Source organism: Streptomyces mutabilis, from assembly GCF_046628145.1.
In the GTDB taxonomy this organism is placed as follows: domain Bacteria; phylum Actinomycetota; class Actinomycetes; order Streptomycetales; family Streptomycetaceae; genus Streptomyces; species Streptomyces mutabilis.
The window spans coordinates 2,827,434-2,883,846 of sequence record NZ_CP176874.1 but is presented as its reverse complement, the minus strand read 5'-3'; the positions used below and the strand labels follow the sequence as shown (position 1 = coordinate 2,883,846).

The following is a 56,413-nucleotide window of genomic DNA, read 5'->3' as shown; positions in this document are numbered from 1 at the left end:
GTACGAGTCCTCTGCGCATCGCGGCCATACTGCCTCACGCATCACACGCGTGTCGTCGGAACGGCGTCGGAACGGCCCCGGAACGGCCCCGGAACGGCCCCGGAGAGGCAGCGGAGAGGCATCGAAGCAGGGCCGGGAAGGGCGTCGGGACGGGGCCGGGGCGGGGGCCGGTGCGGGCCTGTGGACAACTCCCGCCGGTGCCGACCGGAGTTGTCCACAGGCCCGCACCGGGCTCGCCCGCATGGCGTACGGTGCCGCCCATGGCAAGTGTGCTCGTGGTCGAGGACGACCAGTTCGTACGCTCGGCGCTCATCCGGCATCTGACCGACGCCTCGCACACCGTGCGCAGTGTCGGCACGGCGCTGGAGGCGCTGCGCGAGGTCGCCCATTTCCGCTTCGACGTGGTCATCCTGGACCTCGGACTGCCCGATCTGGACGGTTCCGAGGCGCTGAAGATGCTGCGCGGCATCACCGACGTCCCGGTGATCATCGCCACCGCCCGGGACGACGAGGCGGAGGTCGTACGGCTGTTGAACGCGGGCGCGGACGACTACCTCACCAAGCCGTTCTCCGTGGAGCACCTGTCGGCCCGGATGGCGGCCGTACTGCGCCGGGCCCGGTCCGGTCCCGCGGAGGCGGCGCCGGAGACCGTGATCCGGGTCGGCGGGCTCACCGTCGACCCGCTGCGCCGACAGGCCGAACTGGACGGCAACCGACTCGACCTGACCCGCCGTGAGTTCGACCTGCTCGCCTTCCTGGCCGGTCGGCCCGGAGTCGTCGTCCCTCGCAAGGAGCTGCTCGCCGAGGTCTGGCAGCAGTCCTACGGCGACGACCAGACCATCGACGTCCACCTGTCCTGGCTGCGGCGCAAGCTGGGCGAGACGGCGGCCCGGCCCCGCTATCTGCACACGCTGCGCGGTGTCGGCGTGAAGCTGGAGCCACCCGCCGGGCCACCCGCCGGGCCGCCCGCCGAGCCACCCGCCGGGCCGCCCGCGGGGCTTCCCGGAGCGGAGCCACCGCGGTGAGATGGGCCCTGGTCAAGGTGTCGCTGGCGGTCACCGCGATGGTCGTGGTCGCCTTCGCGGTCCCGCTCGGCCTGGTGATCCGGGAGATGGCCCGGGACCGCGCCTTCTCCAACGCCGAGCGCGAGGCCGCCGCCGTCGCCCCCGCGCTGTCCATCACCACCGACCGCGACCAGTTGGAGCGCGTCGTCGCCTCCGCGGGGTCCGACTCCGCGATGGCCGTGCACATACCGGGGACCGGCGCCCGGACCGACGGCGGTGACGGTGCGGACCGCCCCGGCACCGACATCGGCCGGCAGCGCGCCACCGACGAGGACATCGCCGCCGTGCGGGAGATGGGCCGCGCCTCCACCACGGAGGTCGAGGGCGGTTCCACCCTGCTCCAGCCGGTGGCGCTCAGCTCCGGCGAGATCGCCGTCGTCGAGGTGTACGTCCCCGAGTCCGAGGTCACCAACGGCGTCGGCACGGCCTGGGCGGTGCTCGCCGCCGTCGGCGCCGCCCTGATCGTCGGCTCGGTCGCGGTCGCCGACCGGCTGGGCGTACGGATGGTGCGGCCCGCGCAGCGCCTGGTCGAGGGCGCGCACGAACTGGGGGAGGGAAAGCTGGGCGCACGGGTGCCGGAGGAGGGGCCGAACGAACTGCGCCTCGCGGCGGCCGCGTTCAACTCCATGGCCGACCAGGTCGTCCAGCTGCTGGCGAACGAACGCGAGCTGGCCGCCGACCTGTCCCACCGCCTGCGCACCCCGCTGACCGTGCTGCGGCTCAACGCGGCCTCGCTCGGCGACGGACCGGCCGCCGACCAGACCCGGGCCGCCGTCGAGCAACTGGAGCGCGAGGTCGACACGATCATCCGCACCGCCAGGGACGCCAAACCGCAGACCGCTGCGGCCGGCCCCGGCGCCGGGTGCGACGCGGCGGAGGTGGTCCGGGAGCGGATGGGCTTCTGGTCCGCGCTCGCCGAGGACGAGGGCCGCAAGTGGCGGGTGGCCGGTGCCGACCGGCCGGTGCGCATACCCGTGGCCCGCGCCGACCTGGCCGCCTCCCTCGACGCCCTGCTCGGCAACGTGTTCCGGCACACCGCCGAGGGCACCGCCTTCGCGGTCGACCTGCACAACGGCGAGGACGCGGTGATCGTGCTCGTCTCGGACGCGGGCCCCGGCATACCCGACCCGGAGGCGGCGATGGCCCGCGGCCGGGGTTCGGGCAACGACGGGTCGACCGGCCTCGGCCTGGACATCGTGCGCAGGCTCGCGGAGTCGACCGGTGGCGACGTACGGATCGGCTCCTCCGTACTGGGCGGGGCCGAGGTGCGGATATGGATCCAGCTGGACGGGCGGGCGGCGCCGGAGCGGCGGCGGGGGCACCGGGGGAGCGTGCGGCGCCGCCGCGGTCCCCGGGTGATCCCCTCCTTTAATCGGTCCCGATCCCTCCCTTAAGCGCACCCTAAGATCGCCAACCGCCGCCCGGATCAAACTCTTTTCCCCTTTCCGGCTCGCTAGCGTGCTGCCGCACCCCACCCCCCACGCACCCCCGCGGCGGGGTCCCGTGAACAGCGAAGGCAGGCACGCGATGAGCACGCACCGACGCAGGATCAGTGGCAGGAACAAGGTGATCGGCTCACTCGTCGCCGCGGCCGTGGCCGGCGGTGGCGCGCTGGTGTTCACCAGCACCGCCCAGGCGGCGGCGGTCGGAGCCGCGTACACGAAGACCAGCGAGTGGTCGACGGGCTACACCGCGCAGTACGTCGTCACCAACAACAGCGGGCGGCCGGAGCGGGACTGGACGCTGGAGTTCGACCTGCCCGCCGGCGCGAAGCTCGGCTCGTTGTGGAACGCCGAGTCGAGCGTCAGCGGACAGCACGTCACGGTGACCCCGCCGAAGTGGGACGAGGACGGGCTGGAGGCGGGCGAGTCCGTCACCGTCGGCTTCGTCGTCAACGGCACCGACGACCCGACCGGCTGTCTCATCGGCGGCGCCGCGTGCTCGACCGACGACGGCGCCACCCCCGAGCCCACCGGCCGACCCACCACCGGGCCCACCGCCCCGACCCCCACGGCGACCCCCACGGCCGGTACGCCCACCGAGCCGGACCCGACCGGCACGCCCACCGCCCCGGCCCCCACCGAGCCCCCGGGCACCGGCACCGGCACCGAAGCCGGCTTCGCGCCCTACGTCGACACCTCCCTCCAGCCGGCCTTCGACCTGCTCGCGAGCGCGGAGGCGACCGGCGTGAAGAACTACAACCTCGCCTTCGTCACCGACGGCGGCGGCTGCACCCCGAAGTGGGGCGGCGTCACCGACCTCGGAAGCGACGCGGTGGCCGGCCAGATAGGCGCCCTGCGTGCCGCGGGCGGCGACGTCCGCGTCTCCTTCGGCGGCGCGGCCGGCTCCGAGCTGGCCACCACGTGCACGTCGGCGGAGGCACTGGCGGCGGCCTACGGCAAGGTCGTGGACGCCTACGCGCTCACCGAGGTGGACTTCGACGTCGAGGGCGGCGCACTGCCCGACACGGCCGCCAACACCCGCCGCTCACAGGCCATCGCCGCGTTGCAGAAGCAGCACCCGGACCTGGACGTCTCCTTCACCCTCCCGGTCATGCCCGAGGGCCTGACCCAGGCCGGCGTCGACCTCCTCGCCGACGCGAAGGAGAACGGCGTGCGGATCGACGCCGTCAACATCATGGCGATGGACTACGGCCCCGCGTACAGCGGCGACATGGGCACCTACGCCGAGCAGGCCGCCACCGCCACCCAGGCCCAGGTCAAGGGCGTCCTCGGCCTGTCCGACGCCGACGCCTGGAAGACCGTCGCCGTCACCCCGATGATCGGCGTCAACGACGTCGTGACCGAGGTCTTCAAGGTCGACGACGCCACCCAGCTGGTGGAGTTCGCCCGGTCCAAGGGCCTCGGATGGCTGTCGATGTGGTCCGCGACCCGCGACAAGGCCTGTCCGGGCGGTCCGAAGCCCGCGGCCGACGCCACCTGCAGCTCCATCGACCAGGAGCCGAACGCCTTCGCCGAGGCCTTCGCCGCCTACAAGTAGCGGCCCTCGCACGAGCGGGGCGCGGCACCCCCCGTAGGACGCCGCGCCCCTGCCCTTGCTTCCTCCGAGTCGTGGTCTACTCAGCCGAGCCCGAGCCCGAGCCCGAGCCCGAGCCCGAGCCCGAGCCCGAGGCCTAGGCCTGTGCCCCGGCCGCCCCCACCGCCGGCAGCGTGCCCGTGCGCGCCGCCCGCCCGTACCACAGGGCGCTCGACTTGGGCGTGCGCTGCTGGGAGGCGTAGTCGACGTACACCGCGCCGAACCGCTTCTCGTAGCCGTAGGCCCACTCGAAGTTGTCCAGCAGCGACCACAGGTAGTAGCCGCGCACGTCGGCGCCGTCCGCGATGGCCCGGCGGACCGCCCTGAGATGACCGTCCAGGTAGGCGACCCGCTCCGGGTCGTGCACCGTGCCGTCGGCGCCCGGCTTGTCGTCGTAGGCGGCACCGTTCTCGCTGATGTACAGCGGCAGGCCCGGCGCCTCCCGGTGGTAGCGCATGATCAGCTCGTGCAGGCCGGTCGGGTCGACGCTCCAGCCCATCTCCGTACGCTCGCCCGGCGGCTGGTGGAACGCCACGTCGTCCGCGGCGGGCCACGGGGAGTGGTCGCTCTCGCCGTGACCGTCGGCGCGCGGGGCGCGCGAGTCCGCGTCGGCCGCCGACACGACGGTGGGCGTGTAGTAGTTGAGGCAGATCGCGTCGATCGGCTGGCGGATCTGCCCCAGGTCGCCGTCCTGGACGTACGACCAGTCGGTGAGCGAAGCCGTCGCCTCCAGCAGGGTCCGCGGGTAGACGCCGTGCAGGATCGGGCCGTGGAAGATCCCGCCGGACAGGTCGTCGATCTTCTGCGCGGCCGCCAGGTCCGCCGGGCTCTGCGACAGCGGCCGGACCACGGAGGTGTTGAGGCTGATCGCCACCGAGTTGCGGGCCGGCATCACCGAGCGCAGGGCCACCGTGCCCAGGCCGTGCGCCAGGTTCAGGTGGTGCGCGGCGCGCAGCGCGGCCGCCGGGTCGGTACGGCCGGGAGCGTGCACGCCGGAGGCGTAGCCGAGGAAGGCGGCGCACCACGGCTCGTTGAGCGTGATCCACTGCTCCACGCGGTCGCCGAGCGCCTCGCCGACGATCTGCGCGTACTCGGCGAACCGGTACGCCGTGTCCCGCTCGGGCCAGCCGCCCGCGTCCTCCAGCTCCTGCGGCAGGTCCCAGTGGTAGAGGGTGACGGCCGGCTTGATCCCGGCGGCCAGCAGCTCGTCGACCAGGCGGCGGTAGAAGTCAAGGCCGCGCTGGACGGCGGGGCCGCGGCCGGTGGGCTGCACCCGGGGCCAGGAGATGGAGAAGCGGTAGGCGCCCAGCCCCAGCTCCTTCATCAGCGCCACGTCGTCGCGGTAGCGGTGGTAGTGGTCGACAGCGATGTCACCGGTGTCGCCGCCGGCCGTCTTCCCCGGGGTGTGGCTGAAGGTGTCCCAGATCGACGGCGTGCGGCCGTCCTCCTGTACCGCGCCCTCGATCTGGTACGCCGAGGTGGCGGCGCCCCAGAGGAAGGCAGGGGGGAAGGTAACCGGGGTCACCGGCGTTTCGGACTCAAGCATGGAAGCGCTCCCATAGAGGGGTTGTGGCGGGTCGTCCGGGTCGTGGAGATCCAGACGGACGGACGACCGACGGCTGGAAGACCGGACCGGACGGAAGACCGACGAGTGGAAACCAGACCGACGGAAGACCGACGGGTGGAAGTACGAGGGGGGAAGGCGGGGCCGGGACGGCGGTGGCCCGGCCCCCGGGACGTGTGTGCGCCCTTGACGGACGGATGTCAGCCGCTGACGGACGGATGCCAGCCGTTGACGGGCAGCCGTCAGCCCTTGACGGCGCCCTGCATGATGCCGCCCACGATCTGCTTGCCGAAGATCGCGAAGACCAGTAGCAGGGGGAGGGTGCCGAGCAGCGCACCGCCCATGATCAGGGCCTGGTCCGGGGTGAAGCCGCGGCCGAGGCCCGCCACCGCCACCTGCACGGTCGGGTTGCCGTTCTGCGTCAGCACGAGGAACGGCCACAGGAAGTCGTTCCACACCTGCACGAAGATCAGCATGCCGAGGACGGCCATCGCGGGCCGCGCCGCCGGGAACACCACGTGCCACACCACGCGCCAGCTGCTCGCGCCGTCCACGCGGGCGGCCTCGATGATCTCGTCCGGCAGCGCCTGGAGCAGGTACTGCCGCATGAAGAACACGCCGAACGCGCTGACCAGCGACGGGAAGATCACCGCCTGGAGCTGGTCGGTCCAGTCCAGCTTGGCCACCATCATGTACAGCGGGATGATGCTGAGCTGCGGCGGGATCATCATCGTGCCGACCACGATCAGCATCAGCGCGTTGCGGCCCCGGAACTTCAGCTTGGCGAAGGCGAAGCCGGCGATCGTCGACAGGAAGACGACGGTGACCGCCGAGATCCCGGCCACGATCGTGGTGTTGAGGATCGCCTCGCCCATGTTGGCGTCGGTCCAGGCGATCTCGATCTTGTCGAGGAGGTTGCCGCCGAACCAGAACGGCGGCGGTGTCTGCGCCAGACGCTGGTTGTCGCGGGAGGCGGCGATCGCCGTCCACACCAGCGGGAACAGCGAGCCGATGGTGAACAGGGCGAGGATGATGTACGCGACGGGGCCGGCGTGCATCTGCCCGCCGGCACGGGCCGACTTGGGCCCGCGGCGGCCCCGCCGGGGCGGCTCGGGCACCGGCTCGGCCGGGGATTTGGTCAGGGTCGTCGTCACGGCCGGTTCTCCTTAACTACTGGCGCGCAGCCGGCGCGAGATGACGTAGTTGACGATCCCGATCACGATGAGGATCAGGAACATCGTCCAGGCGATCGCGGAGGCGCGGCCCAGGTGCTGGTTGACCCAGCCCTGCTCGTACAGGTACAGGCCGAGCGTCTGGAACTGGTGCTGGGAACCGCCCGAGGCACCCTTGTTGGCGTCGAACAGCAGCGGCTCGCCGAACAGCTGGGAGGCGCCGATGGTCGACACGACGACCGTGAAGAGGATCGTCGGACGCAGCTGGGGCAGCGTGACGTGGATGAACTGCCGCCACCGGCTGGCACCGTCCAGCGCCGCCGACTCGTACAGGTCCTGCGGGATCGCCTGCATCGCCGCGAGGTAGATCAGCGCGTTGTAGCCCGTCCAGCGCCAGATGACGATCGACGAGACGGCTATCTGGGACGGCCACTTGTCGCTCTGCCAGTCGATCTTGTCCAGGCCGACCAGGTCGAGGAACCAGTTGATCATGCCGTAGTCGCGGCCGAAGAGCAGCACGAAGACCAGCGAGGCGGCGGCGATCGACGTCGCGTACGGCGCGAGCATCACGACGCGGTAGAACGTGGAGCCGCGCAGCTTGTAGTTGAGGATGTGCGCGAGGCCCATCGCCATCAGCAGCTGCGGCACCGTGGAGATGATGCCGATGGTCAGCGTGTTCTGCGCGGCGTTCCAGAAGAACTCGTCGTCGAAGATCCTGGTGAAGTTGTCCAGGCCCGTCCACTCCATGTCGGTGGGCGCCGTCAGCTCCACCGTGTGCAGCGAGGCCCAGCCGGTGTAGAGCAGCGGGAACAGGCCGAAGGCGGCGAACAGCAGGAAGAACGGGGAGACGAACGCGTACGGGCTCCAGCGCAGGTCCCGCTGCCAGCGACGGGAGAGCCGGGCCCGCTTCTTCGCCGTCTCGGGGGAGACCGCGTCACCGGGCCCTCGGCCCGGGGCCGCGCCCCCCTTCGAGGGGGGCGCGGCGGTGTCGTGCCGGGTGGTCATTCCGGTCACTTCTCCAGGTTGTTGTCGATGGTCTTGGTGGCGTTCTCCCAGGCCTCCTCGGGCGACTTGCCCTGGGTGACGAGGATGACGCCGTTGTCGGTCAGACCCTGCTGGATGATCTGGTCCTTCGGGCCGATCACCTGCGCCGGGATCGCCTCGGCGGCCTTGGCGAAGATGTCACCGATCGGCGAGTCACCGGTCATCTCGTTCTTGGCGTCGGTCACCTGCGGCAGCTTGTACGCGGCCGGCGCGCTCGGGAAGCTGCCCTGCACGGCGAACAGCTTGGCCTGCTGCTCCGGCGCGGTCAGCCAGGCGACGAACTTCTGCGCCTCCTCGACGTTCTTGCCGCTCTTGGGCACACCCAGGAAGGAGCCGCCCCAGTTGCCGGACTTCGGCGCCGCCGCCACGTCCCACTGGCCGGCCGCCTCGGGCTGCGACTTGGCCTTGATGGTGCCGAGCATCCACGGCGGGCAGGCGACGGTGGCGAAGAGGTTGTTGGAGATGGTCTGTTCCCAGGCCGGCTGGAACTGGGTCTGCGCCTGGACCAGATCCTTCTCGGCGGCCTCGGCGGTCAGGTCGAAGGCCTTCTTGACGGCGGGGTTCGACTTGTAGACGACCTTGCCGGAGGCGTCGTAGAACTTCTCCTCCTCACTGCTGAGGATGGCGTTGATCAGGCCGCCGGGCGAGTCCATGAAGTAGGTGTCCTTGCCGGCGCCCTCCTTGTACTTCTCGCCGGCCTCGACGAACTTGCTCCAGTCGCCCGCCCACAGCTTGCTGACCTCGTCGCGCTCGGTCGGCAGGCCGGCCTTCTCGAAGAGGTCCTTGCGGTAGCAGATGGCCATCGGGCCGATGTCGGTGCCGAGGCCGACCGCCTTGCCGTCCTTGGTGACGCCCTGCTTCCACTTCCAGTCCAGCCAGTTGCTGGGCTGCACGCCCTCGACCTTGGCCATGTCCACGAACTTGTCCGCCTGGGTCTCGACGACCTCGGCGATGTTGCCGACCTCGATGGCCTGGACGTCCTGGAGGCCGCTCTCGGTGGTGAGGTGGTTGACCAGAGCGGGGTAGTAGTTCTCGTTCCGCTCGGTGACCGTCTCCTCGATGTTGATGTCCGGGTTGAGCTTCTCGTACTCCTCGTAGAGGCCGGCCTCCTTGAAGCCCATGGTGCCGAACAGGCCGAGGGTGATGGTGGTCTTGCCGCTGCTGTCGCCCGACGACGAGCTGTCCTCGTCCTTGCCGTCGTCGGCACAGCCGGCCAGCAGCCCGGCGCCCAGCGACGCGATGGCCGCCACGACCACCGCCCTGCGGGCCGATCCTCTGCGTGCTGCTCGCATTGCGTCCTCCTGTTGCCCTGACGTGCCGACCCCCCGGCCAACTGCATGGTTGGACCCGCTGCTTCATGTCGTTCGTTCGTCGCTGCGGCTCGGGCGGGGAACGTGCGGGATGTGTAAGTGCCAGGTAGTGTGGGAGCGCTCCCACAAGTGATGTCTTGAAGAGTCGCGGCTCCGGGCGGGGGTGTCAAGGGAACGGACGCGACGAACTGCGTTCAGTTATCTGCCTGTTAACTGGACGCCGTGAGCGGCACGGAAAGCCCTCCCGCACGGCGGGCGGCGGCCCGGAGCCGGTCATTACACCCGACCGGCCTGTTAAATTCCAGGCCAGCCGCAGAGTGCGGGGGTGTCGACGGGAGGCGGAGCCGATGGCAGGCCACGGAGCGCGTGGGCGGAGCGGTGGCCGGCCCACCCTCGAAGAGGTGGCGGCACGGGCGGGCGTCGGCCGCGGGACGGTGTCCCGGGTGATCAACGGCTCGCCCCGGGTCAGCGACGCGACCCGGGCGGCCGTCGAGGCGGCGGTCGCGGAACTCGGCTACGTCCCGAACACGGCGGCCCGCGCGCTGGCCGCCAACCGCACGGACGCGATCGCGCTGGTCGTGCCCGAACCGGAGACCCGCTTCTTCGCGGAACCGTACTTCTCGGACATGCTCAAGGGCGTCGGCGCGGAACTGTCCGAGACCGAGATGCAGCTGCTGCTGATCTTCGCGGGCAGCGACCGCGAACGGCGCCGGCTCGCCCAGTACCTGGCCGCGCACCGCGTGGACGGCGTCCTGCTGGTCTCCGTGCACGCCGACGACCCGCTGCCCGACATGCTCTCCCAGCTGGAGATCCCCGCGGTGATCAGCGGCCCGCGCTCGGCCGCGGAGTCATTGGCGTCGGTGGACTCGGACAACTACGGCGGCGCCCGCTCGGCCGTCGAGCACCTGCTCTCCCGGGGGCGCCGCCGCATCGCGCACATCACCGGACGCCTCGACGTCTACGGTGCCCAGCGCCGCGTCGACGGCTACCGCGCGGCCCTGCGTGACGCCGGCCACGAGGAGGACGAGCAGCTGATCGAGAGGGGCGACTTCACCGAGGAGGGCGGCCGCCGCGCCATGGCGGAGCTGCTGCGCCGCCGCCCCGACCTGGACGCGGTCTTCGCCGGCTCGGACGTCACCGCGGCCGGCGCCCGCCAGGTGCTGCGCGAGGCGGGTCGGCGCATCCCGGACGACGTGGCACTGGTCGGCTACGACGACTCGGCCATCGCCCGCCACATGGAGCCGCCGCTGACCAGCGTGCGCCAGCCCATCGAGGAGATGGGCCGCGCGATGATAGACCTCCTCCTGACCGAGATCGCGGACCGCCGCCCGGCGGCCTCCAGGGGACTGGACCGGCACCAGGTGGTGCTGGCCACGGAGCTGGTGGAGCGGGCGTCGTCCTGACCCGGTGATGATCCTCGTCCGGCCGCCCGCTGCCGAGCGGCCGGGGCCGAAGGCACGGTTGCCGCCGCGGCCCGGACCGTGATCCTGCCGACGTCGTCCTTCTCACCGGTCGGTGACGCCGGGCCGCCCGGCCGGGGACCGTAACCGGGCTGCTGGGGGAGGGGGCGGTCGTAGGTCCGGCACACGACGAAGGGCTGACCCTTTACAGGTCAGCCCTTCATCGATCAGGGTGAGTGACGGGACTTGAACCCGCGGCCACCTGGACCACAACCAGGTGCTCTACCAACTGAGCTACACCCACCAAGGCCGGTGCTGGAATCCCGCGAGGCGGGTTTTCCCGACCGGCTGAGAAAAAGTGTACAGGGTCCGAAGGGGTGCTCGCGCCCGCCTTTTCCGACGCCGCGCGCCGCCGGACCGGCGCCGCCGTCCCGCGCCGCTGTCCGGCGTTACTGGCCGGCGGGCAGGACGTGCTTGGCGGCGATCGCCTTCGCGGTGTCGGAGTCGGGACCCGGCTGCGGTACGAAGACGGCCTCCCGGTAGTAGCGCAGTTCGGCGATGGACTCGCGGATGTCGGCGAGCGCGCGGTGGTTGCCGTTCTTCTCGGGGCTGTTGAAGTACGCCCGCGGGTACCAGCGGCGGGCCAGCTCCTTGATGGAGGACACGTCGACGATCCGGTAGTGGAGGTAGTCCTCCAGCGTGGGCATGTCCCGCAGCAGGAAGCCGCGGTCGGTGCCGACGGAGTTGCCGCACAGCGGGGCCTTGCCGGGCTCCTTCACGTGCTCCTTCACGTACGCGAGGACCTGTGCCTCGGCGTCCGCGAGTGTCGTGCCGCCGTCGAGCTCGGCGAGCAGGCCGGACGCGGTGTGCATCTGACGCACCACTTCCGGCATCGTCTCCAGGGCCTGCTCCGGCGGGCGGATGACGATGTCGACGCCCTCGCCGAGGACGTTCAGCTCGGAGTCGGTGACGAGGGCGGCAACCTCGATGAGCGCGTCGTCGGACAGCGAGAGGCCGGTCATCTCGCAGTCGATCCACACCATGCGATCGTTCATGCGGCCACTTTACGGTGGGCGCCTGTTTTCCGGTCCCCGGCGTCCGTGCGGGGCTTTCCGGGGGCTGCCGCCCCGGGCCCCGCTTCGGCCTGGACGGCCTCGTCCTCGAACGCCGGACGGGCTGGGATGTTCCTGCCCGGCACGGCGGGAGCCGCCGGGCGGGCTGGAGACGCCCGCCCGGCGTTCAGGGGTTCACGGCGCGCTGCGCTGCCCCGGCAGGCTGCCCGCCGCGGCGGGCAGCGGTGCCGCGGTGCGGCGGGACTGGAACGGGACCGCGTTCTCCGGCGGCAGGGCAGCCGGGTCCGACGGTGGGGCGGTCCGTGGACCACCGGCCGACTCCGGGTCCACCGCGCGGTCGCGGTCGCCCTGAGGGCGGCGGGCCCGGTACGCGGCACGGTAGGCGGCCGGCGACGAACCCAGCTGGCGGCGGAAGTGGCCGCGCAGCGCCACCGGCGAGCGGAAGCCGCAGCGGCCGGCGACCTCGTCCACCGAGTAGTCGGACGTCTCCAGGAGGCGCTGCGCCTGGAGGACCCGCTGGGTGATCAGCCACTGGAGCGGGGCGCTGCCCGTCAGCGAGCGGAACCGGCGGTCGAAGGTGCGGCGGCTCATGTACGCGCGGGCCGCCAGCGTCTCCACGTCGAACTGCTCGTGCAGGTGCTCCAGCGCCCAGGCGACGACCTCGGCGAGCGGGTCGGCGCCGATCTCCTCCGGTAAAGACCTGTCGAGGTAGCGCTCCTGGCCGCCCGAGCGGCGCGGCGGGACCACCAGGCGGCGGGCGAGCGCACCGGCCGCCTCGTTGCCGTGGTCCGTGCGCACGATGTGCAGGCACAGGTCGATGCCGGCGGCCGTGCCCGCCGACGTCAGCACGTCACCGTCGTCCACGAACAGCTCGCGCGGATCGACGTGCACCGACGGATAGCGCTTGGCCAGGGTCGGCGCGTACATCCAGTGGGTGGTGGCGGGGCGGCCGTCCAGCAGGCCCGCCGCCGCCAGTACGAACGCGCCGGTGCACAGCCCGACTATGCGGGCGCCCTCCTCGTGCGCCCGGCGCAGCGCGTCGAGTGCTTCCTCCGGCGGCGGCGAGGTGATCGACCGCCAGGCGGGCACGACGACCGTGCCCGCGCGCGAGATCGCCTCCAGCCCCTGAGGCGCGGTGAGTTCCAGGCCCCCCGTGGTCCGCAGCGGGCCCTCCTCGCCGGCGCACACCAGAAGGCGGTAGCGCGGCACGCCGGCGTCCTGGCGGTCGATCCCGAACACCGACAGCGGTATGGAACTCTCGAAGATGGGGCCGCCACTGAACAGCAGCACCGCGACGATCTCCTTGCGGCGTCGCCCGGAGAGCTTCCGGGCCGCGGTTTCCGGCGCGGCAGCGGAGTCGTGGCTCATAACTGCTAAGCCCCCCTCGGTGGTCGCGGCGCCCTGATCCTTTCGGGTCTGTCGCTCCAACACGTTTCCCCTCGGTCCTGCACGAGTCCCCCGCCGTAGACAGTCAAGATCGAATCTACTGTGTCCTGTCGCGCCGAGGTGGCCGGTTCGGCACTTGGGACATTGTCGACATGGCAACTTGGCGTGAAGCAGTCGATCACGAAGCGTTGCACTCCGGGGCGCCACAGGGAAGTGCGCCTTGTCGCAGTGGCCAATCCCCGTAGGGTGCGCGGGGGCCCCTGGACCCTTTCCGTGCAGGTGGAACGGGGGTTTGAGGGTGGTGGGGGCCATTGATGAGCCACCCACGGAAGTTGGCTGAAAAGATGCGGACGCGTGCGCGGAAACCGGTCAGTCGACCGGTGTGTTCTTCCCAGTGTGCCGTCCTCCCCTGTGAGCCGGTGGTCCGGCCCGGTGCCGGCGCCCGGCCGGCACCGCGCGATGTGCGCCGGGCGGCCGGCCCGCGACGCGCTCGGAGCGGCGCAGCAGCAGGCGGCAGACGCCGGTGACGGCGGCCAGTCCCAGGGCCGTCCCGGCGGCGCCGGCGAACGAGGCGCCGCAGTAGAGGAGGACGACGGGGACCAGGACGACGCTGAAGGCCGCCCAGCGGACGAGATCGGTGACGGCGTCCCGGGGCGGCGGCGCGGCCGGACCGGCCCCGGACGCACCGGACGGCTGCTCGGCGTGCTGGTGCGGTCGGGACATGGCGCTCCGTGCTCCCTCGGGCTGGCGGCAAGGGGATCAACGCCCGGACGGCGCGTCGGTCACGACCGGTCACGGACAGTTGAATCCCGTGCAAACCGCCTGTACAGCGCAGCAACCATTGCGTTACGGGCGCCCCCTCGTGCATGCTCCTGGGACCCCGCGGCGGACCCTGCGCGGGATCTGGGCGAAGGAGGCGTGCCGCCGTACCCTTGGGGGTATGGGGTTGGGAAGACCATTCCCGGACACAGCTCCGCCGCACACTGTTGTCCCCCATAGAGGATAAAAACGCCGAGACAGCCATGGCCGGTCACGAATTCTTCGAACCCGCGGACCGCAAGCGGCCCGTCGCCGAACCTACGGCGGCCGAGCCCCTGGCGGCCGAAGAGCCAAGCCAGTCGTGCGACCCAGCCTTCAAGCACGGTGTCGTCGTCGGCTTCGACGGCTCCACTTCCAGTGAGCGCGCCCTCGCGTACGCGATCGGCATGGCACGCCGGCTCGGCTCGGGCCTGGTCATCGTGCACGTCGCCAACCGGCTGCCGACCACCGTGTGGGCGGGCTGTGAGCCCCCCGTCTTCGTGGACGTGCCGGACCACCGCACCGAGGTGCTGGGCCTGGAGCTGGCGTGCGCGGACTACCTCGCCGAGGTCCCCTGGATCCTGGTCGAGCGCGGCGGCGACATCTGCCACGAACTCGAAGAGGTGGGCCGGGAGTACGAGGCGGACGCCATCGTCGTCGGCTCCAGCCACGGACTGGTGGGCCGGCTCTTCGGCTCCGTCGCCGGCCGGCTCGCCAAACGGGCGCAGCGGCCCGTGGTGGTCATCCCGTAGCAGGCGCCGCGGGGCGCCTGGGGCATACAGGGGTCACCGCACCACCGTGCATGCCGCAGGTCCGGGGACTGGGCGGCCCCGGTGACAGGACGGCCCCCCGCGTGCTGCCGGCAGCACGCGGGGGGCCGTCCTGTGGACTCGGTCCGTGCGGGTGCCTACTCCACCGTCACCGACTTGGCGAGGTTGCGGGGCTTGTCGATGTCCCGGCCGAGGGCCAGGGCCGTGTGGTAGGCGAGGAGCTGGAGGGGGATGCCCATGAGGATCGGGTCGAGTTCGTCCTCGTTCTTCGGGACGACGATCGTGTGGTCGGCCTTCTCCTGCTCCTGGTGGGCCACGGCGAGGATCTGGCCGCTGCGGGCCTTGATCTCCTCCATCGCCGCGCGGTTCTTCTCCAGCAGGTCGTCGTCCGGCACGATCGCGACCGTCGGCAGGGCGGGCTCGATCAGGGCGAGCGGGCCGTGCTTCAGCTCGGAGGCCGGGTAGGCCTCGGCGTGGATGTAGGAGACCTCCTTGAGCTTGAGGGAGGCCTCGCGGGCGACCGGGTAGCCACGGACGCGGCCGATGAAGAGCATCGAGCGGGCGTCGGCGTACTGCGCGGCCAGCTTCTTGACGTCCTCCTCCTGCTTCAGCATCTCCTCGATCTGCGCGGGCAGCTTGCGCAGACCCTCGATGATCCGCTTGCCGTCACGCACGGAGAGGTCGCGGGTGCGGCCCAGGTGCAGGGCGAGCAGCGCGAAGGCGACGCAGGTGTTGGTGAAGCACTTGGTCGAGACGACGCAGACCTCGGGCCCGGCGTGCACGTACATGCCGCCGTCGGCCTCGCGGGCGATCGCCGAGCCGACGACGTTGACGATGCCGAGGACGCGGGCGCCCTTGCGCTTGAGCTCCTGCACGGCGGCCAGCACGTCGTACGTCTCACCGGACTGGGAGACGGCGATGTACAGGGTGTCGGGGTCGACGACCGCGTTGCGGTAGCGGAACTCGGAGGCGGGCTCGGCGTCCGCGGGGATGCGGGCCAGCTCCTCGATCATCTGCGCGCCGATCTGGCCCGCGTGGTACGAGGTGCCGCAGCCGAGGATCTTGACGCGGCGCACGGCTCGCGCGTCGCGGGCGTCCAGGTTCAGGCCGCCGAGGTGCACGGTGGAGAAGCGGTCGTCGATCCGGCCGCGCAGCACGCGGTCCACGGCCTCGGCCTGCTCGTGGATCTCCTTGTGCATGTACGTGTCGTGGCCGCCCATGTCGTAGGAGGCGGCCTCCCACTCCACGGTGGTGGGCTCGGAGGTGGTGCGGGTGCCCTCGGTGGTGTACGTGCGGAAGTCGTCGGCCTTGAGGGTGGCCATCTCGCCGTCGTCGAGGGTGACTATCTGCCGGGTGTGGGTGACGAGCGCGGCGATGTCCGAGGCGACGAACATCTCCTTCTCGCCGATGCCGAGGACGACCGGCGAGCCGTTGCGGGCGACGACGATGCGCTCGGGGAAGTCGGCGTGCATCACGGCGATGCCGTACGTGCCCTCGATGACCCGCAGCGTCTCGCGGACCCTGTCCTCCAGCTTCTCGGCCCCGGAGCGGGCGATGAGGTGGACGAGGACCTCGGTGTCGGTCTCGGAGAGGAACTCGACACCGTCCGCCTCCAGCTTGCGGCGCAGGTCGGCGGCGTTGTCGATGATGCCGTTGTGGACGACGGCGACCTTGTTGTCGGCCGACATGTGCGGGTGGGCGTTCTCGTCGGAGGGGGCGCCGTGGGTGGCCCAGCGGGTGTGGGCGATGCCGGTGGTGCCCTTGAAGCGCGCCGGGACCTTGGCCTCCAGGTCGCGGACCCGGCCCTTGGCCTTGACCATCTTCAGGCCGGCCGCCTTCGGGGACGTGACGACGATGCCCGCCGAGTCGTAACCGCGGTACTCCAGGCGCTGGAGACCTTCCAGGAGCAGGGGCGCGACGTCACGCTTGCCGATGTATCCGACGATTCCGCACATGTATACGTAGACCTCGTGTCTCTCTTCGGCTTCCCAGCCGTGGACGATGGCTTCCCAGCCGTGGACGACGGCTTCTCAGCCGTAGACGATGCGGCGCAGCTGACGGAGCGACAGCTCCGGTGGAGCCACCGCGCGGTACTTCAGTTCCGCCTCGATCCGCTCGAAGATCGTCGCGTTCACCAGGCCCTGGGCCTGGAGCTCGCGGTGGCGGCGACGGACGAATTCCTCGGTCGTCTCGTCGAAGTAGGCGAGCACGTCCTGGATCACGCGCAGCGCCTCGCCCCGGCTGAGGGGGGTGGACCGCGTCAGATGATCAACGAGTTCGTCGTGCACCCGGTAGATCCTGGAGTACGGGACGCCCTTGCGCAAGAATCCTGCCCGATTTCGGGCAAGCTGCCGGGGGTGCGGGTCTACATCCGCTTCAGCACCGCCTGCTTCGCCAGGGTGAACTCCTCGTCGGTCAGCACCCCCGACCGGTGCAGTTCGCCCAGCTCGCGCAGCCGCCGCAGCAGCGCGTCGTGGTCGTCCTCGGTGGCGGGCGGCGGTGCGGACGCCCCCTCGGTCGGCCGGGCGTCCTCCACGGCGGCCGGGGCGGACGGGTGCGGGAGCCGGGCCTGCACGGCCGCCGCGACCAGGGCCATCAGCGGGTCCCGCTTGAAGCCCCACAGCTCCACCGCGTTCGGGTCGTACTTGGGCGGCACCTTGCTCGGCGCCGCCCGCACGGTGAAGCGGAGGTGGCCGTTCTCCAGGCCGACCGTCGGCTGCCACTCCACCGCGACGATGTCGGCCAGGGGCAGGGTGCGCGGGCCGGCGGCCGACTTGGCGTCCTCCGCCTGCCACTTCCACTCCAGGCGCACCCGCTCGCCGTCGAAGCTCGCGACCCCGTCCCCGGCGGAGACCGACAGCGGCACGGAGGGGCCCGGCAGCAGGTAGGAGTCGACCGGGCCGGAGGGGACCTGGTCGAGGAGGAGGGCGTTGCGCACCTCGTCCACGAAGTACTCGGCGACGCCGTACCGGTCGGACTCCACCGTCAGCTGGTACGGGTCGTGCGGCTCGGTCAGCCGGCCGCCGGTCGCGTGCAGCAGGGGGTCGGCGCCGTCCCGCAGCCGCAGCCGAAGCCGCCCCGACTTCTTGCCCTGCTCGAACGATATGCCCGCCAACGCCGTCAGGGGGACGAGCAGTTCACCCAGTTCCCTGCGGAGCAGGCTGACGTTCTTGTCCCGACCGGGAGTCAGCCGCAGGGTGTCGCCGTCGAAGACCCACGTTCCGTCTTTCTGGATGATTTCCGCCATGCGGGGATTGTTCCACCGACGCCCGACGGGCACCCCGGAGGACCGTCTCCGAGGTGCCCGTCCGTTTGCGGGGGCCTTCGCCTACCGGCCCGCGATGGGGTTCTTCAGGTTGCCGATGAGCTGGAGCGCGCCGGACGGGTCGGCGAGGTCCACCATCTGCTTGTTGTTGCGCAGCTGGAGCCGGTTGAGGCAGGACAGCGCGAACTCGGGCGCGAACATGTCGTACCGGTCGAACTTCTCGGCCAGCTCCGGCACCGACTCCTGGTACTCGCGGGTGACCTCCGCGACGGTGCGCCAGAAGTCGTCCTCCTCGACGACGCCCTCCTGCGCGAGGTTCGCGGCGAGGAAGCGGAAGAAGCAGTCGAAGACGTCCGTGAAGATCGACAGGAGCTTCTTGTCCTCCGGGACCTCCACGGCGATCCGCGAGACCTCCGGCGGCAGCACCGCGTCCGGGTCCATCACCGCGATCTCCTCGGCGATGTCCTTGTAGACCGCGCGCTGCACGACCCCGTCCCTGAGGACCAGGATCACGTTCTCGCCGTGCGGCATGTACACCAGGTCGTAGGCGTAGAAGCTGTGCAGCAGCGGGACGAAGTACGCCCGCAGGTAGTGCCGCAGCCACTCGGTGGGCGCGAGCCCCGACCGCTCGATCAGCGCGCCCGCGAAGGAGGCGCCCTCGTGGTCGACGTGGACCAGGGAGGCCATGGTGGCGAGGGTCTCGCCGTCCTGGAGGGACGGGACGGGGCTCTCCCGCCACAGCGCCGCCAGCATCTTGCGGTAGGGCGAGTAGCGGTCGGTGGCCTGCTCGTACTCCAGGTGCCGGTAGCCGACGGCCGCCCGCTCCCGGATGATCGTCAGGCCCGTCGACTTCAGCACCGGGTCGGACTCGATGAGCTGGGCGAGCCAGTCGTTGATGGCCGGGGTCGCCTCCATGTACGCCGCCGACAGGCCGCGCATGAAGCCCATGTTGAGGACGGACAGGGCCGTCTTCACGTAGTGCTTCTCGGGGTGCGAGGTGTTGAAGAAGGTGCGGATGGACTGCTGGGCCAGGTACTCGTCGTCGCCCTCGCCGAGGCAGACCAGGTGCCCGCGGGCGACCTCGGCGGCGAAGGTGACGGTGAGCTTGTTCCACCACTGCCAGGGGTGGACCGGGATGAAGAGGTAGTCGGCCGGGTCCAGGCCGCGCTCGCGCAGGACGCCGTGGAACCGGTCGACGGTCGCCGCGCCCAGCTCGTCGCGCACGAAGGACTCGTACTCGATCCCGACGCCGGCCGTGAACGCCGCCCGCGAGCGGTGCGCGGCCAGCCACACCAGCCGGACGGGGCTCGCGGTCTCCGGGGCGTACGACAGGTACTCGTGGATGCCGAAGCCGAGGCGCCCGTTGTTGGCGACGAAGCAGGGGTGGCCCTCGGTCATGCCGGTCTCGACGGCCTGGAAGCCGCTCCTCGCCAGCTCGGCCGAGGTGAGCTTCGGCTTGGTGAGCTTGTAGCAGGTACCGGAGAGGGTGGAGGAGATCTCCTCCAGGTAGACGGGCAGGATCTCGTCGCTCAGGCCCAGGGACTCCTTCAGCTCGATGAAGAAGTCCAGCGCGGCGAGCGGCAGCTCGGTGCCGTCGCGGTGGCGGGTGATCGAGGCGGCGTCGACCTGCCAGTGGTCCAGGGCGCGGACGGTGGCGGTGAAGCGGTACTCGGTCTTGCCGTCGTCGGAGCGGACGACGTACGCGTCACCGGTGGCCTGTTCCGGCGTGATCAGCCGCTCGTGGGTGAACTCGGCCAGGGCCTTGCGGATCAGGAGGCGGTTGGCCTGCTCCCAGTGCTCGGGGGTCAGGTGGGCGACGGCGTCGGCGAGGCTCATGCGGACACCGCCTTCTCGAACTGCTCGCGGGTGCAGAAGCTCAGCAACGCCTTCTTCTCCGGCTTCTGGATCTCGCGCTCGGGCACGAATCCGACGGCTGCGTTCAGGGCGTGGACGGCCTTGTTGTCGACGTCCGGCTCGACGACGACGCGGGCGGTCGCCGGGTCGGCGAACAGCTCGGTCATCACGGCGGTGATCACGGCGCGGGTGAAGCCGTGCAGGGGCCGGTCGGTGGGGGCGACCAGGAAGTGCATGCCGACGTCGCCCGGCTCGGGCTCGTACAGGCCGACCAGCTCGCGGTGGGCGGGGTCGTACTTCTCCATCAGGAAGGCGGGGACGCCGTCGTGCAGGCCGACGTAGGCGTGGTGGTGCTCGTCGGCGGCTATCTCCATGTAGGCCCGCTCGACGTCCACCAGTTTCGCGTCCTGCATCATCCAGAACGCCGACTTCGGGTGCGTGACCCAGCTGTGCAGCAGTACGGCGTCCTTCAGCGGGTCGAGGGGACGGAGGGTGAGCGCGCCGATGCCGGCGGCCGTGGTGGGGGTGGTCATGCGCTGAACTCCTGGAACGCGATCGACTTCTCGACCGGGTAGTACTCGGTGCCGAGCAGCTCTCGGATGATGTAGCTGTTGCGATAGGCACCCATGCCCAGATCGGGGCTGGTGATGCTGTGCGTGTGGACACCCGCGTTCTGGAGGAACACGCCGCCGCCGGTGACGTCGACGGCGTAGTTGCGGGCCACGTCGAAGTTGCCCCGGGAGTCGTAGCGCAGCCGGTCGCGGACGGGCTTGAGGAACTCCGGCTCGGTGTACTTGTAGCCGGTGGCCAGGATCAGGCCCTCGGTCTCGATCTCGAAGTCCGTGCCCTGCTCCTCCTGGCGGAAGCCGAGCGTGTACGTGCCGTCCGCGTACCGGGCGTCGGTCAGCGCCGAGTTGGTGAGCAGGCGGGTGGGGACCGGGCCGCCGAGCCTCTTCTGGTAGAGCAGGTCGAAGATCTCGTTGATCAGGTCGCCGTCGATGCCCTTGAACAGGCCCTTCTGCTCGGACGTGAGGCGGTAGCGGGTGTCCTCGGGGAGCGCGCGGTAGTAGTCCACGTACTCGGGGGAGGTCATCTCCAGCGTGAGCTTGGTGTATTCCAGGGGGAAGAAGCGGGGGGAGCGGGTCACCCAGTTCAGCCGGTAACCGTGGACGTCGATCTCGCCGAGCAGGTCGTAGTAGATCTCGGCGGCGGACTGGCCGCTGCCGACCAGCGTGATCGACTTCTTCTTCACCAGCTCCGCCCGGTGCTGCACGTAGCGGGAGTTGTGGATGAAGTCGCCGGCCAGGCCACGGCAGGCGTCGGGGATGTGCGGCGGGGTGCCGGTGCCGAGGACCAGGCGGCGGGCGCGGTAGGTGTCGCCGGAGGTGGTGGCGACGGCGTACAGCTCGTCCGTCTCGTCGTACGTCACCTCGGTGACCGTCGTGGAGAAGCGGACGCTGCTCAGCTTGTTCGCGGCCCAGCGGCAGTAGTCGTCGTACTCGACGCGCAGCGGGTAGAAGTTCTCCCGGATGTAGAACGAGTACAGCCGGCCCTTCTCCTTCAGGTAGTTGAGGAAGGAGTACGGGGAGGTCGGGTCGGCGAGGGTGACCAGGTCCGACATGAACGGGGTCTGGAGGTGGGCGCCGTCCAGGAACATCCCGGCGTGCCACTCGAAGTCCGGCTTGGACTCCAGGAAGACGCCGTTCAGCTCGGCGATGGGCTCGGTCAGGCAGGCCAGACCGAGGTTGAAGGGGCCGAGGCCGATCCCCACGAAGTCGTACGGGGCACTGGCTTCAGGAAGCGCGGTCAAGGGACTCTCCCAGGTACTGCTCGGCGTGGCCGGCGATCAGGTCGAGGACGGCGGCGATGTCGGCCGTGGTCGTCTCGGGGTTGAGCAGGGTGAACTTCAGGTAGTGGCGTCCGGCCACCTTGGTGCCCGCGACCACGGCGTCGCCGGAGGCGAACAGGGCCTTGCGGGCGTACAGGTTGGCGCGGTCGATCTCGGCGGGGTCGGTGACGGTCGCCGGTATGTAGCGGAAGACCAGCGTGGACAGCGACGGCTGGACCACGACGTCGAAGCGCGGGTCGGCGGCGAGCAGTTTCCAGCCCTCGGCGGCCAGGTCGCACACCTCGTCGAAGAGCTCGCCGATGCCGTCGGCGCCCATCACGCGCAGCGTCATCCACAGCTTGAGGGCGTCGAAGCGGCGGGTGGTCTGGAGGGACTTGTCCACCTGGTTGGGGATACGTTCCTGCACCATGCGGCGCGGGTTGAGGTACTCCGCGTGGTAGGTGGCGTGGCGCAGGGTGGCCGCGTCCCGGACCAGCACGGCCGACGAGCTCACCGGCTGGAAGAAGGACTTGTGGTAGTCCACGGTGACCGAGTCGGCCCGCTCGATGCCGTCGATGCGGTCCCGGTACTTGAGGGAGGCGAGCAGTCCGCAGCCGTAGGCCGCGTCCACGTGCATCCACACGCCGTACTGCTCGCACAGCCCGGCGATCTCCGGCAGCGGGTCGATGGAGCCGAAGTCGGTGGTGCCGCCGGTGGCGACGACGGCCATGGGGACCAGGCCGTCCTCGGCGCAGCGCTCCAGTTCGCGGGCGAGGGCGACGGTCTGCATCCGCTTGTCCTGGTCGACGGGGATCGACACGACGGCGTCCGGACCGAGGCCGAGCAGTTTCGCCGACTTCTTCACGCTGAAGTGGCTGACCTCGGAGGCGAAGACGCGCAGGTCGGCGAAGTTCTCGGTCTTCGCCTCCTCGCGGGCCAGCAGCAGCGCCTGGAGGTTGGACTGGGTGCCGCCGGAGGTGAAGACACCGTCGGCGGCCGGGCCGAGGCCGATGCGGGCGGTGGTCCAGTCGATCAGTTTCCGCTCGATGAGCGTGCCGCCGGCCGACTGGTCCCAGGTGTCCAGGGAGGAGTTGACCGCGGAGAGCACCGCCTCGCCGAGCACGGCCGGGATGACGACCGGGCAGTTGAGGTGGGCGAGGTAGCGGGGGTGGTGGAAGTAGATCGCGTCACGGAGGTAGACGTCCTCCAGCTCGTCGAGGACCGCGGCCGTGTCGTGCAGCGGCTTGTCGAGGTCGATCTCGTCGATGCGGGGGGAGAGGGCGTCGACCGTGACGCCGGTGAACGGACGGTCGGTGGTGGCGAGTTTGGCGGCCACCCGCTCGACTCCTTCGGTCACGGAGCGGCGGTACTGCTCCGCGGTGGTGTCGTTGAGCAGGTGCGAGCGCATGTGGGGGTCCTCCGGTGGGGACGGTCCGAGAGGGACGGGAGAGGGCGGAGCCCTGGCTTCGACTTAGGTTAGCCTAACCTAATTATGATCGATCAAACGCGTGCCGGTACGTGACTGCCGTCACTCAGGTCCCACCCGGGCGTCACGGACGGTGAGTCGGCGCGCTGCGGGGGCGCGGGGTGTCAGCCCTGTTCGCGGAGCTGCTCCTCCGTCAGGCCCTGGCGCCAGTAGCCGACGAAGGTGACGCGGCGACGGTCGATGCCGCGTTCGCCGACGAAGTGCCGGCGGAGCTGCTTGACGCAGCCGGATTCACCGGCGATCCAGACGTACGGGTGCTCCGCGGGGGGGCAGTTGGGCCGCGCGGAGGGTGGCGAGGGTCGCCTCGGGGCCGCCGGCCGCGTCCTTGACCAGCCAGGTGACCTCGGCGTCCGCCGCGGTCCGCAGGTCCTGCACGTCGTCGGCGTGCGGCACCTCCAGCCAGACCCGGGCACGGGTGCCGGGCGGCAGGGACTCGACGACGGCGCAGGCGGCCGGTACGGCGGTCTCGTCGCCCCAGATCACCATCAGGTCGGTGTCCTCGGGCGGCCGGAAGCGGATCGCCCGGTTGTCCGCGACCGCCGGGCCGAGCAGGACGACCCGGTCACCGGGGGCGGCGCCGGCGGCCCAGCGGGCGGCGGGACCCGCCTGGACCGGCGACTCCGGTTCGACGCCGTGCAGGACGAAGTCGATGTCGATCTCGGCGGTGTCCCCGTCGGCGTCCCGGCGCAGCGCCCGGAGCGTGTACGAGCGCATCACCGCCCGCACGTCGTCCGGCAGTTCGCGCCACCCCTGCCACCATCCGTCGCCCAGCTCGATGGGCACGGCGGGTTCCGACTGTCCCGGGTGCGGCAGGAACAGCGACAGGGACTGGTCCCGTCCGTCGGAGTGGAAGGCGCACAGGTCCGGGCCCGCGAAGGTGACCCGGGCCAGAGACGGGCCGAGCCGCCTCGTCCGTACGACCTGGAGGGAGAAGAAGCGGAACGGGGCGGCCACGGCCGTCGTCATGAAGGGCTCCGGGGGAGAAGGGAAGGTCAGCCGACCTTCTTGGCGTTCTCGATCGCCTCGGCCAGGTTGTCGAGGAGCGGCGTGCACTTGTCGTAGGACAGGATCGGCTCGGGGGAACGGGCGATGACCTGGCCGGCCTTGACCGCGGGGAGCTGCTTCCAGGTGCCCTCGGTGATGTCCGCGGGCTGGATGGTGGAGGCGCGGTCGTCCATGATGATGACGTCGGCCGGGTACTTGTCGACGTTCTCCCAGCTCAGGGACTCGAACCAGCCTCCGGTCGCCTTCTTGGCCTCCTCCGAGGGCTCGACGAAGTTCACGCCGAGGGCCTTGAAGTACTCCAGGTCGACCGAGAGGTTGGTGCCGGAGACGTAGAACAGCTCGGCGCTCGCCGAACCGGCCAGGACCCTGATCTCGGGCTTGGCCTTCGCGGCGGCGCGCAGCCGGGCCGCGGCCTTCTCGAAGGCGGCCTTGGCGTCGGTGACCTTCTTCGCCTTCATGTCTGCGCCGAGGGACTCGGCCAGCTCCCACATGCGCTGGAGCGGCTGGGTGAGCTGGCGGTCGAAGACGGAGATCGCGACGCTGGGCGCCAGCTTGGCGATCTTGTCCTTGGACTCCTCGGGGACGGACCACAGGGTGCCCGCGGTGTCGAACGTCGTGGTGACGAGCAGTTCGGGGGCGAGGGCGGCGTACTTCTCGACGTTGAGCTTGCCCCACTCGTTGCCGAGGACGGTGACCTTGTCGACGTCGAGGTCGCCGGCCTGGACGTCGGGCTTGCCGTCCTTGGTGGTGGTCGGGCCGAAGACGCCCTTGACCTGGACGCCGTAGTCCCAGAGGGCGGCGGCGACGCCGGTGAAGGCGACGAGGTTCGCCGGGACCTTGTCCAGTTCCACGGTCTTGCCGCGGTCGTCCTTGAAGGACCAGGGGCCGGACTTGGCGGCGGCCGTCCCGTCGTTCGAGCCACCGCTTTTCGCGTCGTCGTCACCGCAGGCCGTGAGCGCGGCACCGAGACCGAGGGCGCCGCCCGCGGCGAGGATTCCGCGGCGGGTGAGGTGGGTAGCTCTGGCGTTGGGCATGGTGTGGCTGCTTTCGAACGGTGCGGAGCATCCGCGGGACAAGTTCAAGGTAGGTTAGCCTAACCTCAGATCTTGTCCATAGGGCGGGGCCGTGACCTGCCCCGCCCGGACTGCCGGTGCCTCAGCTGACCAGGCCCAACTCCCGTGCGATCAGCATCCGCTGGACCTCGCTGGTGCCCTCGCCGATCTCCAGGATCTTCGCGTCCCGCCACATACGGGCCACCGGGTACTCGTTCATGAAGCCGTAGCCGCCGTGGATCTGCGTCGCCTCCCGGGCGTTGTCCACCGCCACCGTCGACGAGTACAGCTTCGCCAGCGCCGCCTCCTTCTTGAACGGCTCGCCCGCCACCAGCCGGGAGGCCGCGTCGCGCCAGGCGAGCCGGGAGGTGTGGGCCTTCCTCTCCATATCGGCGATCTTGAACTGGATGGCCTGGTTGGCGCCGATGGGCCTGCCGAAGGCGTGCCGCTCCTTCGCGTACTTCACCGACTCGTCCACGCAGCCCTGCGCCAGGCCCGTGCCCAGCGCGGCGATGGCGATCCGGCCCTCGTCGAGGATGCGCAGGAACTGCGCGTAGCCGCGGCCCTCCTCACCCAGCAGGTTCGCCGCCGGGACCCGGACGTCGGCGAAGGACAGCTCACGGGTGTCCGACGCGTTCCAGCCGACCTTCGAGTACGGGGCGGCCACCGTGAAGCCCGGGGTGCCGGACGGCACGATGATCGACGAGATCAGCGGACGGCCGTCCGGCTTGCGGCCGGTGACCGCCGTGACCGTCACCAGGCCGGTGATGTCGGTGCCCGAGTTGGTGATGAAGCACTTGGTGCCGTTGATGACCCACTCGTTCGTCGCCTCGTCGAGGCGGGCCGTGGTCCGCGTCGCGCCCGCGTCCGAGCCGCCGTCCGGCTCGGTCAGGCCGAAGGCGCCCAGGATCTCGCCGGAGCACAGCCGGGGCAGCCACTCGCGCTTCTGCTCCTCGGTGCCGAACAGGTGGACCGGCATCGCGCCCAGCGAGACGCCCGCCTCCAGCGTGATCGCCACCGACGAGTCGACGCGGGCCAGCTCCTCCAGGGCGATGCCGAGCGCCAGGTAGTCGCCGCCCATGCCGCCGTACTCCTCCGGGAAGGGCAGGCCGAACAGGCCCATGCGGCCCATCTCCCGGACGATCTCGTACGGGAACTCGTGCCGCTCGTAGAAGTCGCCGATCTTGGGTGCCACGACGTCGTGGGCGAACTCCTCCACCGTGCGGCGGAGTTCCTCGAGTTCGGGGGAGAGCTTGTGGTCCATGGCTGTCACTTCTCCTGGTCGGAGTCGTCGCCCGGGCCCGCGAGGGCCCGGACGGTGCGGGACGGGCTGGGTCGGCCCAGGTGGGCGGCCATCCAGACGCTGGTGGCGACGAGAGAGCCGAGGTCGACCCCGGTGTCGATGCCGAGGCCGCGCAGCATCCACACGAGGTCTTCGGTGGCGAGGTTTCCGGTGGCGGACTTCGCGTAGGGGCAGCCGCCCAGTCCGCCCGCGGAGGCGTCGACGGTGCTCACGCCGTGCCGCAGGGCCGCGTAGGTGTTGGACAGGGCCTGGCCGTACGTGTCGTGGAAGTGCACGCCGAGCGCGTCCACGGGAACGCCGGCGTCGAAGAGGGAGGTGAGCAGGGCGCTCACGTGGCCCGGGGTCGCCACCCCGATCGTGTCGCCGAGGCTCAGCTCGTCGCAGCCCATGTCCAGCAGGGCACGGCAGACCTTCACCACCTGCTCGACGGGGACCGCGCCCTCCCACGGGTCGCCGAAGCACATCGAGAGGTAGCCCCGGACGTGGACGTCGGCGCCCTTGGCCCGCGCCACCACCGGTTCGAACATGGCCAGCGCCTCGTCCACCGTCCGGTTCAGGTTGGCCTTGGCGAAGGACTCCGTGGCACTGGCGAAGACCGCGACGCGGCGGGCGCCCAGCGCGAGGGCGCGGTCGAGGCCGCGTTCGTTCGGCACCAGCACGGGCAGCTCGACCGGCAGGTCCGCGACCGCCGGGAACAGCTGCTCCGCGTCCGCCAGTTGCGGCACCCACTTGGGGTGCACGAAGCTCGTCGCCTCGATGGTGGTCAGGCCCGTACCGGCCAGGCGGCGGACGAACTCCGCCTTCACCTCCACCGGCACGGTCGCCTTCTCGTTCTGCAGGCCGTCGCGCGCGCCCACCTCGTGGATGCGGACGCGGGCGGGCAGTCCCTCGGCCGGTACGGCCATGGGCAGGCCCAACTCGGGGGCGTTCACGCCGTCTCCTGTTCGCCGTCGTCGGTGGGTGCGATGACCGCGAGCACCTGGTCCATGGCGACGGTCGTGCCCGGCGCCACGTCCAGCTCGGCGACCGTGCCCGCGTGCGGGGCGGAGATGACGTGCTCCATCTTCATCGCCTCCACCACCAGCAGGCTCTGCCCGGCGCTCACCTCGTCGCCGACGGCCACCTTCACCACCGTCACCGTGCCCGGCATGGGCGCGGTCAGCGAGTCGGCGCCCGCGTGGGCGGCACCGGTGAGGGAGGCGGCGACCGGGTCGTGGTCGCGCACGTGCCAGGCGTCGCCGTCGCGGCCCAGCCAGTCGGCGGCCCGGTGGAAGGTGTGCCGGACGCCGTCCACCGTCACCGACACGCGGTCCTCGGTGACGGTGTGCGTGCCGCGCGGGGTGTGCTCCACCGGGTCGGTGACCCGCAGGTGGAAGGAGACCGGCTTCGGCTCGCCGCCCATGCGCCAGCCGCTCGGCACCGAGAACGGGTCCGTCCAGCCGTCCCCGCGCGGACGCAGCGAGTCCAGCCGTACGGCCGCCGCCGCCTCGTACACCTCCTCCGGCACGTCGGTGGAGACCAGGGAATCGACCTCGCGCTCCACCAGTCCCGTGTCCAGCTCGCCCGCCACCACCGCCGGGTGCGCGAGCAGCCGGCGCAGGAACCCGGCGTTGGTCTGCACGCCCAGCGTCACCGTCCGGGCGAGGGCCGCCCGGAGCTTGCGCAGGGCGGTGGCGCGGTCGGGGCCGTACGCGATGACCTTGGACAGCATCGGGTCGTAGAGGCTGCCGACCTCGGTGCCCTCGCTGAGCCCGGAGTCGGTGCGGACACCGTCGCCCTCCGGCTCGTGCAGGCGCAGCACCGTGCCGCCGGAGGGGAGGAAGCCGCGCGCCGGGTCCTCCGCGCACAGCCGGGCCTCGATCGCGTGCCCGGTCAGCCGCACGTCCTCCTGCGCGAAGCCGAGCCGCTCGCCCGCCGCCACCCGCAGCTGCCACTCCACCAGATCCAGGCCCGTGACCAGCTCGGTCACCGGGTGCTCCACCTGGAGGCGGGTGTTCATCTCCATGAAGTAGTACTGCGAGGGGTCCTCGCCCGGCACGATGAACTCCACCGTGCCCGCGCCCCGGTAGCCGCAGGAGCGGGCCGCCTGCACCGCCGCCTCGCCCATCGCGGCGCGGGTCGCCTCGTCGAGCAGGACGCTGGGCGCCTCCTCGATGACCTTCTGGTGGCGCCGCTGGAGCGAGCACTCGCGCTCGCCCAGGTGCACCACGTTCCCGTGGCCGTCGGCCAGGACCTGGATCTCGATGTGCCGGGGCCGGTCGATCCACCGCTCCACCAGCAGCGTGTCGTCGCCGAAGGAGGCGCGGGCCTCGCGGCGGGCGGCGGCGATCTCGTCGGCGAGCACGGCCGCGTCCCGCACCAGCCGCATGCCCTTGCCGCCACCGCCGGCCGACGGCTTCAGCAGCACCGGCGTCCCGATCTCACGGGCGGCCTCCGCGAGCTGCGCGTCCGTCAGGCCGCTGCCGCTGGAGCCCGGCACCACCGGCACCCCGGCCGCCTTCACCGTCTCCTTGGCCCGGATCTTGTCGCCCATCAGGGCGATGGCGTCGGCGGGCGGCCCGATGAAGACCAGCCCCGCCTCCTCGCAGGCCCGCGCGAAACCGGCGTTCTCCGCGAGGAAGCCGTACCCCGGGTGGACGGCCTGCGCCCCGGTGCGGGCGGCGGCCTCCAGCAGCCGCTCGACCGACAGATAGCTCTCCGCCGCCGGCGCCGGGCCGATCCGTACCGCCTCGTCGGCCTCCCGTACGTGCCGCGCGTCCGCGTCGGCGTCGGAGAAGACCGCCACCGAGCGCACGCCCATCGAGCGCAGCGTCCGGACGACCCGCACCGCGATCTCACCGCGGTTGGCCACCAGCACCGTGTCGAACATCAAGCTCCCCATCGCGCTCCCCATCGAAGTCCCCTCCTCACATCCGGAAGACGCCGAACTGGGGCTCGCCCAGCGGCGCGTTGGCACACGCGGTCAGGGCCAGGCCCAGCACCTGCCGGGTGTCGGCGGGCTCGATCACCCCGTCGTCCCACAGGCGGGCGGTCGCGTAGTAGGCGTTCCCCTGGTGCTCGTACTGGGCGCGGATCGGCGCCTTGAAGGACTCCTCCTCCTCGGCCGGCCACTGTTCGCCCCGGGCCTCCAGCTGGTCCCGCTTGACCGTGGCCAGCACGGACGCGGCCTGCTCGCCGCCCATCACCGAGATCTTGGCGTTGGGCCACATCCACAGGAAGCGCGGCGAGTACGCCCGCCCGCACATCGAGTAGTTCCCCGCGCCGTACGACCCGCCGACCACCACCGTCAGCTTCGGCACCCGCGTGCACGCCACCGCCGTCACCATCTTGGCGCCGTGCTTGGCGATGCCCCCGGCCTCGTAGTCCTTGCCGACCATGAACCCGGAGATGTTCTGGAGGAACACCAGCGGGATGCCGCGCTGGTCGCACAGCTCGATGAAGTGGGCGCCCTTCTGGGCCGACTCGGCGAACAGGATGCCGTTGTTGGCGACGATCCCCACCGGGTGGCCGTGGATGCGGGCGAAGCCGGTGACCAGCGTCTGCCCGTACTCGGACTTGAACTCGGCGAACCGCGAGCCGTCCACCACCCGGGCGATGATCTCGCGGACGTCGTAGGGGGTACGGGAGTCGACCGGGACCACGCCGGACATCTGCTGCGGGTCGACCTTCGGCTCCACGGCGGGCTCCACGCCCCACGGCAGCGCGCCGCGCCCGGGCAGCGTGGAGACGATCTGCCGCGCGATCCGCAGCGCGTGCGCGTCGTCCTCCGCCAGGTGGTCGGTCACGCCGGACACCCGCGAGTGCACCTCGCCGCCGCCCAGCTCCTCCGCCGTGACCACCTCGCCGGTGGCCGCCTTCACCAGCGGCGGGCCGCCCAGGAAGATCGTGCCCTGATTGCGCACGATCACCGCCTCGTCGCTCATCGCCGGGACGTACGCGCCGCCCGCCGTGCAGGAGCCGAGGACGGCCGCGATCTGCGGGATGCCGGCGCCGGACATCCGGGCCTGGTTGTAGAAGATCCGCCCGAAGTGCTCGCGGTCGGGGAAGACCTCGTCCTGCATCGGCAGGAAGGCGCCCCCGGAGTCCACCAGGTACAGGCACGGCAGCCGGTTCTCCAGCGCCACCTCCTGCGCCCGCAGGTGCTTCTTCACCGTCATCGGGTAGTACGTGCCGCCCTTGACGGTCGCGTCGTTGGCGACGATCACGCACTCCCGGCCGCTGACCCTGCCGATCCCGGCGATCACGCCGGCGGCCGGGGCCTGGCCGTCGTAGAGCCCGTCGGCCGCGAGCGGCGCCAGCTCCAGGAACGGCGAGCCCGGATCGAGCAGCGTGTCCACGCGGTCGCGCGGCAGCAGCTTGCCGCGGGCGGTGTGCCGGGCCCGGGCCCGCTCCCCGCCGCCGAGCCTGGCCGCCGCCAGCTTGGCGCGCAGCTCCTCCACGAGGACGCGGTGCGCCTCCTCGTTGGCCCGAAAGGCCTCGGAGGCGGGATCCGCCGCCGTCGTCAGCTCCGGTGCCTCGTGCATCCTGCGGTCCCCTCACCCGATGGGTCGATCGGTCGATCGGTTAATGAGCGTTAACGCATTTCCTTCAGGTTAACGACCGCTAACCGCCCTGTCTAGAATTGATCCCATGGCCACGAGAACCGACGCCCCCACCCGCCGCGAGCAGATCCTCAAGGAGGCCGCCCGGCTCTTCGCCGAGCGCGGGTTCCACGGTGTCGGCGTCGACGAGATAGGGGCCGCGGTCGGCATCAGCGGCCCCGGCCTCTACCGGCACTTCGCCGGCAAGGACGCGATGCTCGCCGAGCTGCTGGTCGGGATCAGCGACTCGCTGCTGACCGGGGCGAAGCGGCGGCTGGCGGAGGCCGACGGGGTGACCGGCTCCGACACGGGTCCCGAGGCGGTCCTCGACTCGCTCATCGAGGGTCACATCGACTTCGCGCTCGACGACCGCCCGCTCATCACCCTGCACGACCGCGAGCTGGATCGCCTCCGGGACGCCGACCGCAAGCTGGTCCGCCAGCTCCAGCGGCAGTACGTCGAGCTGTGGGTCGGAGTGCTGCGCGAGGTCTACCCGGCGGTCCCGGAACCGAGCGCCCGTTCGGCCGTCCACTCGGTCTTCGGCCTCCTGAACTCCACCCCGCACCTGGGCCGCCCCGGCTCCCTGCCGGGCCGCGCGGTGACGGCGGCGCTGCTGCACCGGATGGCGCGGGGGGCGTTCGCGGCGGTGGGGGAGGGCTGACGCCCGAAGAGGCGGGGGAGTGACGAGGGTTACCCGCGTCCCGGTCTGGACGCCTCTCCCTACCCGCCGGTACGGTGAAGTCTGAGCAAGCGCTTAGATACGTACCCTGGAGGTGGCGCGGTGCGCCGTACGGTGTTCAACGAGGACCACGAGGCGTTCCGGGAGACCCTCCGCGCCTTCATCGAGGCCGAGGTCGTCCCCGTCTACGACGAGTGGTTCGCCGCGGGCCAGGCGCCGCGCGACTTCTACTACAAGCTCGGCGAGCTGGGCATCTTCGGCATCAACGTGCCCGAGGAGTTCGGCGGCGCCGGCCTGGACAGCCACAAGTTCGAGGCCGTCCTCTACGAGGAGACCGCGCGCGCGGGCGTCCAGTTCGGCGGCTCCGGCGTGCACGTGCTGCTCGCCCTGCCCTACATCAAGATGCTGGCCACCGACGAGCAGAAGAAGCGCTACCTGCCGAAGTTCGTCACCGGCGAGGAGATGTGGGCCATCGCGATGACCGAGCCGGGCACCGGCTCCGACCTCGCGGGCATGAAGACCACCGCCAAGCTGAGCGAGGACGGCACCCACTACGTCCTCAACGGCGCCAAGACCTTCATCACCGGCGGCGTCCACGCCGACAAGGTGATCGTCTGCGCCCGCACCTCCGCCCCGCGCGAGGACGACCGCCGCTTCGGCATATCCCTGTTCGCCGTGGACACCAAGTCCGAGGGCTACTCCGTCGGCCGCAAGCTGGACAAGCTGGGCCTGCGCACCTCCGACACCGCCGAGCTGGCCTTCGTCGACGTCAAGGTCCCCGTCGAGGACCTCCTCGGCGAGGAGAACAAGGGCTTCTCCTACCTCGGCCACAACCTGGCCTCCGAGCGCTGGGGCATCGCCTACGGCGCCTACGCGCAGGCCAAGGCCGCCGTCCGGTTCGCCACGCAGTACGTGCGGGAGCGCACCGTCTTCGGCAAGCCGGTCGCCCACTTCCAGAACACCAAGTTCGAGCTGGCCGCCTGCCAGGCCGAGGTGGACGCCGCCGAGGCCGTCGCCGACCGCGCCACCGAGGCCCTGGACGCCGGCGAACTCACCCCCGCCGAGGCCGCCAGCGCCAAGCTGTTCTGCACCGAGGTCGCCCACCGCGTCATCGACCGCTGCCTCCAGCTCCACGGCGGCTACGGCTACATGAACGAGTACCCGATCGCCCGCCTGTACGCCGACAACCGCGTCAACCGCATCTACGGCGGCACCAGCGAGATCATGAAGACGATCATCGCGAAGAACATGGGCCTGTAAACCACAGGACATGAGCGAAGCACTCCAGTCCCTCCTCGACCTGCTCGACCTCGAGCGGATCGAGGAGGACATCTACCGCGGCCACTCCCGCTCCGCCGTCGTCCCCCGGGTCTTCGGCGGGCAGGTGGCCGCCCAGGCGCTGGTCGCCGCCGGACGCACGGTCCCCGCCGACCGGCACGCGCACTCCCTGCACGCGTACTTCCTGCGCCCCGGCGACCCCGGCGCCCCCATCGTCTACAACGTCGACCGCCTGCGCGACGGCCGCTCCTTCACCACCCGCCGCGTCGTCGCCGTCCAGCACGGCAAGCCGATCTTCGGCCTGTCGGCGTCCTTCCAGACGTACGAGGACGGCCTGGACCACCAGGCCCCGATGCCGCCCGCCCCGGACCCGGCGACCCTCCCCACCGGCGAGGAGCGGCTGCGGAGCTACCCGCACCTGCCCGCCGACACCGTGGAGCGGTTCCTGGAGGCGCGGGCCGCCGTCGACCTGCGCTACGTCGACGACCCGCCTTTCGGCGACTACGGCACGCCCCGCGAACCCCACTCCCAGGTGTGGTTCCGCACCCACGGCAAACTCACCGACGACCCCCTCCTGCACGTCGTCCTCGCCACCTACGTCTCCGACATGACCCTCCTCGACTCGGTGCTGCTCGCGCACGGCCGGGGCGGCTGGGCCGTCGGCGACGTCGTCGGGGCCTCGCTGGACCACGCGATGTGGTTCCACCGGCCCTTCCGCGCCGACGAGTGGCTGCTGTACGACCAGCAGTCGCCGTCCGCTTCCGGCGGCCGGGGCCTCGGCCAGGCGCGCATCTACACGCAGGACGGGCGGCTCGCCATCTCGGTCATCCAGGAAGGCGTGGTGCGCGTCCCTCGGGAACACTGAGGGGCATGGCGGAACCTCAGCGGCACGAGACCGGTGGCGGCGAGAGCACCTTCACGGTGCTGGTCGCCGCCTTCGCCAACCTCGGCATCGCCGTCGCCAAGGCGGTGGCCGGCGTGATCAGCGGCTCCAGCGCGATGCTCTCGGAGGCCGCGCACTCGGTCGCCGACACCGTCACCGAGGTCCTGCTGCTGACCTCGCTCAAACGCAGCGAGCGCCCCGCCGACGAGGACCACCCCCTCGGCCACGGCCCCGAACGCTACATCTGGGCCCTGCTCGCCGCCGTCGCCACCTTCGTGGGCGGCGCGGTCTTCTCCCTCTACGACGGCGTCCACACCCTCACCCACGGCGAGGAAGTGGGCGACCCGCTGATCGCCTACCTCGTCCTCGCCGTCGCCTTCCTCCTGGAGGGCTACTCGCTGCGCACCGGCCTCAAGCAGGCGCACGGCGAGGCCCGCCGCCACAGGGTGCCCTTCGGCCGCTTCCTGCGCCGCACCCCCGACACCGCCGTCAAGGCCGTCGTCATGGAGGACTCCGCCGCCCTGGCCGGCCTGCTGCTGGCCGCGGGCGGGCTCCTCGGCGGCCAGCTCACCGGCTCCGGCGTCTGGGACGGCGTCGCGTCCCTGTGCATCGGCGCCCTGCTGCTGTACGTCGCCTGGGTGCTGGGCCGCTCCAACGCCGAGTTCCTCATCGGCCGGCCGCTGCCCCGCACCGTGCGCGAGCGCGTCCGCGCGGAACTGGTCGCCGTTGAGCACATCGAGGCCGTACTGGAGCTGACCACCCTCGTGCAGGGACCGCGGGAGGCGCTGGTCGCCGCCAAGGTCGACTTCCGGGACGTGGCGACGGCGGCGCAGATCGAGTGGGCGTGCGAGCGGGCCGAGCAGCGGCTGCGCGAGGAGTTCCCGATGATCCGCCGGGTCTACCTGGACCCGACGCCCGGGTTCGCGCAGCGCCGCTCGGAAGGACTCAACCCCTGGCCGTGACGGCCGACGGGGCGAAGGAGCACGGGGGCTACTTCAGCCCCGCCTCCGTCAGCAGGTACGCCGTCATCGGGTCGTAGTAGCGCGGGCTGACCACGTGGTCGTCCAGCGGCACCGCTACCTGGAGGGTGCCCTCGGACTCGGCGAGGAAGAGCGCCGGGTCGTTGCAGTCGGCGTAGCCGACGGAGTCGACGCCGTGCTGGCCTGCGTAACCGGCCCAGCCGTGGTCGGCGACCACCAGGTCGGGCAACGGGCGGCCCTCCCGCTCCAGGCCGGTCAGGATCGCCTTCATCGGCTCACCGGAATGGGTGTGCCACAGCGAGGCGCCGTGCTCCAGCACCGCCACGTCCGCGAACTGCTGGACGTACCCCTCCTCCGTCGTCAGGCCCTCCGGGATCACGACGATCTCGCAGCCGGCCGCCCGCAGCGCGTCGGCCGTGGCACGGTGCACGTCGAGCAGACCGCCCGGGTGACCGGTCGCGAACAGCACCCGCTGCCCGCCGTCCGCCGCCTTGCGCAGCCGGCCGGCCATCCGCTCCAGCGCGGCCACGGTCAGCTCGGGGTCGATGGTGTCCTGACCGTGCCGGTACTCCGGGTCGTCGTTGACGCCGACCCGCTCCGCCATCACCGCGAGCACGTCCTGCTCGTCGCTCCAGCGGTCGCCCAGCTCCAGACCGAGCCAGAAGCCCCGGTCGCCGTTCGCCAGTTTGCGGTAGTGGGAGAGGTTGTTCTCGCGGGGCGTGGCGACATCGCCCGCGATACGGGTTCTGACGAGGTGTTCGGCGAGTTCGGCGCGGCTGGGTGTCCCGGGTATCGGCATGGCTCCATTGTGTAGCAGCCGCCCGTGGGCGTCTTCGGCATGCCACACGCTGGGACGCGGGTCACCCTCACAGGTGCCGCAGCGCGAACCACAGTTCCATCCGTACGTCCGGGTCGTCGAGGTCGGCGCCCAGCAGGGCCGCGCAGCGGGCGATGCGCTGGCGGACGGTGTTGCGGTGCACGGACAGGGCGACGGCGGTGCGGTCCCAGCTGCCGTGCAGCGAGAGCCAGGCCCGCAGCGTCTCGGCGAGCGCCGGAACGTCGGCGACCGGCGCGAGCAGCGCCCGCGCGTGCGCCTCGGCCTCGCCGGCCGGCACGAGGTCGGCGAACGCCGGCCGGTCGGCATGCCGGACCAGCGGGGCCCGGGTGGCCCTGGCCCGGGCCAGCGCCCGCGCCGCCTGCGCGTCGGCGGTCGGCCACTCGGCGGGGGCGACGGGCGCGCTGACGCCGAGGGTCCAGCCGGGCTGGGCGGCGGGGCCGGAGCCCGCGCCCCCCTCCGTCCGTGGCGCGGCCGGGACCAGGACACGTACGACGTCGTCGGCCGCGTCGACCAGCGGGGAGCCGAGGGCCGCGCCCAGGGCCGAGGCGGACACCGCGTCGGGGGTGCCGGTGTTCGGGCGGGCGTGGACGACGTACCAGCGGGTGACGGCGGCGTCCCCCTCCCCGCCGCCGAGCAGCGGGGCGACCTCCTCGCGCCGGGCGCCCAGCAGCAACCGCACGAGCGCCGAGGAGCGGGCCGCGCCCGTGCCGCTCTGGTGCTCGCCGGTGAGGAGGGAGAGCAGCACGGCCGCGACCGAGGCGATGGTGTGGTCCCCGGGCTCCCGGTGCGGGGCCGCCACCCCCAGGACGAAGCCCCGCCCGGCGCCGAGCGCGTACGCCGCGAGACGGGTGCCGCCGACGGTGTCCGTGGCGGTGCTGGAGGCGTGCCCGGAGACGAACCGGGCCAGCTGCGCGAGCGCCCCCCGCACCTGGGCCCCGGGCTCCCGTCCCGCCGCCGCGATCTCCGTGCCCTCCGGCCCGTACAGCACCGCCCGCCCCTCGAGCCGGCCGGCCAGCCGGCGCAGCACCGACGGCACCGGGTCCGGACGGGAGGCCGCCGCGGCCAGCCCCTGCTGGGCCTCCGAGATCCGGCGCAGTTCGGCCAGCCTTGCCTGCGCCATCAGCTGCCACACCGCACGGGCCACGCCCGAGAACGTCGTCCGCGGCGGCACCTCCACCAACGGCAGCCCGTACGCCTCGCACGCCGCGACCAGCGCCTCGGGCACCGTGTCGTGCACGGGCGCCACCCCGAAGCCGAGGGCGGCCCCGCCCGCCGCCACGACCCGCGACACGTAGCCGTCGAAGTAGGTCCCCGAATCCGCCGCCGCGTCCGGAATGTGCACGCCCGCCGTCAGCAGCAGGTCGCCGCCCAACAGGTACGGATAGGGGTCGGACATCTCCGAGGTGTGCGCCCCGTGGATCGTCACCTCCGTGGCCGCGGGCCCGGCGATCTGGCACAGCCCCAGGTCGTCCCGGGACAGCAGGGCCGCCAGGGAGACCGGGGGAGTGGGCGGCACGGGCGGGACGGCCGTTTCCTGCATGATGGACGATTCCTCCACTCAGCCGGCCCCCGCTGGATGAAACGTACACTTCGCAGCCGCTTTTCAGCCACCTAATGTCAACCCGGACCGGAATCCACACCGGCAGCCGCGGGTACGGGCGGATGTCCCCGCGCATCGCCACCGGACACACACCCATCGCACGACACGCCACCGAGAGTGCGCGAAGGAGGGCCCCACATGGCCGTCGACTACATCGTGATCGTCGTCTATCTCGCCGGCATGCTGGCCATGGGCTGGTGGGGCATGCGCCGCGCCAAGTCCAAGAGCGAGTTCCTCGTGGCGGGACGCCGCCTCGGCCCCGGCATGTACTCCGGCACCATGGCGGCCATCGTCCTCGGCGGCGCCTCCACCATCGGCGGCGTCGGCCTCGGCTACCAGTACGGGCTCTCCGGCGCCTGGATGGTCGTCACCATCGGTCTCGGCATCCTCGCCCTGTCCGTCTTCTTCTCCGCGCGCATCGCCCGCCTGAAGGTCTACACCGTCTCCGAGATGCTCGACCTGCGCTACGGCGGCCGGGCGGGCATCATCTCCGGGGTCGTCATGTGGGCGTACACCCTGATGCTGGCCGTGACCTCGACCATCGCCTACGCCACGATCTTCGACGTCCTCTTCGACGTGAACCGCACCCTCGCCATCGTCCTCGGCGGCTCCATCGTCGTCGCCTACTCCACGCTCGGCGGCATGTGGTCCATCACCCTCACCGACATGGTGCAGTTCGTGGTGAAGACCATCGGCGTGCTGCTCCTGCTGCTGCCCATCGCGGTCGTCAAGGCCGGCGGCTTCGGCGAGATGAAGGACCAGCTGCCCACCTCGTACTTCGACCCGTTGGGCATCGGAGGCGAGACCATCTTCACCTACGTGCTGATCTACACCTTCGGCATGCTCATCGGGCAGGACATCTGGCAGCGCGTCTTCACCGCGGGCAGCGACCGCACCGCCAAGTGGGGCGGCACCGTCGCCGGCACCTACTGCCTCGTCTACGCCGTCGCCGGCGCGATCATCGGCACCGCGGCCAAGGTGCTCTACCCGAAGCTCGCCAGCCCCGACGACGCCTTCGCCACCATCGTCAAGGACGAACTGCCCATCGGCGTACGCGGACTGGTACTGGCCGCCGCCCTGGCCGCCGTGATGTCCACCTCCTCCGGCGCCCTCATCGCCTGCGCCACCGTCGCCAACAACGACATCTGGTCCCGGCTGCGCGGCGCGGTCCGGGGCCCGGAGGGCGAGGGCGAGCACGACGAGGTCAAGGGCAACCGCGCCTTCATCCTCGCCATGGGCGTCGCCGTCATCCTCATCTCCATCGCCCTCAACGACGTCGTCGAGGCCCTCACCGTCGCCTACAACCTCCTCGTCGGCGGCCTCCTCGTCCCCATCCTCGGCGGACTGCTGTGGAAGCGCGGCACCGCACAGGGCGCCCTCGCCGCGGTCGCCGTCGGCGGTCTCGCCGTCGTCGGCCTGATGGCGGGCTACGGCATCCTCGCCAACGAGCCCGTCTACTACGGCCTCCTGGCGTCCCTGGCCGCCTACGTCGCCGTCTCCCTGGCGACCCGCCCCACCGACGAGGCGACCCTCACCGCCTGGCGCGAACGCCTCGCCGGCCGGGCCCCCGAACCCACGTCCGAACCGGCGGTCCCGGCTCACCAGTAGAGTCGGACAGCAGTAGTACATACGCGACGAAGCGTAAGAAGGAAGGCAGCACATGAGCAGCAACGAGACGCCCCGCGGCCCCGTCGACTCCTCCCGGATCCCGCGGTACGCGGGCCCCGCGACCTTCGCCCGGCTGCCCCGCCTGGACGAGGTCGGTACCGCCGACGTCGCCGTGGTGGGCGTGCCGTTCGACTCGGGCGTCTCCTACCGGCCGGGCGCCCGCTTCGGCGGCAACGCCATCCGCGAGGCCTCCCGCCTGCTGCGCCCGTACAACCCGGCCCAGGACGCCTCCCCCTTCGCCCTCGCCCAGGTCGCCGACGGCGGCGACATAGCCGTCAACCCGTTCAACATCAACGAGGCCGTCGAGACCGTCGAGGCCGCCGCCGACGACCTCCTGGGCACCGGGGCCCGCCTGATGACCCTCGGCGGCGACCACACCATCGCCCTGCCCCTGCTGCGTTCGGTCGCCAAGAAGCACGGCCCCGTCGCCCTGCTCCACTTCGACGCCCACCTCGACACCTGGGACACCTACTTCGGCGCCGAGTACACGCACGGCACCCCGTTCCGCCGCGCCGTCGAGGAGGGCATCCTCGACACCTCCGCCCTCTCCCACGTCGGCACCCGCGGCCCGCTGTACGGCAAGCAGGACCTCACCGACGACGAGAAGATGGGCTTCGGCATCGTCACCTCCGCCGACGTCTACCGCCGCGGCGCCGACGAGGTCGCCGACCAGCTCCGCCAGCGCATCGGCGACCGCCCGCTCTACATCTCCATCGACATCGACTGCCTGGACCCCGCCCACGCCCCCGGCACCGGCACCCCCGAGGCCGGCGGCATGACCTCCCGCGAGCTGCTGGAGATCCTGCGGGGCCTGGCGTCCTGCAACCTGGTGTCGGCCGACGTCGTCGAGGTCGCCCCGGCCTACGACCACGCGGAGATCACGTCGGTCGCCGCCTCCCACACCGCGTACGAACTGACCACGATCATGTCCCGCCAGATCGCCCAGGAGAAGGCAGCGCAGTGACCCACGACCACGACCTGGTACTCCGTCCGACCGCCGCCCAGACGGAGGCCGCGCTGAACCCTCCCCCCGGCCGCAACGGCGGAGACCTGGTCGTGGAGACCCTGGCCGCGCTCGGCGCGACCACCGTCTTCGGCCTGCCCGGCCAGCACGCCCTCGGCATGTTCGACGCCCTGCGCCGATCGGACCTGCGCTACATCGGCCTGCGGGTGGAGAACAACGCCGGTTTCGCGGCCGACGCGTACGGCCGCATCACCGGTGAGGCCGCTCCGCTGCTCCTGTCGACCGGCCCGGGGGCCCTCACCTCCCTGGCCGCCCTCCAGGAGGCACGGGCGGCCTCCGCCCCCGTACTGGCGATCAGCAGCCAGGTCCCGACGGCCGGCCTGGGCGGCGGACGCCACGGCTACCTGCACGAACTCCCCGACCAGGCCGCGTCCTTCCGCGGCGTGGTGAAGTCCGTCCACACGGTCCGCACCCAGTCGCAGATCCCGTCCGCGATCGCGGAGGCCTGGACGTCGGCGCTGACCGTCCCGCACGGCCCGGTGTGGGTGGAGATCCCGCAGGACGTCCTCCTGGCGAAGACGCCGATCCCGGTGGTGACCGGCGGCGACACCTTCCCGGAGGAGCTGCCCCCGCGCCCCGAACTGACGGCCGTCGCCGCCGACCTGCTCTCGCGCGCGGAGCGCCCCGCGATCATCGCGGGCGGCGGGGTCGTCCGGGCGGACGCGTCGAAGAAGCTCCGGCAACTGGCCGAGCGCCTCCAGGCGCCGGTCGTCACGACCTTCGGCGGCAAGGGCGCGTTCCCGTGGACGCACCCCCTGTCCCTCCAGTCCTGGCTGGAGGACCGCCACACCACGGACTTCCTGGAGGACGCCGACGTACTCCTCGTCGTCGGCTCGGGCCTCGGCGAACTCTCCTCGAACTACCACACCTTCGAGCCGCGCGGCCGGGTCGTCCAGATCGAGGCCGACCTCGGCAAACTCGAGTCCAACCACCCGGCCCTCGGCATCCACGCCGACGCCCGCCTCGCCCTCCAGGCGCTGCTGGAGACGGTGGGGGAGCGGACCGACCCGGCGGCCCCGGAGCGCGTGCGCGAGGTACTGGCCAAGGTCCGCGAGCGCATCGCGTCCCAGGAACTCACCCTGGAGCAGGACGTGCTGGCCGCCGTCCGCAAGGCCCTCCCGCCCGGCGCGCCGTCCTTCTGGGACATGACCATCCTGGCCTACTGGGCCTGGTCGGCCTTCGACGCCAAGGCCCCCAACACCATGCACTCGGCCCAGGGCGCCGGTGGCCTCGGCTACGGCTTCCCGGCGGCCCTGGGAGCCGCGGCCGCCGACCCCACCCACCCGGTGCTGGCGGTGTCCGGCGACGGCGGCGCCCTGTACTCGATCGCCGAACTGGCCACCGCCCGCCAGTACGACCTGAACGTCACCTGGCTGATCGTCGACGACGGCGGCTACGGCATCCTGCGCGAGTACATGGCCGACGCCTTCGGCGAGCCGACCGCGACGGAGCTGACCCGCCCGGATTACGTGGCGCTCGCCGAGTCGTTCGGGGTGCCGGGAGTGCGCACGTCACCGGAGACGCTGGAGGCCGACCTCGCGAAGGCCCTGGCCGCACCGGGGCCCTCGGTGGTCGTCCTCCCGGCCGTACTGCGCATGTTCGCGCCGACCCACCTGGACTGACGGCGCCGGCGCCTACCAGATCGCCTCGACCCACTCCGGGTGGTCGACGAACGGGTTGCGGTTGTGCTGGTAGTCGTCGTAGATGACCTGGTTGCGGCGCTGCTCGAAGGCGTCCGGCGGGTCCTCGTCGTTCCACTGCTTCAGCACGTCGAGCTTGCCGATGTACGGGCTGCTGCCGTTGTCCACGCTGCCGTTGACCTCGAGGTCGGCCCAGCCGTCGCCGCCCTCGTAACGGACCGCCATGTAGAAGATCATGCGGGCCACGTCGCCCTTGACGGCGTCGCGGGGTTCGAAGGAGTCGGAGTCGGTGAGGCTGCCGCCGCTGTCGGTGAAGCCGCTGCCGCCGTTGTCGAAGTCCTTGTTGCCGCGGACGCTGTTGACCCGTACGTCCTCGGGACGCAGGTGGTGGATGTCCGTGCCGGGCCCGGTCGCGGTGCCGAAGTCGCCGTGGGACTTGGCCCACACGTGCTCGCGGTTCCAGTCGCCGGTGTCCCCGCCGTTCAGGGACTTGCTGCGGGAGATTCCCGAGTAGAGCAGGATAACGTTGCCGCTGTCGGCCGGGTCCTGGTCGGTGACCTTCAGGGCGTCCCAGACCGCCGAGTACGAGAGCTTGGTCTGGTCGCTGATGATGGTGTGCAGGGAAGACTTGAGGCTGTCGCCCGTCTTGCCGACCGCGTCCTTGTAGTACGTCGAGTCGTAGTCCGATGCCGTGGTCGTCGCCGCATGGGTCGTCGCCGTGGCCGGGGTCGCCGTGGCCGAGGTCGCGGTCAGCGAGGGGGCGGCGAGGCCGGCGAGTACGACGGCCGTGGCGAGGGCCACCGCTTTCCGGCGCCGTGTGCGTATCGCGAGCATGTGGGGTGTCCGATCTACGCGTGTGGAGTGGAACGGTGATTCGAGCGTGACATGGACATGTGGGAGGTGGGGTGTACGGAGCGTGGCGATTGCGTGACGACGGCCCCCGACCGGGGTGGTCGGGGGCCGTGGCGTTACTGGTGGGGCGTCAGGTCACGTCCGAGGGGTCCAGTCGGTAGAGGCCCGACGCGCTCTCCGCCCCGGAACCGGAACCGGAATCGGAACCACCGCTTGAGGAATCGGACGTGGACGGGGCGCCGTACTCGCTCGCCTCCACGGCGGTGCCGTGCTCCCGCACCCACCGGGTCACCTCGGAGCTGGTCCCGGAACCGCCGCCCATGCCCCCGCCGACCTGGACGTAGTGCAGCTCGCCCTTCTTCACCAGCTCCTTGAGCCGGGCGAGGGTCATCGCGTTGTCGCTGCCCGACCAGCCCCACATGGAGATGACCGGTTCGCCGCTGCCGAGGATGAGCTGGGCGGCGCTCTGCGAACTGGATACGGCCAGCAGCCACTTGGCGCCGTCCTGGTGCTTCTTCAGGTAGGCGACCAACTCGGTGCTCGCGCCACCCGCGCCACCGCCTCCACCGAAGCCCCCGGCACCACCCGGCTGCCCACCCGGACCCGCGCCACCGCCGGTGGTCGCGCCGTCCTGCGGTGGCGTGCCGTTCGGAGGTGTGCCGGCCGTGTCGCCCGCGCCGCTGGGAGCCCCGCCGTTGTTACCGCCGCCCGGGAAGGTGCCCCCGCCCGGACCGCCGCGGCCCTCCTGCGACTGCCCGCCGGGGGCCTCACCGCCGGGCCCGCCGTCGCCGCCGCCCGGGCCGCCCATGCCGCCGCCCGTCGACGGCCCTGCGGTCGGGTTGGTCCCGCCCATGCCGCCGCCCGAACCGGACGGCACCGACCAGGCGTACGCCGCCGGACCCGCGACCCCGGCGACGACGGCCGCCGCCACGGACACCGCCAGCAGCCGCATCCGGCGCCCCGAGCGGAAGACGAGCAGGCCCGCGATCGCCAGCGCCATGACCACCGCGATCGTCGGCCACAGCCAGGAGTTCCAGCCGGAGGCGCGGCGCAGCAGTACGATCGCCCAGATCCCGGTGACACCGAGGGCGAGCGGCAGCACCCACACCCAGCGCCGGTCGGCCCGGAAGGCGCGCAGCAGCATGACGCCGCCGCCTCCGCACAGCGCCGCGATGCCCGGCGCGAGCGCGGTCGTGTAGTACGGGTGCATGGTGCCCTCGGCCATGCTGAACGTCAGGTAGTGCAGCACCGTCCAGCCGCCCCACAGCACCAGCGCGGCACGCGTGAGGTCGGTGCGGGGAGAGCGGCCGCACAGCACCAGGCCGCCGACGAGCGCGATGCCCGCGAAGGGGAGCAGCCAGGAGATCTGGCCGCCGAGGACGTCGTTGAACATCCGCCCGATGCCCGCGGCGCCGGAGAAGCCGCCCCCGCCGCCCCCGCCGCCACCGCCGAGCCCGCCCATGTTGCCGTCGCCGCCGAAGATCCGGCCCAGCCCGTTGTAGCCCGTGATCAGGTCCCATGCGGTGCCGTCCGTCGAACCGCCGATGTACGGCCGTTCGGAGGCCGGCACCAGGGACACCGCGGCGGCCCACCAGAAGCTGGAGACCACCAGCGCGACGGCGGCGAGCGCCAGGTTCCTGATCCGCTTCGCCCAGCCCAGGTTCGTCGCGTACACGTACACGACGAAGACCGCCGGCAGCGCGATGTAGCCCTGGAGCATCTTCGTGTTGAAGGCGAGCCCGAAGCAGACCGCCGAGCCGAGCAGGGGCAGCAGCCGCCCGTCGCGGACCGCACGCAGCCCGAGGGCCGCCCCGCCCACCATCAGGAACACCAGCAGCGTGTCCGGGTTGTTGTCCCGGTTGATGGCGACCGTGATCGGGGTCAGAGCCAGGACCAGCGCGGCGACCGTCGCCGCGCCGTGGCCCCACGCCCGCTTCACGGAGGAGTGGAGTATCCAGATCGTCGCCAGCGCGGCGGCGATCAACGGCAGCATCATCTGCCAGGTCCCGTATCCGAGGAGGCGGCAGGACAGCCCCATGACCATCAGGGCGAAGGGCGGCTTGTCGACGGTCAGGAAGTTGCCCGCGTCCAGCGAGCCGAAGAACCACGCCTTCCAGCTCTCGGTGCCGCTGAGCACGGCGGCGCTGTAGAAGCTGTTCAGCCCGGCCCCGGACAGGTTCCAGGAGTACAGCACCGCCGCGAGGGCGAGGATCGCCAACAGGGCCGGCGACGACCAGCGTGGCGTGCCGGGTGCGGGAGACGGTACGGGCGGCGGCTCGGGGGCCGCTTGCGGAGGAGCGGTGGCAGATCTCACCGCACCACCGTGACCACGGCGCTTGGGCAGGGACTGCGCACCGACTTGGGGCGAGCTGTGAATCCCGGGCGGGCTCAGTCGGCCGTCGCCCAGGGAGCGAGCAGATCGCGCAGCAACTCGGCGAAGGCTCCGTCCAGTGTGGCCTCCCACTCCCGGTCACCGACGGCTTCGGGGCACAGGGCGGCGGGACGGGCGATCCACAGGATCTTCCAGGGCCTGGAGTACAGCGACGCGTCCCTCCACACCCCGCCGTGCGGGGCGAGGGGGTGCAGGAGATCGCTGACGCGTTCCGTCGCCACCTGTACCAGGGGGCCGTCGGTCGCGGCATGCGCCCGGGGGAGCGCCGTGCGCGACGTGCGGGCGATGGCCGCGGTCGTCGGGTGCTGCCGGACGAGGCGTACGACCTGCGTCAGGTGCCGAACGATGCCGTCAACGGTGCCGTCGCTGGGGTGGGTGCGGCCCGCGTCGTTGAAGGCGTAGGCGAGTTCCACCTGAAGCGCGCGCAGGTGGAGCCTGGAGGGGGTCTTCCAGTTCGTGTAGAGGAAGTTGCGCGAGGACCCGCAGGCGCGGGCGATGGCGGTGAAGGACACGTCCAGGCCGTCCGTGCGCATGAGCTCGCGCACCGTGTTGATCACGTTCCCGATGCCGAGGGGGTTGCGGTAGTTCCAGGCGGGGGTCATGGCGACCATGGTCGGGAAAAAGTGTGAGCACTTGGTGGGGAAGTGTCATCGGGGCGCTCAAATGAACGACTTGAGGACAGATCGGGGCTGAGTGTTCACGCTTTGGAGGGAGGGGGGGCTTCCTTGAGGGTCCTGATGAACGACCTCCAGCCGGCCGCCGAGAAGACCAACGCGGGGCCCGTGGGAGCCTTCGAGTCTCGGACGGGTATCCCCCCAGGGTGACTGTCCACCACCTCCAGACAGCTGCCGCCCTGGTCATTGCTGTGCGAGGACTTGCGCCAGCCCGTCAGAGTCGCGGCGTTGCGTATGGTCCGGTCAGTCATGGCCTTCGTAGCCCCTTGCTGTCGCTGTGAGCAGAGCCAGCGTCTCCTTGAGTGGCAGGGCATTGCCCAGTGCGAAATCGTAGCGATGTTGCAGTTCCTGCACGACGGACGGGGCGTCGTGCAGCATGCCCATGTGCAGGCCTTCGGCGTAGGCCACGGGCGGTTGGTCCTCGAACCACATCAGGGTGAGCATGTTGCTCAACAGTGGGTGGGTGCCCAGCGCGAAGGGCAGCACATGCACTTGAATCCGGCCGCCTTCGGCGAGGCGAACGAGGTGGCCCAACTGCTCCGCCATGACGCGCCGTCCGCCGATCCGGCGATGGAGCACGGCTTCGTCGAGCAGTGCCCACACCACGGGCGTGACGGGATCGTCGAGAACTTTCGCACGCTCGAGGCGTGTGACAAGGCGTCTGTCACGCTCCTCTTCACCGATGCGAGGGAAAGCCGTGCTCAGAACCGCACGCGCGTACCCCTCGGTCTGGAGGATGCCCGGTACGAAGGACAGCGCGAACTCCCGGATCATCACCGCCTGCGACTCCAGTTGCCGCGCCGCCTCGAAGTAGTCCGCGACCGCCGCGTCCTCCTCCGGGAGGAAGCTGCTCAGCACGTTCCCCGTGTTCAGGGCCCGGTCCAGTCGCCGCGCGTCCTCCTTCGACGGCACCCGGCGCCCGGCCTCGATGTGCGCGATGTGCGACCGCGTCATGATGGCCATGTCGGCCAACTGCTGCTGCGTCAGGTCGGCCGCTTCGCGCTGCTGCTTGAGCCAGTCGCCGTAGATGTTGCTCATCCGTTCGACTCCCGTGTGACAAAGGCGCCGTCACATCCGCACCCTGGCGAGCCTAGCTCCGGCCGTCTCACTCTGTACGCGCATCGCTACGGAAAGCGAGGCCCCCGCGACCGTGGCACCGGCCCGGGGGCATGGCCACCGACCACTACGGAGTCGACAACATGCGTCACCGTATCGCCCGGAACCGCGACCCCCGTCCGGCCCGGCTGCTGCCCTGGGCGAGCCCCGAGGGCAAGCCCTGCTATCTGCTGACCGACGGCGACGGTCCGGTCTCCCGGATCGCCGACGTCGTCGAGACCACCCACCTGGACATGGCGGAGGACCTGCTCGACCACGCCGCCGTCCTGCTCGCCGACGCCCGGACGACACCCGAGCAACTCCGGTTCCTGCTGACCCGCATGAGCGAGGCGCTGAGGGACGTCCACCGCGTCGCGCTGAGCCGAGGGACGCGGATGCGCTGAGGGCCGAGACGTCACTCGACCAGTTCGGGAAAGGCCTCCTTGAACTCGGCGAGTTGAGCGCGGTAGCCGGCGTTGAACTCGGCCAGTGCGCGCTCGCCGAGGTTCTTCTCCAGGGCTACTCCCTGCCTGGGCACCAGGGCGGGTACGGCGCGGAACACCTCGCCGGCGGCCTTCGCGTGCCGGCCGTTCTGAACGGCGGCCACGAGGTCCTTGAAGAGGTCCAACTCCAGGGCCCGGATGCGTTTGCGCGGACTGTCCTGCCCTTCGAGCCTCTCCTCGGCGACCGGCTTCGGCCCGGAGGGCGCGGTGAGGAACCTCAGCACCCGCATCGTCGCGTACAGCCGCCCGGCCAGCTTGTGACCGCTCTCGTTCTGTTCTGCCACGGTTCATTACTTGCCATTTCGACGCCCCCGCATCCCACCCTTCGAGCAGCGGTCAACTCCCGTCCACTCCCCGGCCCTAACCTGACGCCCATGCGCCCGAGAATCCTCCGCACCGTCCTCGCCACCCTCACCGCGAGCCTCGCGGCGGCCGGCTGCCTGACCGCCGCCGCGCCGGCCACCGCCGCGCAGGAACGGCCGCCGAGGAACGCCTGCTCGCCCGCCGTCTCCCTCACCGGCTTCTCCGACGCCCTGGACAAGACCACCCACGCCGGAACCTACGTCGGCAACCTGTCGGCGCTGGCCGAAGACCGGCGCGGTGCGGTCGCCGCCCTCTCCGACCGTTCCGCCCTCTTCCGGCTGGACGCGCGCACGCTGAAGCCGCGGGACGTCATCCCGCTCGCCGACGAGAACGGCGCCGCGCTCGACTCCGAGGGCCTGGTCGTCGACCGGGACGGCACCTACCTCGTCTCCTCCGAGACCGAGCCGTCCGTCCGCCGCTACTCCCGCACCGGCGAGATCCTCGACCGCCTCCCCGTGCCGGACGCCCTGCGCACCGCACCCGCGGGCCGCGCCCGGGCCAACGGCAGCTTCGAGGGGCTGACCCTCCTCCCCGGCGGCCGGACCCTCATCGCCGCCATGGAGTACCCGCTCGCCGGCGACCCCGCCGACGTCGTCCGCTTCCAGACCTGGCGGCGGACCGGGCACGGCGACTTCCGGCTCGGTGCCCAGTACACGTACCGGACGGACACCGGCCTCGGCGTCCCCGAGGTCACCGCGACCCCCGACGGCCGTCTCCTCGTCCTGGAACGCGGCTTCACCTCCGGCGTCGGCAACACGGTCCGCCTCTACCTGACCGACCGGCCCGGCGGCACCGCACTCGGCAAGACCCTCCTCGCCGACCTGGCCGACTGCCCCTCCCTCGGCGCCACCGCGAAGCAGCCCCAGCCCAACCCGCTCCTCGACAACATCGAGGGCATGACCGTGACCGGCCGCACGAAGGGCCGCCTGGACGTCCTCCTGGTCAGCGACGACAACCAGAACGCCGTCCAGACGACCCGTTTCTACGCGCTGCGCCTGCGCCTCAGCTGAGCAGTTTCCGGTGGGCGAGCTCGTACTCCAGCTTCTGGGTGCCGTACCCGCGCAGGAAGTCGGTCTGCTGCGCTTCGCCCAGCGTGGCGGGCGGCGCTTCGGCGGCCGGGTGGGAGTCCGCGAGCGCCCGGAACACCTCGGCCGCGGCGTCCGCGTACGCCGGGCCCCGTCGCTTGGCCTTGCCCAGGTGCCCGTAGGCCTTCACCCTCTGGTCACCGAACGCTGTCAGCGGCTTCCTGGCCGCGTTGTCGCGCGCCGCGTCCAGCTTGCCGTCCTCGCCGGCGAGAACACGCAGCGTGTGCAGACCCGCGTAGAACTGTCCCCATCGATAGGCGTCGCTGTCCGCCATGGCTCCCCTCCCCTGCCCGGCCCCACCGGGCTCCACGTGCCTCTGACTACCCGGGCCGGGCGCGGCGTGAACTTTGTTGCGGCGGGATGAAATCCCCGCTCGCCCGCGTTGGTGCCTTCCGGTAGATCAGGTGAGCAGGACGAGCGGACGAACGACCGGAGGGCACGCGTGGACGCGCAACGGGGATGGGCACGACGACTGGCGGGGTATGCCTGGCGCCACCCCAAGGACGTCGTCCTCGCCCTCGGCGCCTCCCTGGGCGGCATGGCCGTCATGGCTCTGGTCCCGCTGATCACCAAGGTGATCATCGACGACGTGATCGGCGCCAAGACCAGGGACATGGCCGTCTGGGCCGGTCTCCTGATCGGCGCGGCCGTCGTCGTGTACGTCCTGACCTACATCCGGCGCTACTACGGCGGCCGGCTCGCCCTGGACGTGCAGCACGACCTGCGCACCGACATGTACGGGACGATCACCCGGCTCGACGGGCGGCGACAGGACGAGCTTTCCACGGGGCAGGTGGTCGGGAGGGCGACCAGCGACCTCCAGCTGATCCAGAGCCTGCTCTTCATGCTCCCCATGACCATCGGGAACGTCCTGCTCTTCCTGATCTCGCTCGTGATCATGGCGTGGCTGTCCCCGCCGCTCACCCTGGTCGCGCTGGCCGTGGCGCCCGCGCTGTGGTTCATCGCCCGCCGCAGCCGCACCCGCCTGCACCCCGCCACCTGGTACGCGCAGGCGCAGGCCGCAGCCGTCGCCGGTGTGGTCGACGGCTCGGTGAGCGGCGTACGCGTGGTGAAGGGCTTCGGGCAGGAGGAGCAGGAGACCGGGAAGCTCAGGGAGGTCGGGCGCAGGCTCTTCGCCGGGCGGCTGCGGACGATCAAGCTGAACGCCACGTACACCCCCGCTCTCCAGGCCGTCCCCGCCCTCGGCCAGGTCGCCATGCTCGCCCTCGGCGGCTGGCTGGCCGTCCGGGGGAACATCACGCTGGGCACCTTCGTCGCCTTCTCCACCTACCTGGCCCAGCTCGTCGGCCCGGTCCGCATGCTCGCCATGGTCCTCACCGTCGGCCAGCAGGCCCGCGCCGGCACCGAACGCGTGCTGGAGCTGATCGACACGGAGCCGGCGATCGAGGACGGCACCAAGGAGCTGCCCGCCGACGCTCCCGCCACCGTCGAGTTCGACGACGTGTCCTTCGGTTACGCGACCGGTGACGGGGAGAGCACCCCCGTCCTCGACGGCCTCTCCTTCGAGATCCGGCCCGGAGAGACCCTCGCCGTCGTCGGCTCCTCCGGTTCCGGCAAGTCCACGGTCTCCCTGCTGCTGCCGCGCTTCTACGACGTGACGCGGGGCGCCGTCCTCGTCGGCGGCCACGACGTGCGCGAGCTGACCCTCGACTCGCTGCGGGCCGCCATCGCGCTGGTGCCCGAGGACTCCTTCCTCTTCTCGGACACCGTGCGCGCCAACATCGCCTACGGCCGCCCGGACGCCACCGACGAGGAGATCGAGGCCGCCGCCCGTGCCGCGCAGGCGCACGGATTCATCTCCGAGCTGCCCGAGGGCTACGGCACCACCGTCGGCGAGCACGGCCTGACCCTCTCCGGCGGCCAGCGCCAGCGCGTCGCCCTCGCCCGCGCCATCCTCACCGACCCCAGGCTGCTGGTCCTCGACGACGCCACGTCCGCCGTGGACGCGCGCGTCGAGCACGAGATCCACGAGGCGCTGAAGGAGGTCATGCGGGACCGCACCACGCTGCTGATCGCCCACCGCCGCTCCACCCTCGGGCTCGCCGACCGAATCGCCGTCCTGGACCGGGGCCGGCTCGCCGACCTCGGCACCCACGAGGAGCTCCAGGAGCGCTCCGCGCTCTACCGGCGCCTGCTGACCGACCCCGACGAACTGGGCGGGGTGTCGCCGGGGCACGCCCGGCCCGCCGCGCCCGCCGAGGACACCTCCGTCCGCGACGAGCTGGACGCCGAGTTCGACGCCGAGCGCGGCGTCACCCCGCGCCTGTGGACGGGCGACCGCACACCGAAGGACACCGCCCTCTCCGGCACCCCGGCCACCCCGGAACTGCTCGCCCAGGTCGACGCGCTGCCCCCGGCCGACGGGACCCCGGACGTGGACGAGGCACGGGCCGTGCAGCCGGAGGAGTCGTACGGCCTGCGCCGCCTGCTGCGCGGCTTCGGCGCCCCGCTGCTGATCAGCCTCGCCCTGGTCGCGGTGGACGCCGGCATGGGACTGCTGCTGCCGGTCCTGATCCGGCACGGCATCGACGAGGGCGTCACCCAGCTCGCCCTCGGCGCGGTCTGGGCGGCCTCGCTGCTGGGCCTGCTGGCGGTGCTCGCCCAGTGGACGGCGCAGACCGGCGAGATCCGCATGACCGGGCGGACCGGGGAGCGGATCCTGTACTCGCTCCGGCTGAAGATCTTCGCCCAGCTCCAGCGGCTCGGCCTGGACTACTACGAGCGCGAGCTGACCGGCCGGATCATGACCCGGATGACGACGGACGTGGACGCGCTGTCGACGTTCCTGCAGACGGGGCTGGTCACCGCCTTCGTCTCGGTCGTCACCTTCTTCGGCATCATGGTCGCCCTGCTGGTGATCGACGTGCAGCTCGCGATGGTCGTCTTCGCGACGCTGCCCCCGCTGATCATCGCCACGTACTTCTTCCGCAGGGCCAGCGTGAAGGCGTACGAGCTGGCCCGCGAGCGGGTGTCCACGGTCAACGCCGACCTCCAGGAGTCGGTGGCCGGGCTGCGGATCGTGCAGGCGTTCCGGCGCGAGCACGACGGCGGGCGGCGGTTCGCCGAGCGCAGCGACAGCTACCGGCAGGCCCGCATCCGGGGACAGTGGCTGATCTCGGTCTACTTCCCGTTCGTGCAGCTGCTGTCCTCCGCGGCGGCCGCGGCCGTGCTGATCGTCGGCGGTGCGCGGATCGACGACGCGACGCTGACGACGGGCGCGCTGGTGGCGTACCTGCTCTACATCGACCTGTTCTTCGCACCCGTCCAGCAGCTCTCCCAGGTCTTCGACGGCTACCAGCAGGCGTCCGTCTCCCTCGGCCGCATCCAGGAACTGCTGCGGGAGCCGACCTCCACCCGGGCCGCCGAGAAGCCGTCCGAGGTCACGTCCCTGCGCGGTGAGATCGCCTTCGAGGGCGTGCGCTTCTCGTACGGGGACGAGGAGGAGGCCCTGACCGGCATCGACCTGAGCATCCCCGCCGGGCAGACCGTCGCGTTCGTCGGCGAGACCGGTGCCGGCAAGTCGACCCTGGTGAAGCTGGTGGCCCGCTTCTACGACCCGACGGGCGGCCGGGTCACGGTCGACGGGCGGGACCTGCGCGACCTCGACCTCACCTCCTACCGGCACCGGCTCGGCGTCGTCCCGCAGGAGGCGTACCTCTTCCCCGGCACCGTACGGGACGCCATCGCCTACGGACGGCCGGGCGCCACCGACGCCGAGGTGGAGGCGGCGGCGCGGGCGGTCGGCGCCCACGAGATGATCGCCCGGCTCACGGGCGGCTACCTCCACGAGGTCGCCGAGCGGGGCCGCAACCTCTCCGCCGGACAGCGCCAGCTGATCGCGCTGGCCCGCGCCGAACTGGTCGACCCGGACGTGCTGCTCCTCGACGAGGCGACGGCGGCCCTGGACCTGGCCACGGAGGCACAGGTCAACCAGGCCACCGACCGCATCGCGGGCCGCCGCACCACGCTCGTCGTCGCGCACCGGCTGACCACGGCCGCCCGCGCGGACCGCGTCGTCGTCATGGACCACGGGCGGGTCACCGAGGACGGCACGCACGACGAGCTGCTGGCGCTCGGCGGGCGGTACGCGCGACTGTGGCGCACCTTCGTCGGCGCGCCCGGACCGGAGGAACCGGTCGGGGCCGTGCACTGACGCCCGCGCAACCGTGCGACAGGTGCCGTGCGTCCGTACATCCGTACGACGGGGATCGTCGTGCGGAGGGGACGGAGGGGACGCGGTGGGCGAGGGTGGTGCACGGACACGCCGGCGGCTGGCGCTCGGCACGGCCGTGCTGACGGCGACCGGGCTGCTGGCCGTGGCGGTGCCGCAGCAGGCGCAGGCCGCCGCGGCGTGCCCGGGCCGCAAGGTCCGGGCACTGCACTTCGCCACCGGCTCGGTCCTGGTCTACAAGCGCGACGGTTACGTCTGCGCCGTCACCGTCCCGAAGAAGCCCGGCACCAAGCGGCAGATGTCCGTCAGCGTGCAGGCGCGCGGCGACCGGCCGGTCGTGGACTCGGGACGGTTCGCCTACCGGGCGGGGCCGGTGACCGTGTACGTCGGGAAACGCTGCGTGTGGCTGAGGGGCACGGTCTCCGGACGGTCCGTCAGCTCCGGCTGGACCCTGTGCTGAGAGAGCCGCCGCGGCCACCGCCGCCGGCCATTTCCCCATCTCCCCTGGTGCACGGGTGACTTGCTCCGATAGCTTCCGGCGCACATCTGTTTCACAGGGAGGGTGCATGCGCAAGGCGCTCAGATGGCTGCTGGCGCTCGTGGTGCTCATAGGCACCGTCAGCACGGCGGGCGCGGCCACCGCCGCCGAGCCGAAGGCCGTCGACATCAAGGATCGGCTGCTGTCCGTACCGGGCATGAGCCTGATCGAGGAGAAGCCGTACACCGGCTACCGCTTCTTCGTCCTCAACTACACCCAGCCGGTCGACCACCGGCGCCCGTCCAAGGGCACGTTCCAGCAGCGGATCACCGTGCTGCACAAGGACGTGAGCCGCCCGACGGTCTTCTACACCGGCGGCTACAACGTCTCCACGAACCCCAGCCGCCGCGAGCCGACCCAGATCGTGGACGGCAACCAGGTCTCCATGGAGTACCGCTACTTCACCCCGTCCCGGCCCGAGCCCGCCGACTGGTCGAAGCTGGACATCTGGCAGGCGGCCAGCGACCAGCACCGCATCTTCCAGGCCCTCAAGCCGATCTACTCCGAGAACTGGATCTCCACCGGCGGCTCCAAGGGCGGCATGACCGCCACCTACTACGAGCGCTTCTACCCGCGCGACATGGACGGCGTCGTCGCCTACGTCGCCCCCAACGACGTCGTCAACCGCGAGGACTCGGCCTACGACCGCTTCTTCGCCCGCGTCGGCACCGAGGAGTGCCGCGACCGGCTGAACGGCGTGCAGCGCGAGGCCCTGGTGCGCCGGGCGCCGCTGAAGGAGAAGTACGAGGCGTACGCGGCCGAGAACGGGTACACCTTCGACACCATCGGCAGCCTCGACCGCGCCTACGAGGCCGTCGTCCTGGACTACGTCTGGGGCTTCTGGCAGTACAGCACCGTGAAGGACTGCGCGGGCATCCCGGCCGACGCGAAGAACGCGACGGACGACGAGATCTGGAACTCCGTCGACACGATCTCCGGCTTCTCCTTCTACACGGACCAGGGGCTCGCCCCGTACACGCCGTACTACTACCAGGCGGGCACGCAGCTGGGCGCGCCGACGATCCACTTCCCGCACATCGAGAAGAAGTACATCCGCTACGGCTACCAGCCGCCGCGCAACTTCGTGCCGCGTGACATCGACATGCGGTTCCAGCCGTGGGCGATGCGGGACGTCGACACCTGGGTGAAGCACAACGCCCGGCACATGCTGTTCGTGTACGGCGAGAACGACCCGTGGGGTGCCGAGCCCTTCCGTCTGGGCCACGGCGCGCGCGACTCCTACGTCCTCACCGCGCCCGGGATGAACCACGGCGCCAACGTCGCCGGCCTGGTGCCCGAGGAGAAGGCCCTCGCCATGGCCCGCATCCTCGACTGGGCGGGCGTGGCCTCCGAGAAGGTCCAGGAGAACCCGTCGGCGGCCCGGCCGCTGGCGACGTTCGACGCCAAGCTGGACAAGCGTGACGTCCAGCGGGAGCCGGCGCTGCGCCCGTAGGACGGTGGTTGTGCCCGGCCGGTCGGGTGTGAGCCCCTGAGACGCTCACAGCGGCCGGGCGCAGCCCACGGGGCGTTCGCCGCCGAGGCGGACGTAGAGCCCGGTCGAGGCGGGGCAGTCCGCCCGCGCGGCCACCGCCTCGACCACCTTGAACTGGGGTTCCTTCTTCCCCGTGCCGTCGCAGGCGGTCTCGCGGACCTTGCCGCCGCCGGCGTCGTAGACGCAGTCGCCGACGATGGTGCGCGGGCCGCCCCCGCCACCCGGGTCGCCGGGGTGCGGCGGCTGAAGACTGCGCATGCAGGCGTAGCCCTGGGGCACGGCTCCGTCGCCGTCCTCGTCGGCGGAGGGGCGCTGCTCGCTGATGTGCAGGACGAAGTCGGTGGTCGCGGGGCACGGCGGCCCGTCGGCCGCGCGTCCGTCCTCGCGGGCCACGACCCGGGCGGCGGCCCGTTCGCTGGAGCACGGCACCTCGGTGAAGCTGACCGTCCCGAACGAGCTGCACTCGTCGATCGCGAGGAACACCGCCCCGTACCCGGAGGGCCGTCCGGCGGCCGGGCCCGACGCGGTGTCCCCGCCGGGCGGCCCGTCGCCCCGCGCGGTGCCGCCGCTCCCGTCCGTGGCGCCGCCCGCCAGACCGCCGGACGGGCTCTGGCAACCCGTCAGCAGCACGGCGCACAACGCCGACAGGGCGCACAGCACCCGTACAGCCGATCTCGCACGCATCGCCATCCCCCCGGATCCCCCGTCCAGCGTGACCCGCCGCAGCGGGGCACGCCAGACGCGCGGGGTGCATTGCGCACGGGTGACGGGGGCGCCCCCGGCGCGTGGCGTAGGCGCGCTACGGTCGGCGACCGGTCACGACCGCCTACGACCGGTACGACAGCCCGTGCCCGAGCGGGTACAGCACCGTCTCGGGATCGTCCGCCCGGACCACCGGCACCGGCAGCTTGCCGCGCGGTCGCACCCGCCCGGCGATCACCCGGGCCGCGGCCCGCACCTCGACGTCCGTCCAGGAGTAGGCGGCGAGGAAGGCGGGGACGTCCGGGAGCTGGGCGACGTCGTACGGGTTGCGGACCGAGACCGCGACGACCGGCTTGCCGGTCTCCAGCAGCCGCGCGACCAGCGTGCGCTGGCTGCTGCCCGCCGTGACGTTGTACGTCGCGACCACGATCGCGTCGGCGTCCCCGGCCGCCGCGACCGCGCGGTCGATGACGGCGGCGGACGGTGCCGTCCCGGTCGACAGGGCGGTGGCGGCGAAGCCCAGCTCGGTCAGCGCGCCCGCGAGGACACCGGTGGGCGGCCCGGTCGTGCCGGAGGGGGACGCGGGGTCGGCGCCGACGACGAGCAGCCGGCGGTGCTCCCGGCGTGACAGGGGCAGCAGACGCCCCTCGTTGACCAGCAGCGTGGTGGACCGCTCGGCGATCCGGTCCGCCGCCTCCAGGTGGCCGCGGGTGCCGACGGTGCGGTCGACGTCCCGGCGGCTGGTGTAGGCGTCCCGGAACAGGCCCAGCTTCGCCTTCAGCCGCAGCACCCGCAGGATCGATTCGTCGAGCCGCGCCTCGGTGAGTTCGCCCTCGCGCACGGCGGCCAGGACGGCGTTCCAGGCGAGCGGCAGGTCCGGCGGGTTGAGCAGCTGGTCGACGCCGGCCTTCAGCGCCAGCACCGGCACCCGTTCGTCGCCGTACT

Annotated in this window: 48 protein-coding genes, 1 tRNA gene and 1 pseudogene (2 of these 50 only partly in view); 17 read left to right on the top strand and 33 right to left on the bottom strand. The window is 71.6% G+C overall.

Features of this window, described 5'->3' with window-relative positions; translation table 11 throughout:
• Positions 1 to 19: the 5' portion of a hypothetical protein gene (locus tag ACLIN4_RS12775; protein WP_411575795.1), read on the bottom strand. The gene continues 554 nt to the left of window position 1, outside the view; the window shows 19 of its 573 coding nt (coding positions 1-19); its start codon is at positions 17 to 19; its stop codon lies beyond the left edge, outside the window.
• A gap of 241 nt (positions 20 to 260) precedes the next feature.
• On the opposite strand from ACLIN4_RS12775, the gene ACLIN4_RS12770 reads away from it, so the two are divergent.
• The 3 genes from ACLIN4_RS12770 (at position 261) to ACLIN4_RS12760 (ending at position 4,064) form a co-directional block, all read left to right on the top strand.
• Complete coding sequence (locus ACLIN4_RS12770) at positions 261 to 1,025, top strand: response regulator transcription factor (protein WP_290012945.1); 765 nt, start codon at positions 261 to 263, stop codon at positions 1,023 to 1,025.
• Positions 1,022 to 2,458, top strand: a complete 1,437-nt coding sequence (locus ACLIN4_RS12765) for a sensor histidine kinase (protein ID WP_289903112.1) — start codon at positions 1,022 to 1,024, stop codon at positions 2,456 to 2,458. The genes ACLIN4_RS12770 and ACLIN4_RS12765 overlap by 4 nt, the downstream gene beginning before the upstream one ends.
• Before the next feature lie 133 nt (positions 2,459 to 2,591).
• Positions 2,592 to 4,064, top strand: coding sequence for a cellulose binding domain-containing protein (locus ACLIN4_RS12760; RefSeq protein WP_411575794.1), 1,473 nt, complete (start codon positions 2,592 to 2,594; stop codon positions 4,062 to 4,064).
• 133 nt (positions 4,065 to 4,197) lie between these two features.
• On the opposite strand, the gene ACLIN4_RS12755 is transcribed toward ACLIN4_RS12760, so the two are convergent.
• The 4 genes from ACLIN4_RS12755 to ACLIN4_RS12740 form a co-directional block, all read right to left on the bottom strand.
• Positions 4,198 to 5,646 (bottom strand): GH1 family beta-glucosidase, encoded by a 1,449-nt coding sequence (locus ACLIN4_RS12755; protein ID WP_307652779.1) that lies wholly within the window; start codon positions 5,644 to 5,646, stop codon positions 4,198 to 4,200.
• Between the two features lie 260 nt (positions 5,647 to 5,906).
• Positions 5,907 to 6,818 (bottom strand): carbohydrate ABC transporter permease, encoded by a 912-nt coding sequence (locus tag ACLIN4_RS12750; protein WP_411575793.1) that lies wholly within the window; start codon positions 6,816 to 6,818, stop codon positions 5,907 to 5,909.
• A gap of 12 nt (positions 6,819 to 6,830) precedes the next feature.
• Positions 6,831 to 7,841 (bottom strand): carbohydrate ABC transporter permease, encoded by a 1,011-nt coding sequence (locus tag ACLIN4_RS12745; RefSeq protein WP_100048640.1) that lies wholly within the window; start codon positions 7,839 to 7,841, stop codon positions 6,831 to 6,833.
• 5 nt (positions 7,842 to 7,846) lie between these two features.
• Positions 7,847 to 9,172, bottom strand: coding sequence for an extracellular solute-binding protein (locus ACLIN4_RS12740; RefSeq protein ID WP_107479125.1), 1,326 nt, complete (start codon positions 9,170 to 9,172; stop codon positions 7,847 to 7,849).
• 365 nt (positions 9,173 to 9,537) lie between these two features.
• On the opposite strand from ACLIN4_RS12740, the gene ACLIN4_RS12735 reads away from it, so the two are divergent.
• Positions 9,538 to 10,593 carry a LacI family DNA-binding transcriptional regulator gene (locus ACLIN4_RS12735; protein ID WP_100048642.1) on the top strand — a complete coding sequence of 352 codons (1,056 nt, stop codon included), beginning with the start codon at positions 9,538 to 9,540 and terminating at the stop codon, positions 10,591 to 10,593.
• Between the two features lie 228 nt (positions 10,594 to 10,821).
• Here the strand turns inward: ACLIN4_RS12735 and ACLIN4_RS12730 are convergent.
• From ACLIN4_RS12730 to ACLIN4_RS12715, 4 genes are all read right to left on the bottom strand, one after another.
• A tRNA-His gene (locus tag ACLIN4_RS12730) sits at positions 10,822 to 10,894 on the bottom strand.
• Between the two features lie 145 nt (positions 10,895 to 11,039).
• On the bottom strand, positions 11,040 to 11,645 hold the full coding sequence (gene orn / locus ACLIN4_RS12725; protein ID WP_411575792.1) for an oligoribonuclease: 606 nt from the start codon (positions 11,643 to 11,645) through the stop codon (positions 11,040 to 11,042).
• Positions 11,646 to 11,837: 192 nt separating this feature from the next.
• Positions 11,838 to 13,031, bottom strand: a complete 1,194-nt coding sequence (locus tag ACLIN4_RS12720) for a helix-turn-helix domain-containing protein (protein WP_289903115.1) — start codon at positions 13,029 to 13,031, stop codon at positions 11,838 to 11,840.
• 387 nt (positions 13,032 to 13,418) lie between these two features.
• A complete protein-coding gene (locus ACLIN4_RS12715; protein ID WP_107480506.1) occupies positions 13,419 to 13,772 on the bottom strand; it encodes a hypothetical protein in 354 nt (117 codons plus the stop codon).
• 299 nt (positions 13,773 to 14,071) lie between these two features.
• Between ACLIN4_RS12715 and ACLIN4_RS12710 the strand changes: the two genes are divergently transcribed.
• Entirely contained in the window at positions 14,072 to 14,599 is a 528-nt protein-coding gene (locus ACLIN4_RS12710) for a universal stress protein (RefSeq protein ID WP_411575791.1), read from the top strand.
• Positions 14,600 to 14,754: 155 nt separating this feature from the next.
• Here ACLIN4_RS12710 and glmS read toward each other — a convergent pair whose 3' ends face one another.
• From glmS to ACLIN4_RS12645, 13 genes and pseudogenes are all read right to left on the bottom strand, one after another.
• Positions 14,755 to 16,572, bottom strand: coding sequence for a glutamine--fructose-6-phosphate transaminase (isomerizing) (gene glmS / locus ACLIN4_RS12705; protein WP_107478800.1), 1,818 nt, complete (start codon positions 16,570 to 16,572; stop codon positions 14,755 to 14,757).
• A 75-nt stretch (positions 16,573 to 16,647) separates the two neighbouring features.
• On the bottom strand, positions 16,648 to 16,905 hold the full coding sequence (locus ACLIN4_RS12700) for a hypothetical protein (RefSeq protein WP_107478803.1): 258 nt from the start codon (positions 16,903 to 16,905) through the stop codon (positions 16,648 to 16,650).
• 77 nt (positions 16,906 to 16,982) lie between these two features.
• Positions 16,983 to 17,864: a DUF4429 domain-containing protein gene (locus ACLIN4_RS12695; RefSeq protein ID WP_307652780.1), complete on the bottom strand. Its 882-nt coding sequence runs from the start codon at positions 17,862 to 17,864 to the stop codon at positions 16,983 to 16,985.
• A gap of 81 nt (positions 17,865 to 17,945) precedes the next feature.
• Positions 17,946 to 19,718 carry an IucA/IucC family protein gene (locus ACLIN4_RS12690; RefSeq protein WP_411575790.1) on the bottom strand — a complete coding sequence of 591 codons (1,773 nt, stop codon included), beginning with the start codon at positions 19,716 to 19,718 and terminating at the stop codon, positions 17,946 to 17,948.
• On the bottom strand, positions 19,715 to 20,269 hold the full coding sequence (locus tag ACLIN4_RS12685; protein ID WP_107478797.1) for a GNAT family N-acetyltransferase: 555 nt from the start codon (positions 20,267 to 20,269) through the stop codon (positions 19,715 to 19,717). The genes ACLIN4_RS12690 and ACLIN4_RS12685 overlap by 4 nt, the downstream gene beginning before the upstream one ends.
• Positions 20,266 to 21,546, bottom strand: coding sequence for a lysine N(6)-hydroxylase/L-ornithine N(5)-oxygenase family protein (locus ACLIN4_RS12680; RefSeq protein WP_179342574.1), 1,281 nt, complete (start codon positions 21,544 to 21,546; stop codon positions 20,266 to 20,268). Before ACLIN4_RS12680 ends, ACLIN4_RS12685 begins: the two co-directional genes overlap by 4 nt.
• Positions 21,530 to 22,972: a lysine decarboxylase DesA gene (desA, locus tag ACLIN4_RS12675; RefSeq protein WP_307652782.1), complete on the bottom strand. Its 1,443-nt coding sequence runs from the start codon at positions 22,970 to 22,972 to the stop codon at positions 21,530 to 21,532. Before desA ends, ACLIN4_RS12680 begins: the two co-directional genes overlap by 17 nt.
• A gap of 182 nt (positions 22,973 to 23,154) precedes the next feature.
• A pseudogene (locus ACLIN4_RS12670) lies at positions 23,155 to 24,016 on the bottom strand (siderophore-interacting protein).
• 26 nt (positions 24,017 to 24,042) lie between these two features.
• Positions 24,043 to 25,089 carry an ABC transporter substrate-binding protein gene (locus ACLIN4_RS12665; protein WP_100047075.1) on the bottom strand — a complete coding sequence of 349 codons (1,047 nt, stop codon included), beginning with the start codon at positions 25,087 to 25,089 and terminating at the stop codon, positions 24,043 to 24,045.
• A gap of 121 nt (positions 25,090 to 25,210) precedes the next feature.
• Positions 25,211 to 26,371, bottom strand: a complete 1,161-nt coding sequence (locus ACLIN4_RS12660; RefSeq protein ID WP_411575789.1) for an acyl-CoA dehydrogenase family protein — start codon at positions 26,369 to 26,371, stop codon at positions 25,211 to 25,213.
• Between the two features lie 5 nt (positions 26,372 to 26,376).
• On the bottom strand, positions 26,377 to 27,342 hold the full coding sequence (locus ACLIN4_RS12655; protein ID WP_289903119.1) for a hydroxymethylglutaryl-CoA lyase: 966 nt from the start codon (positions 27,340 to 27,342) through the stop codon (positions 26,377 to 26,379).
• The gene (locus ACLIN4_RS12650) at positions 27,339 to 29,279 is read right to left on the bottom strand and encodes an acetyl-CoA carboxylase biotin carboxylase subunit (RefSeq protein ID WP_289903997.1); all 1,941 of its coding nucleotides are present in this window, start codon (positions 29,277 to 29,279) and stop codon (positions 27,339 to 27,341) included. The genes ACLIN4_RS12655 and ACLIN4_RS12650 overlap by 4 nt, the downstream gene beginning before the upstream one ends.
• A 37-nt stretch (positions 29,280 to 29,316) precedes the next feature.
• Positions 29,317 to 30,933: a carboxyl transferase domain-containing protein gene (locus ACLIN4_RS12645; protein ID WP_411575788.1), complete on the bottom strand. Its 1,617-nt coding sequence runs from the start codon at positions 30,931 to 30,933 to the stop codon at positions 29,317 to 29,319.
• Between the two features lie 106 nt (positions 30,934 to 31,039).
• Here ACLIN4_RS12645 and ACLIN4_RS12640 point away from each other — a divergent pair, with 106 nt between their 5' ends.
• The 4 genes from ACLIN4_RS12640 (at position 31,040) to ACLIN4_RS12625 (ending at position 34,792) form a co-directional block, all read left to right on the top strand.
• Positions 31,040 to 31,651: a TetR/AcrR family transcriptional regulator gene (locus tag ACLIN4_RS12640; protein WP_100047070.1), complete on the top strand. Its 612-nt coding sequence runs from the start codon at positions 31,040 to 31,042 to the stop codon at positions 31,649 to 31,651.
• 120 nt (positions 31,652 to 31,771) lie between these two features.
• The gene (locus ACLIN4_RS12635; RefSeq protein ID WP_107478793.1) at positions 31,772 to 32,929 is read left to right on the top strand and encodes an acyl-CoA dehydrogenase family protein; all 1,158 of its coding nucleotides are present in this window, start codon (positions 31,772 to 31,774) and stop codon (positions 32,927 to 32,929) included.
• A gap of 10 nt (positions 32,930 to 32,939) precedes the next feature.
• Positions 32,940 to 33,812 carry an acyl-CoA thioesterase gene (locus ACLIN4_RS12630; protein WP_107478792.1) on the top strand — a complete coding sequence of 291 codons (873 nt, stop codon included), beginning with the start codon at positions 32,940 to 32,942 and terminating at the stop codon, positions 33,810 to 33,812.
• Positions 33,813 to 33,817: 5 nt separating this feature from the next.
• The gene (locus ACLIN4_RS12625) at positions 33,818 to 34,792 is read left to right on the top strand and encodes a cation diffusion facilitator family transporter (RefSeq protein WP_411575787.1); all 975 of its coding nucleotides are present in this window, start codon (positions 33,818 to 33,820) and stop codon (positions 34,790 to 34,792) included.
• Between the two features lie 28 nt (positions 34,793 to 34,820).
• On the opposite strand, the gene ACLIN4_RS12620 is transcribed toward ACLIN4_RS12625, so the two are convergent.
• Together ACLIN4_RS12620 and ACLIN4_RS12615 are read right to left on the bottom strand one after the other, a co-directional pair.
• Positions 34,821 to 35,609, bottom strand: coding sequence for a phosphatase (locus tag ACLIN4_RS12620; RefSeq protein ID WP_100047067.1), 789 nt, complete (start codon positions 35,607 to 35,609; stop codon positions 34,821 to 34,823).
• 67 nt (positions 35,610 to 35,676) lie between these two features.
• Positions 35,677 to 37,188 carry a PucR family transcriptional regulator gene (locus tag ACLIN4_RS12615; RefSeq protein ID WP_411575786.1) on the bottom strand — a complete coding sequence of 504 codons (1,512 nt, stop codon included), beginning with the start codon at positions 37,186 to 37,188 and terminating at the stop codon, positions 35,677 to 35,679.
• A gap of 198 nt (positions 37,189 to 37,386) precedes the next feature.
• Here ACLIN4_RS12615 and ACLIN4_RS12610 point away from each other — a divergent pair, with 198 nt between their 5' ends.
• The 3 genes from ACLIN4_RS12610 to ACLIN4_RS12600 are packed head-to-tail and all read left to right on the top strand — an operon-like array spanning position 37,387 to position 41,562.
• Entirely contained in the window at positions 37,387 to 38,856 is a 1,470-nt protein-coding gene (locus ACLIN4_RS12610) for a sodium:solute symporter (RefSeq protein WP_107479380.1), read from the top strand.
• A gap of 52 nt (positions 38,857 to 38,908) precedes the next feature.
• Positions 38,909 to 39,880: an agmatinase gene (gene speB / locus ACLIN4_RS12605; protein WP_100047064.1), complete on the top strand. Its 972-nt coding sequence runs from the start codon at positions 38,909 to 38,911 to the stop codon at positions 39,878 to 39,880.
• Positions 39,877 to 41,562: a thiamine pyrophosphate-binding protein gene (locus ACLIN4_RS12600; protein ID WP_289903123.1), complete on the top strand. Its 1,686-nt coding sequence runs from the start codon at positions 39,877 to 39,879 to the stop codon at positions 41,560 to 41,562. Before speB ends, ACLIN4_RS12600 begins: the two co-directional genes overlap by 4 nt.
• Before the next feature lie 12 nt (positions 41,563 to 41,574).
• Here the strand turns inward: ACLIN4_RS12600 and ACLIN4_RS12595 are convergent, their stop codons facing one another.
• From ACLIN4_RS12595 to ACLIN4_RS12575, 5 genes are all read right to left on the bottom strand, one after another.
• Positions 41,575 to 42,414, bottom strand: a complete 840-nt coding sequence (locus ACLIN4_RS12595; protein WP_107479381.1) for an endonuclease I family protein — start codon at positions 42,412 to 42,414, stop codon at positions 41,575 to 41,577.
• Between the two features lie 148 nt (positions 42,415 to 42,562).
• A complete protein-coding gene (locus tag ACLIN4_RS12590; protein ID WP_411575785.1) occupies positions 42,563 to 44,746 on the bottom strand; it encodes an ArnT family glycosyltransferase in 2,184 nt (727 codons plus the stop codon).
• Between the two features lie 74 nt (positions 44,747 to 44,820).
• Positions 44,821 to 45,426 (bottom strand): hypothetical protein, encoded by a 606-nt coding sequence (locus ACLIN4_RS12585; protein ID WP_381943269.1) that lies wholly within the window; start codon positions 45,424 to 45,426, stop codon positions 44,821 to 44,823.
• 95 nt (positions 45,427 to 45,521) lie between these two features.
• The gene (locus ACLIN4_RS12580; protein WP_107479382.1) at positions 45,522 to 45,749 is read right to left on the bottom strand and encodes a DUF397 domain-containing protein; all 228 of its coding nucleotides are present in this window, start codon (positions 45,747 to 45,749) and stop codon (positions 45,522 to 45,524) included.
• Positions 45,742 to 46,536 carry a helix-turn-helix domain-containing protein gene (locus ACLIN4_RS12575; RefSeq protein WP_107479383.1) on the bottom strand — a complete coding sequence of 265 codons (795 nt, stop codon included), beginning with the start codon at positions 46,534 to 46,536 and terminating at the stop codon, positions 45,742 to 45,744. The genes ACLIN4_RS12580 and ACLIN4_RS12575 overlap by 8 nt, the downstream gene beginning before the upstream one ends.
• A gap of 161 nt (positions 46,537 to 46,697) precedes the next feature.
• Between ACLIN4_RS12575 and ACLIN4_RS12570 the strand changes: the two genes are divergently transcribed.
• On the top strand, positions 46,698 to 46,997 hold the full coding sequence (locus ACLIN4_RS12570) for a hypothetical protein (RefSeq protein WP_289903129.1): 300 nt from the start codon (positions 46,698 to 46,700) through the stop codon (positions 46,995 to 46,997).
• Between the two features lie 11 nt (positions 46,998 to 47,008).
• Here ACLIN4_RS12570 and ACLIN4_RS12565 read toward each other — a convergent pair whose 3' ends face one another.
• Positions 47,009 to 47,380 (bottom strand): hypothetical protein, encoded by a 372-nt coding sequence (locus ACLIN4_RS12565; RefSeq protein WP_107479384.1) that lies wholly within the window; start codon positions 47,378 to 47,380, stop codon positions 47,009 to 47,011.
• Positions 47,381 to 47,470: 90 nt separating this feature from the next.
• On the opposite strand from ACLIN4_RS12565, the gene ACLIN4_RS12560 reads away from it, so the two are divergent.
• Positions 47,471 to 48,469 carry an esterase-like activity of phytase family protein gene (locus ACLIN4_RS12560; RefSeq protein ID WP_289903130.1) on the top strand — a complete coding sequence of 333 codons (999 nt, stop codon included), beginning with the start codon at positions 47,471 to 47,473 and terminating at the stop codon, positions 48,467 to 48,469.
• On the opposite strand, the gene ACLIN4_RS12555 is transcribed toward ACLIN4_RS12560, so the two are convergent.
• Positions 48,462 to 48,818, bottom strand: coding sequence for a hypothetical protein (locus ACLIN4_RS12555; protein WP_107479386.1), 357 nt, complete (start codon positions 48,816 to 48,818; stop codon positions 48,462 to 48,464). The genes ACLIN4_RS12560 and ACLIN4_RS12555 overlap by 8 nt on opposite strands.
• Before the next feature lie 168 nt (positions 48,819 to 48,986).
• Between ACLIN4_RS12555 and ACLIN4_RS12550 the strand changes: the two genes are divergently transcribed.
• From ACLIN4_RS12550 to ACLIN4_RS12540, 3 genes are all read left to right on the top strand, one after another.
• Positions 48,987 to 52,718 (top strand): ABC transporter ATP-binding protein, encoded by a 3,732-nt coding sequence (locus ACLIN4_RS12550; RefSeq protein ID WP_411575784.1) that lies wholly within the window; start codon positions 48,987 to 48,989, stop codon positions 52,716 to 52,718.
• Between the two features lie 85 nt (positions 52,719 to 52,803).
• A complete protein-coding gene (locus ACLIN4_RS12545; RefSeq protein WP_100045962.1) occupies positions 52,804 to 53,196 on the top strand; it encodes a hypothetical protein in 393 nt (130 codons plus the stop codon).
• 106 nt (positions 53,197 to 53,302) lie between these two features.
• Positions 53,303 to 54,727 carry a S28 family serine protease gene (locus tag ACLIN4_RS12540; RefSeq protein WP_411575783.1) on the top strand — a complete coding sequence of 475 codons (1,425 nt, stop codon included), beginning with the start codon at positions 53,303 to 53,305 and terminating at the stop codon, positions 54,725 to 54,727.
• Positions 54,728 to 54,772: 45 nt separating this feature from the next.
• On the opposite strand, the gene ACLIN4_RS12535 is transcribed toward ACLIN4_RS12540, so the two are convergent.
• Entirely contained in the window at positions 54,773 to 55,450 is a 678-nt protein-coding gene (locus ACLIN4_RS12535) for a hypothetical protein (protein ID WP_289903133.1), read from the bottom strand.
• Positions 55,451 to 55,592: 142 nt separating this feature from the next.
• Positions 55,593 to 56,413: the final stretch of a glycoside hydrolase family 3 protein gene (locus tag ACLIN4_RS12530; protein ID WP_107480271.1), read on the bottom strand. It continues 1,027 nt past the right edge of the window; the window shows 821 of its 1,848 coding nt (coding positions 1,028-1,848); the start codon falls outside the window, past its right edge; the stop codon is at positions 55,593 to 55,595.

Excerpts from the sequence above, each read along its gene's own strand:
- ACLIN4_RS12770 (WP_290012945.1), top strand. The coding sequence starts at position 261 with ATGGCAAGTGTGCTCGTGGTCGAGGACGACCAGTTCGTACGCTCGGCG.
- ACLIN4_RS12760 (WP_411575794.1), top strand. The coding sequence starts at position 2,592 with ATGAGCACGCACCGACGCAGGATCAGTGGCAGGAACAAGGTGATCGGC.
- ACLIN4_RS12755 (WP_307652779.1), bottom strand. The coding sequence starts at position 5,646 with ATGCTTGAGTCCGAAACGCCGGTGACCCCGGTTACCTTCCCCCCTGCC.
- ACLIN4_RS12745 (WP_100048640.1), bottom strand. The coding sequence starts at position 7,841 with ATGACCACCCGGCACGACACCGCCGCGCCCCCCTCGAAGGGGGGCGCG.
- ACLIN4_RS12740 (WP_107479125.1), bottom strand. The coding sequence starts at position 9,172 with ATGCGAGCAGCACGCAGAGGATCGGCCCGCAGGGCGGTGGTCGTGGCG.
- ACLIN4_RS12735 (WP_100048642.1), top strand. The coding sequence starts at position 9,538 with ATGGCAGGCCACGGAGCGCGTGGGCGGAGCGGTGGCCGGCCCACCCTC.
- orn (WP_411575792.1), bottom strand. The coding sequence starts at position 11,645 with ATGAACGATCGCATGGTGTGGATCGACTGCGAGATGACCGGCCTCTCG.
- ACLIN4_RS12720 (WP_289903115.1), bottom strand. The coding sequence starts at position 13,031 with ATGAGCCACGACTCCGCTGCCGCGCCGGAAACCGCGGCCCGGAAGCTC.
- ACLIN4_RS12715 (WP_107480506.1), bottom strand. The coding sequence starts at position 13,772 with ATGTCCCGACCGCACCAGCACGCCGAGCAGCCGTCCGGTGCGTCCGGG.
- ACLIN4_RS12710 (WP_411575791.1), top strand. The coding sequence starts at position 14,072 with ATGGCCGGTCACGAATTCTTCGAACCCGCGGACCGCAAGCGGCCCGTC.
- glmS (WP_107478800.1), bottom strand. The coding sequence starts at position 16,572 with ATGTGCGGAATCGTCGGATACATCGGCAAGCGTGACGTCGCGCCCCTG.
- ACLIN4_RS12695 (WP_307652780.1), bottom strand. The coding sequence starts at position 17,864 with ATGGCGGAAATCATCCAGAAAGACGGAACGTGGGTCTTCGACGGCGAC.
- ACLIN4_RS12690 (WP_411575790.1), bottom strand. The coding sequence starts at position 19,718 with ATGAGCCTCGCCGACGCCGTCGCCCACCTGACCCCCGAGCACTGGGAG.
- ACLIN4_RS12685 (WP_107478797.1), bottom strand. The coding sequence starts at position 20,269 with ATGACCACCCCCACCACGGCCGCCGGCATCGGCGCGCTCACCCTCCGT.
- desA (WP_307652782.1), bottom strand. The coding sequence starts at position 22,972 with ATGCGCTCGCACCTGCTCAACGACACCACCGCGGAGCAGTACCGCCGC.
- ACLIN4_RS12665 (WP_100047075.1), bottom strand. The coding sequence starts at position 25,089 with ATGCCCAACGCCAGAGCTACCCACCTCACCCGCCGCGGAATCCTCGCC.
- ACLIN4_RS12660 (WP_411575789.1), bottom strand. The coding sequence starts at position 26,371 with ATGGACCACAAGCTCTCCCCCGAACTCGAGGAACTCCGCCGCACGGTG.
- ACLIN4_RS12650 (WP_289903997.1), bottom strand. The coding sequence starts at position 29,279 with ATGTTCGACACGGTGCTGGTGGCCAACCGCGGTGAGATCGCGGTGCGG.
- ACLIN4_RS12645 (WP_411575788.1), bottom strand. The coding sequence starts at position 30,933 with ATGCACGAGGCACCGGAGCTGACGACGGCGGCGGATCCCGCCTCCGAG.
- ACLIN4_RS12640 (WP_100047070.1), top strand. The coding sequence starts at position 31,040 with ATGGCCACGAGAACCGACGCCCCCACCCGCCGCGAGCAGATCCTCAAG.
- ACLIN4_RS12630 (WP_107478792.1), top strand. The coding sequence starts at position 32,940 with ATGAGCGAAGCACTCCAGTCCCTCCTCGACCTGCTCGACCTCGAGCGG.
- ACLIN4_RS12625 (WP_411575787.1), top strand. The coding sequence starts at position 33,818 with ATGGCGGAACCTCAGCGGCACGAGACCGGTGGCGGCGAGAGCACCTTC.
- ACLIN4_RS12620 (WP_100047067.1), bottom strand. The coding sequence starts at position 35,609 with ATGCCGATACCCGGGACACCCAGCCGCGCCGAACTCGCCGAACACCTC.
- ACLIN4_RS12615 (WP_411575786.1), bottom strand. The coding sequence starts at position 37,188 with ATGCAGGAAACGGCCGTCCCGCCCGTGCCGCCCACTCCCCCGGTCTCC.
- ACLIN4_RS12610 (WP_107479380.1), top strand. The coding sequence starts at position 37,387 with ATGGCCGTCGACTACATCGTGATCGTCGTCTATCTCGCCGGCATGCTG.
- speB (WP_100047064.1), top strand. The coding sequence starts at position 38,909 with ATGAGCAGCAACGAGACGCCCCGCGGCCCCGTCGACTCCTCCCGGATC.
- ACLIN4_RS12595 (WP_107479381.1), bottom strand. The coding sequence starts at position 42,414 with ATGCTCGCGATACGCACACGGCGCCGGAAAGCGGTGGCCCTCGCCACG.
- ACLIN4_RS12585 (WP_381943269.1), bottom strand. The coding sequence starts at position 45,426 with ATGACCCCCGCCTGGAACTACCGCAACCCCCTCGGCATCGGGAACGTG.
- ACLIN4_RS12580 (WP_107479382.1), bottom strand. The coding sequence starts at position 45,749 with ATGACTGACCGGACCATACGCAACGCCGCGACTCTGACGGGCTGGCGC.
- ACLIN4_RS12575 (WP_107479383.1), bottom strand. The coding sequence starts at position 46,536 with ATGAGCAACATCTACGGCGACTGGCTCAAGCAGCAGCGCGAAGCGGCC.
- ACLIN4_RS12570 (WP_289903129.1), top strand. The coding sequence starts at position 46,698 with ATGCGTCACCGTATCGCCCGGAACCGCGACCCCCGTCCGGCCCGGCTG.
- ACLIN4_RS12560 (WP_289903130.1), top strand. The coding sequence starts at position 47,471 with ATGCGCCCGAGAATCCTCCGCACCGTCCTCGCCACCCTCACCGCGAGC.
- ACLIN4_RS12555 (WP_107479386.1), bottom strand. The coding sequence starts at position 48,818 with ATGGCGGACAGCGACGCCTATCGATGGGGACAGTTCTACGCGGGTCTG.
- ACLIN4_RS12540 (WP_411575783.1), top strand. The coding sequence starts at position 53,303 with ATGCGCAAGGCGCTCAGATGGCTGCTGGCGCTCGTGGTGCTCATAGGC.
- ACLIN4_RS12535 (WP_289903133.1), bottom strand. The coding sequence starts at position 55,450 with ATGCGTGCGAGATCGGCTGTACGGGTGCTGTGCGCCCTGTCGGCGTTG.